General features: G+C 68.3%; 51 protein-coding genes (1 of these 51 cut by a window edge). 30 read left to right on the top strand and 21 right to left on the bottom strand.

Annotated features, from left to right (window positions below):
* Positions 1–243 carry the 3' end of a hypothetical protein gene (locus ASF94_RS04370; RefSeq protein ID WP_369818631.1) on the top strand. It extends 657 nt beyond the left edge of the window, so only the last 243 of its 900 coding nucleotides appear in the window; the start codon falls outside the window, past its left edge; the stop codon is at positions 241–243.
* A 50-nt stretch (positions 244–293) separates the two neighbouring features.
* Here the strand turns inward: ASF94_RS04370 and ASF94_RS04365 are convergent, their stop codons facing one another.
* Entirely contained in the window at positions 294–848 is a 555-nt protein-coding gene (locus tag ASF94_RS04365) for an adenine phosphoribosyltransferase (protein WP_056662141.1), read from the bottom strand.
* A 203-nt stretch (positions 849–1,051) separates the two neighbouring features.
* Between ASF94_RS04365 and ASF94_RS21865 the strand changes: the two genes are divergently transcribed.
* Positions 1,052–4,177 carry an EAL domain-containing protein gene (locus ASF94_RS21865; RefSeq protein WP_056662138.1) on the top strand — a complete coding sequence of 1,042 codons (3,126 nt, stop codon included), beginning with the start codon at positions 1,052–1,054 and terminating at the stop codon, positions 4,175–4,177.
* Positions 4,178–4,188: 11 nt separating this feature from the next.
* Here ASF94_RS21865 and ASF94_RS04355 read toward each other — a convergent pair whose 3' ends face one another.
* Positions 4,189–6,174, bottom strand: a complete 1,986-nt coding sequence (locus tag ASF94_RS04355) for a monovalent cation:proton antiporter family protein (protein WP_056662135.1) — start codon at positions 6,172–6,174, stop codon at positions 4,189–4,191.
* A 58-nt stretch (positions 6,175–6,232) separates the two neighbouring features.
* Between ASF94_RS04355 and ASF94_RS04350 the strand changes: the two genes are divergently transcribed.
* The 4 genes from ASF94_RS04350 to ASF94_RS04335 all read left to right on the top strand — a co-directional run bounded on the left by ASF94_RS04350 (position 6,233) and on the right by ASF94_RS04335 (position 9,332).
* Positions 6,233–7,234, top strand: coding sequence for an SIS domain-containing protein (locus tag ASF94_RS04350; protein ID WP_056662132.1), 1,002 nt, complete (start codon positions 6,233–6,235; stop codon positions 7,232–7,234).
* Complete coding sequence (locus ASF94_RS04345) at positions 7,234–7,821, top strand: HAD family hydrolase (RefSeq protein ID WP_056662129.1); 588 nt, start codon at positions 7,234–7,236, stop codon at positions 7,819–7,821. The genes ASF94_RS04350 and ASF94_RS04345 overlap by 1 nt, the downstream gene beginning before the upstream one ends.
* Positions 7,818–8,453 carry an LPS export ABC transporter periplasmic protein LptC gene (gene lptC, locus ASF94_RS04340; protein ID WP_056662126.1) on the top strand — a complete coding sequence of 212 codons (636 nt, stop codon included), beginning with the start codon at positions 7,818–7,820 and terminating at the stop codon, positions 8,451–8,453. The genes ASF94_RS04345 and lptC overlap by 4 nt, the downstream gene beginning before the upstream one ends.
* A gap of 78 nt (positions 8,454–8,531) precedes the next feature.
* Positions 8,532–9,332 carry an SDR family oxidoreductase gene (locus ASF94_RS04335; protein ID WP_056662124.1) on the top strand — a complete coding sequence of 267 codons (801 nt, stop codon included), beginning with the start codon at positions 8,532–8,534 and terminating at the stop codon, positions 9,330–9,332.
* A 146-nt stretch (positions 9,333–9,478) separates the two neighbouring features.
* Here ASF94_RS04335 and ASF94_RS04330 read toward each other — a convergent pair whose 3' ends face one another.
* From ASF94_RS04330 to ASF94_RS04265, 14 genes are all read right to left on the bottom strand, one after another.
* Positions 9,479–10,195 carry an RNA polymerase sigma factor FliA gene (locus tag ASF94_RS04330; RefSeq protein ID WP_056662121.1) on the bottom strand — a complete coding sequence of 239 codons (717 nt, stop codon included), beginning with the start codon at positions 10,193–10,195 and terminating at the stop codon, positions 9,479–9,481.
* Positions 10,196–10,200: 5 nt separating this feature from the next.
* On the bottom strand, positions 10,201–11,010 hold the full coding sequence (locus tag ASF94_RS04325) for a hypothetical protein (protein WP_056662118.1): 810 nt from the start codon (positions 11,008–11,010) through the stop codon (positions 10,201–10,203).
* On the bottom strand, positions 11,000–12,592 hold the full coding sequence (gene flhF / locus ASF94_RS04320) for a flagellar biosynthesis protein FlhF (RefSeq protein ID WP_056662115.1): 1,593 nt from the start codon (positions 12,590–12,592) through the stop codon (positions 11,000–11,002). Before flhF ends, ASF94_RS04325 begins: the two co-directional genes overlap by 11 nt.
* A complete protein-coding gene (gene flhA, locus ASF94_RS04315; RefSeq protein WP_056662113.1) occupies positions 12,589–14,661 on the bottom strand; it encodes a flagellar biosynthesis protein FlhA in 2,073 nt (690 codons plus the stop codon). The genes flhF and flhA overlap by 4 nt, the downstream gene beginning before the upstream one ends.
* Complete coding sequence (locus ASF94_RS04310; protein ID WP_056662111.1) at positions 14,658–15,818, bottom strand: flagellar biosynthesis protein FlhB; 1,161 nt, start codon at positions 15,816–15,818, stop codon at positions 14,658–14,660. The genes flhA and ASF94_RS04310 overlap by 4 nt, the downstream gene beginning before the upstream one ends.
* Positions 15,819–16,205: 387 nt before the next feature.
* Complete coding sequence (locus ASF94_RS04305; protein ID WP_056662108.1) at positions 16,206–16,838, bottom strand: protein phosphatase CheZ; 633 nt, start codon at positions 16,836–16,838, stop codon at positions 16,206–16,208.
* Between the two features lie 3 nt (positions 16,839–16,841).
* On the bottom strand, positions 16,842–17,228 hold the full coding sequence (cheY, locus tag ASF94_RS04300; RefSeq protein ID WP_056662105.1) for a chemotaxis response regulator CheY: 387 nt from the start codon (positions 17,226–17,228) through the stop codon (positions 16,842–16,844).
* Between the two features lie 66 nt (positions 17,229–17,294).
* Positions 17,295–18,269, bottom strand: coding sequence for a flagellar motor protein MotB (gene motB, locus ASF94_RS04295; protein WP_056662102.1), 975 nt, complete (start codon positions 18,267–18,269; stop codon positions 17,295–17,297).
* 69 nt (positions 18,270–18,338) lie between these two features.
* Complete coding sequence (gene motA / locus ASF94_RS04290) at positions 18,339–19,199, bottom strand: flagellar motor stator protein MotA (RefSeq protein WP_056662099.1); 861 nt, start codon at positions 19,197–19,199, stop codon at positions 18,339–18,341.
* Between the two features lie 126 nt (positions 19,200–19,325).
* Positions 19,326–23,675 carry a glycosyltransferase gene (locus tag ASF94_RS04285; RefSeq protein ID WP_235505261.1) on the bottom strand — a complete coding sequence of 1,450 codons (4,350 nt, stop codon included), beginning with the start codon at positions 23,673–23,675 and terminating at the stop codon, positions 19,326–19,328.
* 75 nt (positions 23,676–23,750) lie between these two features.
* Positions 23,751–24,485: a bifunctional 2-polyprenyl-6-hydroxyphenol methylase/3-demethylubiquinol 3-O-methyltransferase UbiG gene (locus ASF94_RS04280; RefSeq protein WP_056662208.1), complete on the bottom strand. Its 735-nt coding sequence runs from the start codon at positions 24,483–24,485 to the stop codon at positions 23,751–23,753.
* On the bottom strand, positions 24,478–25,824 hold the full coding sequence (locus ASF94_RS04275) for an ATP-grasp domain-containing protein (protein ID WP_082492978.1): 1,347 nt from the start codon (positions 25,822–25,824) through the stop codon (positions 24,478–24,480). Before ASF94_RS04275 ends, ASF94_RS04280 begins: the two co-directional genes overlap by 8 nt.
* Positions 25,825–25,881: 57 nt before the next feature.
* A complete protein-coding gene (locus ASF94_RS04270; protein WP_056662093.1) occupies positions 25,882–27,021 on the bottom strand; it encodes a DegT/DnrJ/EryC1/StrS aminotransferase family protein in 1,140 nt (379 codons plus the stop codon).
* A 245-nt stretch (positions 27,022–27,266) separates the two neighbouring features.
* A complete protein-coding gene (locus tag ASF94_RS04265; protein ID WP_056662091.1) occupies positions 27,267–28,751 on the bottom strand; it encodes a flagellin in 1,485 nt (494 codons plus the stop codon).
* A gap of 340 nt (positions 28,752–29,091) precedes the next feature.
* On the opposite strand from ASF94_RS04265, the gene ASF94_RS04260 reads away from it, so the two are divergent.
* The 4 genes from ASF94_RS04260 to ASF94_RS04245 all read left to right on the top strand — a co-directional run bounded on the left by ASF94_RS04260 (position 29,092) and on the right by ASF94_RS04245 (position 33,040).
* Positions 29,092–30,570 carry a flagellin gene (locus tag ASF94_RS04260; protein ID WP_056662088.1) on the top strand — a complete coding sequence of 493 codons (1,479 nt, stop codon included), beginning with the start codon at positions 29,092–29,094 and terminating at the stop codon, positions 30,568–30,570.
* A gap of 213 nt (positions 30,571–30,783) precedes the next feature.
* Positions 30,784–32,223, top strand: a complete 1,440-nt coding sequence (fliD, locus tag ASF94_RS04255) for a flagellar filament capping protein FliD (RefSeq protein WP_056662084.1) — start codon at positions 30,784–30,786, stop codon at positions 32,221–32,223.
* Positions 32,224–32,287: 64 nt separating this feature from the next.
* Positions 32,288–32,737, top strand: coding sequence for a flagellar export chaperone FliS (gene fliS, locus ASF94_RS04250; protein ID WP_056662080.1), 450 nt, complete (start codon positions 32,288–32,290; stop codon positions 32,735–32,737).
* A 3-nt stretch (positions 32,738–32,740) separates the two neighbouring features.
* Positions 32,741–33,040, top strand: coding sequence for a flagellar protein FliT (locus ASF94_RS04245; RefSeq protein ID WP_056662076.1), 300 nt, complete (start codon positions 32,741–32,743; stop codon positions 33,038–33,040).
* A 341-nt stretch (positions 33,041–33,381) separates the two neighbouring features.
* On the opposite strand, the gene fliE is transcribed toward ASF94_RS04245, so the two are convergent.
* A complete protein-coding gene (gene fliE / locus ASF94_RS04240; RefSeq protein WP_056662205.1) occupies positions 33,382–33,696 on the bottom strand; it encodes a flagellar hook-basal body complex protein FliE in 315 nt (104 codons plus the stop codon).
* A gap of 207 nt (positions 33,697–33,903) precedes the next feature.
* On the opposite strand from fliE, the gene fliF reads away from it, so the two are divergent.
* The 13 genes from fliF (at position 33,904) to fliR (ending at position 45,437) form a co-directional block, all read left to right on the top strand.
* Entirely contained in the window at positions 33,904–35,625 is a 1,722-nt protein-coding gene (gene fliF / locus ASF94_RS04235; RefSeq protein WP_056662073.1) for a flagellar basal-body MS-ring/collar protein FliF, read from the top strand.
* 27 nt (positions 35,626–35,652) lie between these two features.
* On the top strand, positions 35,653–36,648 hold the full coding sequence (gene fliG, locus ASF94_RS04230) for a flagellar motor switch protein FliG (RefSeq protein ID WP_056662070.1): 996 nt from the start codon (positions 35,653–35,655) through the stop codon (positions 36,646–36,648).
* Complete coding sequence (locus tag ASF94_RS04225; protein ID WP_082492977.1) at positions 36,632–37,447, top strand: flagellar assembly protein FliH; 816 nt, start codon at positions 36,632–36,634, stop codon at positions 37,445–37,447. The genes fliG and ASF94_RS04225 overlap by 17 nt, the downstream gene beginning before the upstream one ends.
* Complete coding sequence (fliI, locus tag ASF94_RS04220; protein ID WP_056662068.1) at positions 37,437–38,849, top strand: flagellar protein export ATPase FliI; 1,413 nt, start codon at positions 37,437–37,439, stop codon at positions 38,847–38,849. Before ASF94_RS04225 ends, fliI begins: the two co-directional genes overlap by 11 nt.
* Positions 38,850–38,883: 34 nt before the next feature.
* Positions 38,884–39,348: a flagellar export protein FliJ gene (locus tag ASF94_RS04215; RefSeq protein ID WP_056662064.1), complete on the top strand. Its 465-nt coding sequence runs from the start codon at positions 38,884–38,886 to the stop codon at positions 39,346–39,348.
* A 2-nt stretch (positions 39,349–39,350) separates the two neighbouring features.
* Complete coding sequence (locus ASF94_RS20650; RefSeq protein ID WP_082492976.1) at positions 39,351–40,805, top strand: flagellar hook-length control protein FliK; 1,455 nt, start codon at positions 39,351–39,353, stop codon at positions 40,803–40,805.
* 317 nt (positions 40,806–41,122) lie between these two features.
* On the top strand, positions 41,123–41,707 hold the full coding sequence (gene fliL, locus ASF94_RS04205) for a flagellar basal body-associated protein FliL (protein WP_235505260.1): 585 nt from the start codon (positions 41,123–41,125) through the stop codon (positions 41,705–41,707).
* 21 nt (positions 41,708–41,728) lie between these two features.
* Positions 41,729–42,733 (top strand): flagellar motor switch protein FliM, encoded by a 1,005-nt coding sequence (fliM, locus tag ASF94_RS04200; RefSeq protein WP_056662058.1) that lies wholly within the window; start codon positions 41,729–41,731, stop codon positions 42,731–42,733.
* Positions 42,723–43,157, top strand: coding sequence for a flagellar motor switch protein FliN (gene fliN / locus ASF94_RS04195; protein ID WP_056662055.1), 435 nt, complete (start codon positions 42,723–42,725; stop codon positions 43,155–43,157). Before fliM ends, fliN begins: the two co-directional genes overlap by 11 nt.
* A 7-nt stretch (positions 43,158–43,164) precedes the next feature.
* On the top strand, positions 43,165–43,545 hold the full coding sequence (locus tag ASF94_RS04190) for a flagellar biosynthetic protein FliO (RefSeq protein WP_056662052.1): 381 nt from the start codon (positions 43,165–43,167) through the stop codon (positions 43,543–43,545).
* On the top strand, positions 43,538–44,302 hold the full coding sequence (gene fliP / locus ASF94_RS04185) for a flagellar type III secretion system pore protein FliP (RefSeq protein WP_056662050.1): 765 nt from the start codon (positions 43,538–43,540) through the stop codon (positions 44,300–44,302). The genes ASF94_RS04190 and fliP overlap by 8 nt, the downstream gene beginning before the upstream one ends.
* A gap of 42 nt (positions 44,303–44,344) precedes the next feature.
* Positions 44,345–44,614: a flagellar biosynthesis protein FliQ gene (gene fliQ, locus ASF94_RS04180; RefSeq protein WP_056662045.1), complete on the top strand. Its 270-nt coding sequence runs from the start codon at positions 44,345–44,347 to the stop codon at positions 44,612–44,614.
* Between the two features lie 52 nt (positions 44,615–44,666).
* Positions 44,667–45,437, top strand: coding sequence for a flagellar biosynthetic protein FliR (fliR, locus tag ASF94_RS04175; RefSeq protein ID WP_056662042.1), 771 nt, complete (start codon positions 44,667–44,669; stop codon positions 45,435–45,437).
* 153 nt (positions 45,438–45,590) lie between these two features.
* Here fliR and ASF94_RS04170 read toward each other — a convergent pair whose 3' ends face one another.
* On the bottom strand, positions 45,591–46,220 hold the full coding sequence (locus ASF94_RS04170; RefSeq protein ID WP_056662039.1) for a response regulator transcription factor: 630 nt from the start codon (positions 46,218–46,220) through the stop codon (positions 45,591–45,593).
* Positions 46,217–47,365, bottom strand: a complete 1,149-nt coding sequence (locus ASF94_RS04165) for an ATP-binding protein (protein WP_056662036.1) — start codon at positions 47,363–47,365, stop codon at positions 46,217–46,219. The genes ASF94_RS04170 and ASF94_RS04165 overlap by 4 nt, the downstream gene beginning before the upstream one ends.
* Positions 47,366–47,529: 164 nt before the next feature.
* Between ASF94_RS04165 and ASF94_RS04160 the strand changes: the two genes are divergently transcribed.
* From ASF94_RS04160 to ASF94_RS04130, 7 genes are all read left to right on the top strand, one after another.
* Positions 47,530–47,976: a hypothetical protein gene (locus ASF94_RS04160; RefSeq protein WP_056662032.1), complete on the top strand. Its 447-nt coding sequence runs from the start codon at positions 47,530–47,532 to the stop codon at positions 47,974–47,976.
* 50 nt (positions 47,977–48,026) lie between these two features.
* On the top strand, positions 48,027–48,389 hold the full coding sequence (locus ASF94_RS04155; RefSeq protein WP_056662028.1) for a response regulator: 363 nt from the start codon (positions 48,027–48,029) through the stop codon (positions 48,387–48,389).
* A 64-nt stretch (positions 48,390–48,453) separates the two neighbouring features.
* On the top strand, positions 48,454–50,598 hold the full coding sequence (locus ASF94_RS04150) for a chemotaxis protein CheA (RefSeq protein WP_056662025.1): 2,145 nt from the start codon (positions 48,454–48,456) through the stop codon (positions 50,596–50,598).
* Between the two features lie 41 nt (positions 50,599–50,639).
* Complete coding sequence (locus tag ASF94_RS04145) at positions 50,640–51,128, top strand: chemotaxis protein CheW (RefSeq protein WP_056662022.1); 489 nt, start codon at positions 50,640–50,642, stop codon at positions 51,126–51,128.
* A 104-nt stretch (positions 51,129–51,232) separates the two neighbouring features.
* Positions 51,233–52,108 (top strand): CheR family methyltransferase, encoded by an 876-nt coding sequence (locus tag ASF94_RS04140; RefSeq protein WP_056662019.1) that lies wholly within the window; start codon positions 51,233–51,235, stop codon positions 52,106–52,108.
* A 34-nt stretch (positions 52,109–52,142) separates the two neighbouring features.
* The gene (gene cheD, locus ASF94_RS04135) at positions 52,143–52,898 is read left to right on the top strand and encodes a chemoreceptor glutamine deamidase CheD (RefSeq protein WP_056662016.1); all 756 of its coding nucleotides are present in this window, start codon (positions 52,143–52,145) and stop codon (positions 52,896–52,898) included.
* A 25-nt stretch (positions 52,899–52,923) separates the two neighbouring features.
* A complete protein-coding gene (locus ASF94_RS04130; protein WP_056662014.1) occupies positions 52,924–54,045 on the top strand; it encodes a chemotaxis response regulator protein-glutamate methylesterase in 1,122 nt (373 codons plus the stop codon).
* A 93-nt stretch (positions 54,046–54,138) separates the two neighbouring features.
* On the opposite strand, the gene ASF94_RS04125 is transcribed toward ASF94_RS04130, so the two are convergent.
* Positions 54,139–56,037: an ATP-binding cassette domain-containing protein gene (locus tag ASF94_RS04125; protein ID WP_056662011.1), complete on the bottom strand. Its 1,899-nt coding sequence runs from the start codon at positions 56,035–56,037 to the stop codon at positions 54,139–54,141.
* Positions 56,038–56,106: 69 nt separating this feature from the next.
* A partial coding sequence (locus tag ASF94_RS21685) for a hypothetical protein (RefSeq protein ID WP_235505259.1) occupies positions 56,107–56,311 on the bottom strand: 205 nt, incomplete at its 5' end.

Raw genomic sequence — 56,311 nt, 5'->3', positions numbered from 1 at the left:
TTCAAGCGCGCCCTGCTGGACGCCGCCGCCAGCCGCCAGGGTGCGCTGGTCGCATCGGCACCGGTTCCGGCATCGGCAGCGGCGGGCATGTCGCCCGCGCCGGCCATGCTGCCGGGCGAATCGGTGCGCACCGGCCCGGTGGGGCCGGCCCTGTCGGGCCGCACGGGTTTCGAAGACACCGAGCTGCCCGCGCCGGACACCCGTCCGCACGAACTCAGCAACACCCAATTCGGCCAGCTGTAGCGGGGGCAGGGCGGGCCAGCCCGCCCGCCGCCCGGCGCGCGGCCAGGGGTTCAGTGGCCGCTGAAATCCACCAGCGTGAACAGCGACAGCCCGGCCTGCGTCAGGCGGCGTGAACCGCCCAGCTCCGGCAGGTCGACGATGGCAGCGCCCTCGGTCACGGTGGCGCCGAGCTTTTCCAGCAGGTTCTTGCCGGCCATCATGGTGCCGCCGGTGGCGATCAGGTCGTCGATCAGCAGCACGCGGTCGCCCGGCTTCACGGCGTCGGCATGCAGCTCGACGGTGGCGCTGCCGTATTCGAGTTCGTAGGTTTCCTCGACCGTCGTGAAAGGCAGCTTGCCCTTCTTGCGGATCGGCACGAACCCCACGTTCAGTTCGTAGGCCACCACGGCGCCCAGGATGAAGCCGCGCGCGTCCAGGCCGGCCACCACGTCGGGGCGCAGCGCCCGGTCCATGTAGCGGTGCACGAAGGCATCGATCATCACGCGGAACACCTTCGGGTCCTGCAGCAGCGGCGTGATGTCGCGGAACTGCACGCCCGGCGCCGGCCAGTCGGGCACGGTGCGGATGTGCTGGCGCAGGTAGTCGTTGACGCTGAAATGCTGCATGGGGCGGACTGTCGGGGTTGGGGTGGGGAAAGCGGCCGGGAGGCCCGCTGCGGGTGCCGGCGCGGCAGGCCGGCGCCGGGGGCGCCAGCGGCCGGTGCGCCAGTGTAAACAGCGTCCGGGCGCCGTCGCATAATGGCCGCGTCGGCTCCGACACGCCCCGCCTCCGCGGCCTGCCAGGCCTTTCTCGATGAAGCCCGACGTCCATGTCTCTTTCCATACTGCTCGTCGACGGTGATGCGGCCCATGCGCAGGCCCTGGTGCGCGCGCTGGCCGACGCCTGGCTGGGCTGGCGGGTCGATGTGGCGCCCACGGTGGCCGATGCCTGGGGCTATCTCGCTGCCGTGCGCTGCGACGTGATCGTGGCGGCCGAACACCTGCCCGACGGCGGCGCCTACGACGTGCTGGAAATGGCCCGCGGCGTGCCCGTGGTGATCGCGCTGCCCGAAGACGGCGTGGGCCGGGCCGGGCCCGCCCTGCGGCACGGTTTCAGCGACTTCGTCGTGCGCGACGCCGCGCACGCCTACCTGCTCACGGTGCCGGCGCAGATCGAATCGGTGCACGAGCAGTGCAGCGCAGCCCGCGTGCGAGAGGCGGCGCAGACCCTGCAGGCGCGCCAGCACCGGCTGCTCAATGCCATTTCCCGGGCGCAGTCCTTCTTCATCGGCGGCGATGCCACGGCCGCCTTCACCTTGCTGCTGCAGGAGCTGCTGGTGCACACCCAGAGCACCTGCGGCTTCCTCGCGCATGTCGAGCCGGCCGCAACGGCGCACGAGGCCGCCGTCGCGGACGGCGCAGCCGACGCGGCCCGCACGCCTGCGGCCGCACGAACGATGCGGCTGGTCTGCGTGACCGGGCCCTGGCCAGCGGGCCAGACCGCTCCCGCCGAAGGCAGCGCCTGGCCGGTGCCGGACACCGCCGGACCCGGGCCGGGGCTGCTGGCCCGGGCGCTGGCGGGCACGGCGATGGCCGCTGCCCACGCCCCCGTCGCGGGCCTCGCCGGCCAGGGGCTGGAGGCCGCCTTGCCGGCCCAGCCGTGCGCAGCGCAGGCCCTCTCCGCATCGGGCGAGCCGGTCCTGCTGCTGCTGCTGTCGGGCCGCCCCGGCGGCTATTCGCAGGACGCGCTCCGCGGCCTGCAGCCGCTCTTGGGCACGCTGGTGCAGATGGAAATACCGCTGCGCGCGGAAGCCGCCCGCCGTGCCGTGGAAGCGCAGCTGGCGCGCGCCACCGAGCAGCTGCGCGAGCAGACCCAGGCGCTGGAAGGCACGCTGGCGGCGGTGGCGCAGGGCATCACCAACGTCGATGGACAAGGCCGCATCCGGGTGCACAACCAGCGCTACCTCGAGTTGCTGGATCTGCCCGAATCGCTGCTGCAGGGCGCCCCCCGGGTGGAAGACGTGGTGCGCTTCCAGGCCGAGCGCGGGGACTTCGGCGATGCCTTCCGCTACATCGAGCCCGGCGCGCGCAGCTACGTGCGCGATGAGTACGCAGCGCATGGCGGCCGCCTGCAGATGCCGGAGGTCTACCTGCGCAAGACGCGCGCGGGCCGCCACCTGGAGATCCGCACCCGGCCCCTGCCCGGCGGCGGCCGGGTGCGCACGTTCACCGACGTGACCGACTACGTGGCCACGCAGGAAGCGCTGCGGGTCAGCGAGTCGCGCTGGCGCAGCCTCACGCAGCTGTCGTCCGACTGGTACTGGGAGCAGAACGCCGAATTCCGCTTCACCCGCGTGGAGGGCGCGCACCGGCTTGACATCGCGACCCGGCCCGAGGAGCTGCTGGGCAAGACCCGCTGGGAGCTGCCCAGCCAAGGGCTGACGCCTTCGCAGTGGCAGGACCACCAGGCCAGGCTGCAGGCGCGCGAGGTGTTCCTCGACCTGCAGCTGCAGTACGGCAGCATCGATGGCGGCTTCGCCTGGGTGTCGATCAGCGGCGAGCCGTTCTATGACGCCGAGGGGGAGTTCCTGGGCTATCGCGGCGTGGGCCGGGACATCACCGAGCGCAAGCAGGCCGAAGCCGAGATCCACCGGCTGGCGTTCTTCGACGAACTCACGGGCCTGCCCAACCGCCGCATGCTGCTGGACCGGCTGGAGCAGGCCTGCGCCCTCGGCGAGGCGTCGGGCCGCTTCGGCGCGCTGCTGTTCCTCGACCTGGACAACTTCAAGCACGTCAACGACACGCTCGGCCATGAGTGGGGCGATGCGTTGCTGGTGCAGGTGGCGCAGCGGCTGTCCGCCGGCCTGCGCGCCAGCGACACGGTGGCGCGGCTGGGTGGCGACGAATTCCTGGTCGTGCTGCCCAAGCTGCACGCGCAGGAGGCGAGCGCCGCCCGCGAAGCCCGCAAGGTCGGGCAGTTCCTGCTCACCCTGCTGAACCAGCCCTACCGGCTGGGCAGCCGGGAAGTGCACAACAGCCCGAGCATCGGCGCGGCCCTGTTCCTCGGGCGCGGACAGAACCTGAACGAGTTGCTGCAGCGGGCCGATCTGGCCATGTACCAGGCCAAGGCACAGGGGCGCAACATGCTGTGCTTCTTCGATCCGGCCATGCAGGCGGCGGCCACCGCCCGCTCGGTGCTGGAAGCCGACTTGCGCGTGGGCCTGCAGCGGGCCGAATTCTTCCCGCACTACCAGCCGGTGGTCGATGCCGACGGCCGCGTGCTGGGCGCCGAGGCGCTGGTGCGCTGGCGGCATCCGCAGCGCGGCATGGTGCCGCCGGGCGAATTTATCGCCGTGGCGGAGGACACCGGGCTCATCATGCCCCTGGGCCGGCTGATGCTGCGCGCCGCCTGCGACCAGCTGGCGCAGTGGGCCGGGCAGCCCGTCACGGCCCAGTGGACGGTGTCGGTCAACGTCAGCGCGCATGAATTCCGCCATGTCGACTTCGTGCAGCAGGTGGTGGCGGCGCTGCAGGCCAGCGGTGCCAGCCCGCGCCGCCTGAAGATCGAGCTGACCGAAAGCCTGTTGCTGCACGACGTGGAGGACACCATCGCCAAGATGCAGGTGCTGCGCCGGCAGGGCGTGGGCTTTTCGCTGGACGACTTCGGCACCGGGTATTCGTCGCTGGGTTATCTCAAGCGCCTGCCGCTCGACCAGCTGAAGATCGACCAGAGCTTCGTGCGCGACGTGCTCACCGACCCGAACGACGCGGCCATTGCCTGCACCATCGTCGCCCTGGCGCAGAGCCTGGGGCTGGACGTGGTGGCCGAGGGCGTGGAAACCGAGGGCCAGCGCAAATTCCTGCTGCGCAACGGCTGCAGCCGGTTCCAGGGCTACCTGTTCGGCCGGCCCGCGCCCGCCGAGCAGCTGGTGGCCGCGCTCGCGCCGGGCGGCTGAAGGGCGCGGCGTCAGCCGCGCAGCAGGCGGTCTTCGGCCAGCGCCAGGGCCGTCGGGTGGCCGGACACCACCAGCGTGTCGCCCTCGGCCAGCGGCGTGCCCGGGTCGGCGGCCGACATGCGGCCGCTGCCGCGGCGCAGGCTGACCACCTGGGCGCCCACCTCCTGCAAGGCCAGCTGGCCCAGCGGGCGTCCCAGCGCCGCGCTGCCGGGCGGCAGGGTGATGGAGGCGAGCCGCGCCTGGTCGCGTTCCGAGCCGGTGTCGTCGTCGGCGCCGTGGAAGTAGCCGCGCAGCAGGTTGTAGCGGGCGTCGCGCTGCTCCTGCACCCGCCGCAGCACGCGCCGCATCGGCACGCCCACCAGCGCCATGGCGTGGCTGGCCAGCATCAGCGAGCCCTCGATGGCCTCGGGCACCACTTCGGTCGCGCCGGCGGCCTGCAGCCGGTCCAGGTACTGGTCGTCCTGCGTGCGCACCACCACCGGCACGTGGGCGGCGTGGCTGCTGGTGTGCGCCAGCACCTTGAGCGTGGCGGGAATGTCCAGGTAGGTCACGGCCACGGCGCTGGCCCGCGCCAGGCCCGCCGCCACCAGGGCCTGCAGCCGGGTGGCGTCGCCATACACCACCGAGTCGCCCGCGGCGGCGGCCTGGCGCACGCGGTCCGGGTCCAGGTCCAGCGCCAGGTAGGGAATGTTCTCGCGCTCGAGCATGCGGGCCAGGTTCTGGCCGCAGCGGCCGTAGCCGCAGATCAGCACGTGGCGGTCGGTGTTGATGGACGTGCGGGCGATGGTGGTCATCTGCAGCGACTGCTGCAGCCAGTCGCTGGCCACCAGCTTCATCACGATGCGGTTGCTGTGCAGGATGAGGAAGGGCGTGGCCAGCATCGACAGCACCATCGCCGCGAGGATGGGGTTCATCAGCGCGGCCGGCACCAGGCCGTGTTCCTGCGTCAGCGACAGCAGCACGAAGCCGAACTCGCCCGCCTGGGCGAGATAGAGCCCGGTGCGCAGCGACACGCCCGTGGTCGCGCCCATGCCGCGCGCCAGCACCAGGATCACGCCCATCTTCAGCAGCAGCGGCACCGCCAGCAGCGCCAGCACCAGGGCCCAGCGCTCCAGCAGGATGTGCCAGTCCAGCATCATCCCCACGGTCACGAAGAAAAGGCCCAGCAGCACGTCGTGGAACGGGCGGATGTCGGTGCCCACCTGGTGGCGGTATTCTGTCTCGGACACCAGCACCCCGGCGATGAACGCGCCCAGCGCCAGGGACAGCCCGGCCAGCTCGGTCAGCCAGGCCAGGCCCAGCGTGATGAGCAGCAGGTTGAGCATGAACAGCTCTTCGCTCTTGCGCCGGGCCACCAGGGTCAGCCACCAGCGCATCACATGCTGGCCGCCGGCCAGCAGCACGCCCACCAGCACCGTGGCCTTGAGCAGCGCCAGGCCCATCTCCACCATCAGCCGCTCGGGCGACGAGCCCAGCGCCGGAATCAGCACCAGCAGCGGCACCACCGCCAGGTCCTGGAACAGCAGGATGCCCAGCACCCGGCGCCCGTGCTCGCTCTCCAGCTCGGCGCGCTCGGCCATCAGCTTGACCACGATGGCCGTGCTGCTCATCACCAGCGTGCCGCCCAGCGCCAGCGCGGTCTGCCAGCCGATGTTCCACACGCCGCCCACCCAGCGGGCCAAAAGCAGCATGCCGGCCATGCCCAGCGCCATGGTGAGGGCCACCTGCATCAGCCCCAGGCCGAACACGTAGCGCCGCATGGCGCGCAGCTTGGAGAGGCTGAATTCCAGCCCGATGGCGAACATCAGGAACACCACGCCGAATTCGCCCAGGTGCCGCACTCCCTCCGAATCCTGCGCCAGGGCCAGCGCATGCGGCCCGATCAGGATGCCCGCCGCCAAGTAGCCCAGCATGGGCGGCAGCTTCAGGCTGCGGCACACCACCACCCCCAGCACGGCAGCCAGAAGGTAGAGCAGGGTGAGCGCGAGCGAGGACATGCCCGATGCTAGCCCAGCGCCAGCGCCGGTCGGGGGCCGGTCGATAGAATCGGCCACCATGTCATCCGCCCCCGCCGCCGTGCCGCCGTTCGACCCCGCCGAGACCCTCCGCCTGGCCCGTGAAACCTTCGCCATCGAAGCCGCCGCGCTGGGCAGCATGGCCGCCCGCCTGGGCGAGCCCTTCGTCGACGCGGTGCGCCGCATCCTGGGCACGCCGGGCCGCGTGGTCGTGATGGGCATGGGCAAGAGCGGCCACGTGGGCCGCAAGATCGCCGCCACGCTGGCCTCCACCGGCACGCCCGCCTTCTTCGTGCACCCGGCCGAGGCCAGCCACGGCGACCTGGGCATGGTCACGCAGGGCGACCTGGTGCTGGCCATCTCCAACAGCGGCGAAAGCAACGAACTCACCGTGCTGCTGCCGGTGCTCAGGCGCCTGGGCGCCGCGCTGATCGCCATGACCGGCGGCCTGCAGTCGACCCTGGCGCGCCATGCCGATACGGTGCTGGACTGCAGCGTGGAGCGCGAGGCCTGCCCGCTCAACCTGGCGCCCACCACCAGCACCACGGCCCAGCTGGCCATGGGCGACGCGCTGGCCGTCGCGCTGCTGGACGCCCGGGGCTTCCGGCCCGAGGACTTCGCCCGGTCGCACCCCGGCGGCGCCCTGGGCCGCAAGCTGCTCACGCATGTGGCCGACGTCATGCGCGCGGGCGACGAGGTGCCGCGCGTGGGGCCGCAGGCCTCGTTCAGCGAACTCATGCGCGAGATGAGCGCCAAGCGGCTGGGCACGTCCGCCGTGGTCAGCCCCGAAGGCCGGCTGCTGGGCGTGTTCACCGATGGCGACTTGCGCCGCCGCATCGAGGCCGGCGCCGACCTGCGCGGCGCGACCGCCGGCGAGGTCATGCATGCCGGCCCGCGCACCATCGCGGCCGACGCCCTGGCGGTGGACGCCGCTGCCGCCATGGAGCGCCACGGCATCACCAGCGTGCTGGTGACCGACACCGCCGGCCTGCTGGTGGGCGTGGTCCACATCGGCGACCTGATGCGCGCGAAGGTGATCTGATGGCCGCTGCCGCACCCGCGCTCCCCACCCCCGATCTGCCCCCGCTGCGCCCGGCCCTGCAGCACGACCCCGAGCTGCTGCTGAAGGCGCAGGGCGTGCGCGTGGCGTTCTTCGACGTCGACGGCGTGCTGACCGATGGCAGCCTCTACTTCTCGGAAGCAGGCGAGACGCTCAAGCGCTTTCACACGCTGGACGGCCACGGCATCAAGCTGCTGCAGCGCGCCGGCATCGTGCCGGCCGTGATCACCGGGCGCGACGCCCCCGCGCTGCGCCTGCGCCTGCAGGCGCTGGGCGTGGTGCATGCCCGCTTCGGCACCGAAGACAAGCGCCCCGCGGCCGAGGCCATCCTGGGCGAGCTGGGGCTGGACTGGAGCCAGGCCGCCGCCATGGGCGACGACTGGCCCGACCTGCCGGTCATGCGCCGCTCCGCCATCGCCTGCGCCCCGGCGCACGGCCACATCGAAGCCCGCGCCGTGGCCCACTACGTCACCGAAGCGCCGGGCGGCGCCGGTGCGGCGCGCGAATTCTGCGACCTGCTGCTGGTGGCCAGCGGCCGCTATGCCGCGCTGCTGGCGGACTACGCATGACCGTCGCACGCCGCATGCGCCTGAGCTGGGACCGGGTGTCCCTTTACCTGCCCGCGCTGCTGATGGGGCTGCTGGCGCTGGGCACCTGGTGGCTGGTGCGCAACGCCCCCAAGCCGCCGCAGACCCAGCAGGTCCGCGTGCCCACGCACGAACCCGACTATTTCATGCGCGGCTTCTCGGTCAAGACCTTCGACGCCACCGGCCGGCTGGAGAGCGACATGCGCGGCGACGTGGCGCGCCACTACGAAGACACCGACACGCTGGAGGTGGACAAGGTGCACATGCGCTCGGTCACGCCGGAAGGCCGCGTCACCGTGGCCACCGCCAACCGGGCCCTGTCCAACGCCGACGGCTCGGAGGTGCAGCTCTTCGGCAATGCCATCGTCACGCGCGAGTCGCTGCCCCGCAAGGGCGTGGCGCCGCAGCCGAAACTGGAGTTCCGGGGCGAATTCCTGCACATCTGGGTCAATTCCGAGAAGGTGCAGTCGGACCAGCCGGTCACCCTCACGCGCGGCAGCGACCAGTTCACCGCCGACCGGATGGACTACGACAACCTCGACCAGATCGTCCAGCTGCAGGGCCGCGTGCGCGGCACCCTGCAGCCGGCGCCGGGCGCGGCCAACCGGCGCTGATGCGCCCACCCAGGGTCCCGCCCCGCCGCCGCCATCGCCATCGCCATCGCCGCCTTTGTCCTGCCTGGAGCGCACCGCATGAACCCGTCGTCCCCGCTGGTCTTCATCACCGGTGCTTCCAGCGGCATCGGCCAGGCGCTGGCCTGGCGCTTCCACCAGGCCGGCTGGCGCCTGGCGCTGGTGGCACGGCGTACGGATGAAGTCAGATCATGGGCGGGCGCCCGTGGAATCAAAGCGGGTAGCTATCAAATCTATAGCGCAGACGTGTCGCTGCCCGACAGCATCGTCGCCGCCGGCCAGGCCTGCCTGCAGGCCCAGGGCCTGCCGGACGTGGTCATCGCCAATGCCGGCATCAGCGTGGGCATGGACACGGCCGTGCGCGAGGACCTGGAGGTCATGGCGCGCACCTTCGCCACCAACAACCTCGGCATGGCCGCCACCTTCCAGCCCTTCGTGGCGGGCATGGTGCAGCGCGGCAGCGGGGCGCTGGTCGGCATCGGCAGCGTGGCCGGCATCCGCGGTCTGCCGGGCCACGGGGCGTATTGCTCCAGCAAGGCGGCGGTGATCAGCTACTGCGAGAGCCTGCGGGGCGAGCTGCGCCCGGCCGGCGTGCGGGTGGTGACGCTCTGCCCCGGCTACATCGACACGCCCCTCACGCGGCAGAACCGCTACGGCATGCCGTTCCTCATGCAGCCGGAGGACTTCGCCGACCGCGCCTACCGCGCCATCCGTGCCGGGGCGAGCTACCGCGTCATCCCCTGGCAGATGGGCGTGGTCGCCAAGTTGCTGCGCCTGCTGCCCAATGGCTGGTTCGACCGGCTGCTGGCCGGCCGGCCGCGCAAGCACCGGCAGGGCGGGGGCGCCGGTTCGGCGAGCTGAGCGGCCCGGCTGGGGATCTCCCGCCCCTGCGGAACCTCTCGGTAGTCCGACCGGGGCTACCAAAGCAAAAGGCCGACAAACGTCGGCCTTTTGCTTTCATCTGCGTCGATCGCAGCTCCGTGCCGGCCGGTGGCCGCCTGGCTTCTTCAGTGCGACCGCATCTTGGCGCGCAACCGCGCGATGGACTGGCTGTGCAGTTGGCACACCCGCGATTCGGTCACGCCCAGCACGGCGGCGATCTCCTTGAGGTTCATGTCGTGCTCGTAGTACATGCCCATGATGTACTGCTCACGCTCCGGCAGTGTCTTGATGGCGGCGACCAGGGACGCCTTGAGCCGCTGGTCGCGCAGCACGGCCATCGGGTCGGCCTCGCTGTCGGCCACATGGCGGTCCAGGAAGCTGTCGTCGTCGTCATCGCCCCGGCTCATGTCCTCCAGGTAGACCAGCTGCGTGCCGCGCACCTTGCCCAGCAGCGACTGGTAGTCGTCCAGCGACATGCCCAGCTCCTGGGCGATTTCCGATTCGAGCGGGCTGCGGCCCAGCTTCTGCTCGATGCGCTGCACGGCATGCTCGATGTCCTTCTGGCTCTTGCGCGAGCTGCGCGACATCCAGTCGCCCTCGCGCAGCTCGTCCAGCATCGCGCCGCGGATGCGCTGGCTGGCGAAGGTCTCGAACTGCACGCCCTGGGCGGCTTCGTAGCGCGTGAGGGCCTCGGACAGGCCCATCATGCCGACCTGGATCAGGTCGTCCAGCTCCACGTTGGGCGGGAGCTTGGCGATCATGTGGTGCGCGATCCGCCGCACCAGGGGCACGTGCTGGCGGATCTGGGCATCGCGATCAAGCTGGCCTTTGGCGGTGTACATGGGAATCAATGGCTCCGAACGAAGTGCGCAGGGGGCTCGGCGGTCAGTCGGTTCGTGGGCAGGCCGGGCATGCCGTTGTCCATGGTGCACGCGTTTTCGAGCAGCTGCAAGGCCAGGCGCTGCACATCCTGCGGGCTGCCGGCGCGCACGACGGTGGTGCTCGGCGTGTGGCCCAGGTGTTCGGCGGCGCAGCGTTGCAGCGTTTCCAGCGCGCCGCGGGCCGCCTGGGTGCGCCGGGGCTCTGCCGGGCCGGGGGCCACGACCGACGCCACGGTGCACTGCACGCCGGCATGCACGGCCATGTGCTTGAGCTGGCGGTAGCTCTGCTCCACCCCGGGGGCGTCCGGCGAGGTCATCACCAGCGGCAGGGCCGGGGTGCCGCGCAGCAGCGGTGCCATCAACGGGTGCTGGGCATAGACCACCACCAGCGAATAGGCGCGGAAGATCGGATGCAGGCGCTGCATCACGGCCGCCTCACCGCGGCTGGCGCGCTCGGCCAGGCACAGCAGGCCATAGGCCGCGGGCACCACCGCCAGCGAGGTGGAAGTGGACGCGCCGCGCGAGAGGCTGCCGCCCTGCCAGTCGGGCGAGGCCAGCAGCTGCTCCAGCCCGGGGGCGTCGCCGGTTTCCCGCGCGGTGCCGTCCAGCACCACCACCGGGTAGCCCAGCCGCTGCAGGCTGGAGCAGACCTGCCAGAGCGTCTCCAGGCCCATGGTGGCGTCGGGCTGGCTCAGCACGGCCAGCCAGCGCAGTTCGGCCTGCGGCGTGACGCTCGACAGGCTGAAACCCTGATGCAGTCCGGTATCAAGCAACATCGGCCAGCCCCCGTTCGGCGGACATGTCCGGCGACTGCGAGAAGAAGAAATTCAAATCGGACGCCTTCGGATCGAAAGCCGACTTGACCGGCGAACGCATGGAGGCGCTCACCAGCTTGTGCGCGTCGGCCGCTTCCCAGTCCTCGGGCACCCGCTGGCCGTTGGTCACGCCGCGCAGCACCATCTGGTGGCGGATCAGCGCATCGATGGAAGGGCCGAGCTTCACGGCCTCGTCCACCTTGGAGAGGATGGCCTGCTGCGAGCCTGCCGTCTTGAACGCGCCCAGCACGTCGTCGAGCGTGTCGCCGTGGCAGCCGGCGTTCAGCACCAGCAGGCGGTTCACGTGGGGCAGGTCCAGCACGTCCAGCATGTCGCGCTTGCGCGGATCGCGCGGCGCCACGCCGGTGGTGTCGATCAGCACCATCTTCTTGCCGCTCAGCAGGCCCAGCAGGTCCTGCAGGGCGGCGCGGTCGTGCGCCAGGTGGGCGACGATGCCGAGCATGCGGCCATAGGTGCGCAGCTGTTCGTGGGCGCCCACGCGGTAGGTGTCGAGCGTGATCAGGCCTACGCTGCCGGGGCCGTGGATGCGTGCGCAGAGCGCGGCCAGCTTGGCGGTGGTGGTGGTCTTGCCGACGCCGGTGGAGCCCACCATGGCGAAGATGCCGCCTTCTTCATACAGCGGGCGGGCATGCGAATCGGTGCGCAGGTTGCGCTCCAGCACTTCCATCAGCCAGCGCACGGCATTGCCGGCCGACAGGTCTTCGGGCATGCGTTCGAGAATGCCGCGTGCCAGGGCCGGCGAATAGCCTGCGCGGATCAGCTTGAGCATCAGGTTGGACTGGATCGGGTCCTGCTTGGCCTGGCCCAGCCAGGCGAGCGTGTTGAAACGGTCCTCGATCAGCTCGCGCATCGACTGCAGCTCGTTCATCAGGCCCTGAGGCGCCGCGGCCTGGGCCAGCGAAGGCGCGGCGGCCACGCTGCGGCGGGCAGGCGGCGGCTCGGGCAGATCCATCGGGATGGCGCGCACCGGGTTGTGGCGCGCCACCGGCACGGGCTGGGCGGCGGGCATGCGGTGCTCACGGGGCGCGGTGAGTTCGGCCGCGTGCAATGCATGGGCCGAGTGGGCGGGTGCGCGTTCCGGCAGGGCGGGCGCGCCGCCGTCGTTCAGCGCCTCGTGGCGGCGGCGCAGCATGCGCTCGCGCACATAGTCCTGGAACGACAGCGTGCTCATCGCCAGCTGTTCGGTGTCCTGCTCGACCACTTCGCGGCCGCTGCCCTGCTGGGGGCGGGACGGCATGCGGGCACGGGTTTCGGCGGCCATGTCCGATGCCCGGTCCTGCAGCCGGCCGCCAGGCGCGGCGGCCGGGGCACGGGACGCGGGCTGGGCGGGCGCCAGCGGCGCGGGCATCGAGGCGGGGGCCGCGTCCAGGCTGCTGGAGAGCGTGTCTTCCGCCGTCGCCACCACTTCCACGCCGTTGGCCGTGGGGCGGTTCGACAGGATGAGCGTGCCTTCACCAAAAGCCATGCGCGCCTTGGCCAGGGCCTCCCGCGAGGTGGGAGCGTTGAAGCGTTTGATGTTCATGCGGATGCACCTCTGAGGATCGGGCCGATGCGGATGGTGTGGGTTTCAGGGATCTCGCTGTGGGCGAGCACCTGCAGGCGGGGGGCCACGCGGCGCACCAGGCGGGCGATGGCGTTGCGGATCGGGTCGGGCACCAGCAGGCAGGCCGGCAGGCCCATCTCTTCCTGCTTCATGGCCACTTCCGCCGCCTTCTGCGTCAGGATGTCGGCCACGCCCGGGTCCAGCGACGGGCCGCCGGCGTTGCCCAGGGCCTGCACCAGCAGGCGTTCCAGGCCGGGTTCGATGGCGATGACGTTGAGTTCGCGCGTCGGGCCGTAGATCTGCTGCACGATGGCCGGCGAGAGGGCGATGCGCACGCGGCGCGCCAGTTCCACCGGGTCGCTGATGCTGCCGGCGTGCTCGGCCAGCGTTTCGACGATGGTGCGGATATCGCGGATGTGCACAGACTCCTCCAGCAGCAGCTGGAGAACTTTCTGGAACGTGGCGATGGAAACCATTTTCGGAACGACTTCTTCGATGAGCTTGGGGGCCAGGCGGGTGACGTGTTCCACCAGTTGCTGCGTCTCAGTACGGCTGAGCAGCTTGGCGGCTTGCACTTGCATCAAGTGTGACAAATGGGTCGCCATCACGGTTTCCGAATCAACGACCGTAAAACCGGCCATTTGTGCCGCTTCCTTCTGGTGTTCGTCGATCCAGTGCGCCGGCAGGCCGAAGGCCGGGTCGGTGGTGGCCGTTCCGATCAGCGGCGTGGTGATGCCGCCGGGGTTGATCGCCAGGAACATGCCGGGGAAGGCCTCGCCGTCGCCCACCATCACGCCGCGCAGGGTGATGCGGTAGGCGCTGGGCTTGAGTTCCAGGTTGTCGCGCACGTGCACGGCGGGCGGCAAAAAGCCCACCTCCTGGGCGAACTTGCGGCGCACGCCCTTGATGCGGGTCAGCAGGTCGCCTTGCCGGGTCTTGTCCACCAGCGCGATCAGGCGGTAGCCCAGCTCCAGGCCCAGCAGGTCCACGGGCTGCAGGTCGTCCCACGAGGCCTCGCCGTCGCTCACCGGCGCAGGGGCTTCCTCGACGGGGGCGGGGCGCTTGGCGCGCTGCATCAGCACCCAGGCGCCGTAGCCGAAGCCCGCGCCCATGATGAGGAAGACGGCATGCGGCATGCCGGGAATGACGCCCAGCAGGATCAGGATGCCGGCGGTGATGCCCAGCACGCGCGGCGACATGAAGAGCTGCTGCACGATCTGGCGGCCCATGTCCTCTTCCTTGCCCACGCGCGAGATCACCATGGCGGCGGCCACGGAAATCAGCAGCCCGGGGATCTGCGCCACCAGCGCATCGCCCACCGCCAGCAGGATGTAGCTGTTGGCGGCCTGGCCGGCCGACAGGTCGTGCTGCAGCATGCCGATGGCGAAGCCGCCGACGATGTTGATCACCAGGATCAGGATGCCGGCGACCGCGTCGCCGCGCACGAACTTCGAGGCGCCGTCCATCGAGCCGAAGAAGTTGGCCTCTTCCGCCACTTCCGCGCGGCGGCGGCGGGCTTCCTTCTCGTCGATCAGGCCGGCGTTCAGGTCGGCGTCCACCGCCATCTGCTTGCCGGGCATGGCGTCCAGCGTGAAGCGGGCCGAGACTTCGGCGATCCGCTCGGCGCCCTTGGTCACCACCACGAAGTTGATGACCACCAGGATGGCGAACACGATCAGGCCGACGGCGAAATTGCCGCCGATCAGGAAGTGGCCGAAGGCCTCGATCACCGCGCCGGCCGCGCCCGGGCCGGTGTGGCCTTCCAGCAGCACCACGCGGGTGGAGGCCACGTTCAGCGACAGGCGCATCAGGGTGGTGAGCAGCAGCACCGTGGGGAAGGCGGCGAAGTCCAGCGGGCGGATCATGTACGCCGCCACCATCATCACCATTAGCGCGACGGCGATGTTCAGCGTGAAGAAGGTGTCCAGCAGCCAGGCCGGAATGGGCAGCACCATCAGCCCGAGGATGGCCACCACCAGCAGCGGGGCGGCCATGCCCTGCAGGGCGGAGCCCCACTGGCGAACCGAGTTCATCGAAGGCGTTTTCATGGCGCGTTACCTGCCGGGGCGGTGCCCCGCGTGTGGTGCGGATCGAGTTCGGGCGGAACGAAGGGGTCGGGCTGCTGGTCGGGCATGCGGCCTTCGCCGCGCAGCGCCGCCTTCAGGCGGTACACATAGGCCAGCACCTGCGCCACGGCGGAAAAGAGCTGTGCCGGAATGGGCTGCTCCAGCTCGGCGTTGGCATAGAGCGCGCGGGCCAGCATGGGCGACTGCAGCACCGGCACCGCATGCTGGTTGGCCAGCTCGCGGATGCGGAAGGCCAGCAGGTCGGTGCCCTTGGAGATGACCTGGGGCGCGCTCATCGTCGCCTCGTCGTACTTCAGGGCCACGGCATAGTGGGTCGGGTTCATCACCACGAAGTCGGCCTTGGGCACGTTCGCCAGGCTGGCGCCGTTGGCGATCTCGCGCGCCTTCTGCCGCATGCGGCCCTTCACTTCGGGGCTGCCCTCGGACTGCTTGTGTTCCTGCTTCACTTCCTCGTGGGACATCTTCTGCTTGGACTTGAAGAAGAAGGCCTGCAGCGGCACGTCGATCACGGCGGCGATGAACACCACCAGCAGCAGCAGCACCATGCCGGAGGTCACCCAGTCGGCGGCCTGGCGGATGGCGACGGGCGAGGGCTGCAGCACCAGCATCGCGACCTTCTCGATGCTGGAGCTGAGGAAATTCCAGGCCACCACGGCCAGGATGCCCGTCATCAGCACCATCTTGGAGACGGTGACCAGCTGCTGCTTGGAAAACAGATTCGTGAAGCCCGAGATCGGGTTCAACCGGCTGAACTGCGGGGTGATGGGCTTGAACGAGAAGATCCAGCCGCCCGAGCCGATGGCGCTGCCCACGGCGGCGAGGATGGTCAGCGCGGCGAAGGCGCCGCTCGCCACCAGGCCGATGCCGGCCATCTCCGAGAGCCGCTGGACCATCGTACCCGAGGCATGCACCGTGGCCGCGTTGAAGGTGAGCTGCCGCGCGAGGGCGTGCTGCAGGTGCTCGACCAGCGACGGCATCAGCATCAGCACCGCCGCCGCGCCCATGCCCAGGATCGCCAGGTGCGACAGGTCGCGCGAGCGCGACACCTGGCCGTCCTTGCGGGCCTGGCGCAGCTTCTGCTCGGTAGCGGGTAGGGATTTGTCTTGGCTGGAACTCATGACGGCATGACGGCTTCGGTCATGCGATTGTCGTGAGCGGCCCCGGAAACTAAAGGCCGAATAGCGGGAGCGAAGCGCCGCTATTCGGGCGCGCAACGCCGTGCCGGCGCGCTGCCGGCCCGGTCGGCGCAGGCCTCAGCCCCGGGGCTGCGCCCGATGCCAGCCGTCACCCCGCCCGCCCTGGTCGTGTCGAAGGGCGTGCCAATCCCGTACTGGCCGGCATGCACGGCTGGGACGCCTTTTACTGCATTTTGCTATTGTTTCAATAGCTGCCTGCGCTGGTGCCATCAGCGTTCCAGGCATGAAACCCCCTGAAATGCGCCAAACGCCAGCGCAGGCCGCTCCTGTTTTGGGAGCAGGGCAGCCGCAGCGGGGCTGCCCGAGCCGTCAGAAGCCCAGGCTGGCCAGCAGATCGTCCACTTCGGACTGGTTGGACACCACGTTGGCGGTGTTTTCCGGATCGACCACCGGTCCCTGCAGCGGCTCGCGCACGGGCTCGACGGCGGCCACGGCGGCCTGCATCTCGGGCGGCGCGGTCTGGATCAGCAGCTGCACCAGCTGCTGCTCGATGGTGCTGGCCAGGTTCACCACCCGCGCGATCACCTGGCCGGTCAGGTCGTGGAAGTCCTGCGCCATCATGATCTCGGTGAGATGCACGTCCGCTTCCTTGGTGACGCGCTCGACGTCGGTCAGGAAGTTGAAGATCTCGCCCTTGGCGACCGCCGCCACCGGGTCGGCGACCAGCGAATTCACCACGCGGCGCGTCTCGGCGGCGATGAAGTCGTGCTGCGCCTTGGCCTGCTCGACGCGGCTCAGCACCTTCTCGGCGGCCTCGCCCGTCAGCCGGGCGATGTACGACAGGCGGCTCTGCGCGTCGGGCAGCTCGCCCATGGAGCCGCGCAATTTGTCGGCGTAGCCCAGTTCATTGAGCGAATCGTGCAGCTGCCGCGTGAGCAGGCCGATCTTCTGATGGACGTCGTCGCCTCCCGCGTCCGCCGCGGCATTGCCCGGTGTTTCCATGGTTCAAAGCCCCATTTTCTTGAGGATCAAAGTCACCTTCTCTTCGAGCGTGGCTTTGGTGAACGGCTTGACGATGTAGCCGGCGGCACCGCCCTGGGCGGCAGCGACGATGTCTTCCTTGCGCGCTTCGGCGGTCACCATCAGCACGGGCAGGTGCTTGAGCTTGTCGTCCTTCTTGATCTCGCCCAGCAACTGGAAGCCGTTCATGTTCGGCATGTTGATGTCGGTCACGACGAAGTCGAACTTGCTGTTGCGCAGCTTGTTGAGCGCCACGACGCCGTCTTCCGCCTCGTCGGCATCGGTGAAGCCGCTCTCCTTGAGGAGGTTGCGGACGATGCGGCGCATGGTGGAAAAGTCGTCAACGATCAAAAAACGAAGGGCAGTGGTCACGGGGACCCTTTCGGTCGGAAATTACTGTATGGGATTGTCGTGGGCCGGCGCGTCTGTGACAAGCTGTTACTGCTGCTCGGCGGGTGGGGGATTTTCCTGCTTTTCGGCAGGCACCGTCCTGGCAGCGGCTGCGGGCGCCGATGTGCCCCCCTTGCCCAGCAGCCGTTCTTCGGCTTCGCGCGTCAAAACCGTGATGGTAATGCGCCGGTTGATGGGCGCTCGGGGGCTGGCGGGCTCCAGCAGGTCGCTGGCCGCCAGGCCAACCACCCGGCCGAGCTTGGAATCGGGCATGCCGGCCGCCACCAGTTCGCGCCGCGAGGCATTGGCCCGGTCTGCGGAAAGTTCCCAGTTGCTGTAGCCCCGGTCGCCATTGCCGTACGGCGCGGCGTCGGTGTGGCCGGCCAGGCTGATGCGGTTTTCGACCCCGCCGAGGGCGGTGCCGATTTCGCGAAGGATGTCGCGCATGTAAGGTTTCACCAACGCGCTGCCGCTGTCGAACATCGGGCGGTTCTGGTCGTCCACGATCTGGATCTGCAGCCCATCGGGCGTCAGGTCGATGCGGATCTGCGAGCGGAATTCCTTCAAACGGGCGTTCTCGGTGATCACCGCATCGATCTTGGCCTGCAGCGCCTTGATGCGCATCTGGTCCTGGCGCGCCTGCTCGGCCTTGGCCTGCCGAGCCTGCTCGGCCTTGCCGCTCTCCACCGTCATGCGCCGGCTCGACGTCGTGGAATCGGAATCCGCCCGCTTGACCTGGCCGTGCACCTTCGCCAGGTCGCTGCCGCCGCCCGGCAGGATGCTGGAGCTGTTGCCCGAGCCGTCGCCGCCCTGCATGGCGACCTTCATCGGCGAAGAGAAATAGGCGGCAATGCCCTGCAGCTCGCCCTTGGCGGTAGAGCCCAGCAGCCACATCAGCAGAAAGAACGCCATCATGGCCGTCACGAAGTCGGCGTACGCGATCTTCCAGGCGCCGCCGTGCACGGCGTGGCCACCCTTCTTCACGCGCTTGATGATGATCGGTTGGAGCTTCTTTTCCGCCATGGTGTCGATTGCAAGGTCGCAGCAGCAGCAACTGCTGCTGCCGCCGGGAGCGCTTGCTTACTTATTCGCCTACTTCTTGCCCTTCAGGTGCGCTTCCAGCTCGCTGAAGCTGGGCCGGTCGCCCGAGAACAGCACCTTGCGGCCGAATTCCACCGCCGTGGACGGGTTGTAGCCCTGCATGCTGGCCAGCAGGGTGGACTTGATGCACTGCAGCTCCTTGGCCGCGTCCTCGGTCTTCTGCTCGACCAGGCCGCCCAAGGGCTCGACCACCCCGTAGGCCAGCAAGATGCCCAGGAACGTGCCCACCAGGGCCGAGCCGATCATGCCGCCGAGCACCGACGGCGGCTGGCCCACCGAGCCCATGGTGTTCACCACGCCCAGCACGGCCGCCACGATCCCGAAGGCCGGCAGCGCGCCCGCCAGCCGCGCCAGCGCCGCCACGGGGGCGTGCGCCTCCTGGTGGTGGGTGTCGATCTCGCTGTCCATGAGGGATTCGATCTCGTGCGCGTTGAGGTTGCCGGACACCATCATCCGCAGGTAGTCGGTGGTGAATTCGATGACATGGTGATCGCTGCCCACCGTGGGGTATTTCTTGAAGATCTCGGACTCGTGGGGCGACTCCACGTCCTTTTCGATCGCCATCAGCCCTTCCTTTCGGGCTTTTTGCAGGATGTCGAACAGCATCGCCATCAGTTCCATGTACCGCGCCTTGGTGTACTTGGAGCCCTTCATCGCCATCGGCAGCGCCTTCAGCGTGGCCTTCATCACCTTGGGCTGGTTGTTGACCACGAACGCACCCAGCGCCCCGCCCAGGATGGTGATGATCTCGAACGGCAGCGCGTGCAGGATCACGGAGATGTTCCCGCCGTGGGCGATGTACACACCGAAGATGCAGCCGAGGCAGACGAGGTAACCGAGGATGACGAACATGGAGGGGTCTTGAGGGGCTCAGGCAGGCGAAAGGGGACGGGCGCCGATGACAGACGCCCGCGCCTGGATACCGATGCTAACAAGGGTATCGGTATGTAGTCTGCGCACTTGAGCGGCGAATGGCCCTTAATTCGCGGCTTGTCCGTTGCCGGGCAGCCAGGCGCGCAGCCACGACTGGAGGTGATCGCCCTCCAGCATCCAGTCGGCCTCGACGGCCGCCTTCAGCCGATCGCCCGCCGCAGCGGCCGCATCCAGGTCGTGCACATGCGCTCGGATGGCGTCCACCCAGTCCTTGAACCGGTTCTTGACGCGCGTGACCGGCAGCGCGCCCTGGTAGGGCCTCACGTCGCTGCACACCACCGGGTAGCCGCAGGCGCCGTACTCCAGCAGCCGCAGGTTGCTCTTGCACTCGTTGAAGAGGTTCTGCTCCAGGGGTGCCAGCGCCAGGTCGAGGTTCAGGTTGGCCAGGGCGCGTGGATAGCGTTCAATGGAAACCGGCCCATGGAATTCGCGCAGATAAGGCCGGATCGCCTCTGGCGCCATGCCGAAGAAAACCCAGTCCACTTCCTGGTGGAGCGCCTTCACCACATCGACGATCAATTCCAGATCGCCCTGGTGGCTGATGCCCCCGGCCCAGCCCACGCGCGGGCGGGCGCCAGCGCGCCGGGTGCTCTGCAGGCCGCGCCACCAGCGCGGGGGCAGGCGGTTCTGCACCACGCGCAGATCGCCGTGCATGCCGGCGAAGGCCTCGGCCAGCGCGGGCGTGGAAACCACGAAGCGGTCCATCAGTCCCACGGAGCGCCGCAGCAGTCGCAGCACGTCCTTGGGCATTTCGCTGCGGTGCGTGTTCTTGATCGGCAGGTTCGGCAGGTAGTCGTCCAGCTCGGCCACCATGAAGGTCGGCCGCAGCCGCTGGATGCGCTGGATCAGCCCGATCTGCAGCTCGGTCACCTGGCGCTGCAGCACCAGCGTGTCGGGCTGCAGCCGCTCCAGTTCTTCCAGGGTGAAATAGCGACCGCTGAAGCGGGCGTCGGCGATGCCGCTTTCATGCATGGCGCGTACCGGCTCCATCACCCGGTAGTGCCCGCAGCCGGAACTGTCGGCCGCAAGGGCCAGCACCACGGGCTGGGGACGCCAGGGCAGGGGCCGGCGGTTCACGGTGGCGTCGGTTTCGACGTCGAAACCGGTGCCGAACAGCGACAGGTTGGGGTTGTAGGCGCCATCGCGGGCGATGACCGGCAGCCATTTCCGGTACATCGCATCCTGCTCTGCGATGAAGCGCTCCCGCTTGGCCTCCTGCTTGGCGGGATCGACCGCGTTCTGGCTCACGCTGCCTTCATGCAGCATCACGGCGTGTGGCGTCCAGACGATGAGGTAGCCGGCCTGGCGCACCTTGAGGCACAGGTCCACGTCGTTGTAGGACACCTTGAACGCCTCTTCGTCCAGCCCCCCCACCCCCTCGAAGACCGAACGCCGCACCATCATGCAGGCCGCTGTCACGGCGCTGTAGTTTTGGTCTACCTCCAGGCGGTGCATGTAGCCGGGCGCATCCGCCGGCAGGCCGATGAACGGGTGCTCCGCCGGACCGCGCAACCCGAGCACCACCCCCGCGTGCTGGATGGTGCCGTCCGCATGCAGCAGCTTGGCGCCGACGATGCCTACTTCGGGTCGCTGCGCATGGTTGAGCAGGGCGTCCAGCCAGTCGCCGCGCAGCGTGGCGGTATCGTTGTTCAGCAGAACGAGGTATTCCCCCCGGGCCGTCCGCGCGGCCGCGTTGTTGATGGCGGAATAGTTGAACGGATGCGGGTAGCGCAGAACCCGGATACGCGGGTCGTCCATGGCCTCCAGCCCGTCCAGCCAGGCACAGGCCGCGGGCTCCGTGCTCTGGTTGTCCACGAGGATGATCTCGTAGTTCTGATAGGTGGTCTTCTCCAGCAGGGAGCTGACGCAGCGCTCCACCATGGCGAACTGGTCCTTGGTGGGGATGATGATGGAGACGGAGGGCGATGCCTCGTGGCCGTAATGGATGCGGTAGCGGCCGGGGAGGCTGGAGTCCACGCTGGCTTGAACGTAGCCACGGTGATGCAGGTGCTTGGCTATCGCGTTCACTTCGGCGGGACGGCTGGTCAGATGCGGCAGGGAGGAGACGAGCAGCGGCTCGCTCACGTGGCCGAGGCCGCCGATGCCGTCGGCGGCGATCCAACGCAGCAACAGATCCAGCTCCGCAGCGTCGGCGGCATCGAGGTCGAATCCGCCGGTCTGCAGAACAGCGTCACGTCGGAACATCCAGTGCCGGGCCATAGCCTGTGGGCACGACAGCAGCATGTCGAGATTGAAGTCAGGGCGAAACAGGGTGCCCCAGCCGCCGTTACCCGTGTCCACCCACTCGTCCGCGTAGACCGCGCGGCATTCGACCACATCTCCAGCCTCCAGCAGCAGAGTCCAAAGGCCGTGGGCGGTGAACGTTTCTCCCGCGTCCAGGAGCAGCAGCCAATCGAAGGATTCGGCCGCGACCTGCCGGTTGACCACTGTCGGCCAGTGTGCCTGCGCGGGCATCGGGACATGCTCGACGCCATCCTCTGCGAGCCCTGGAGCGGGTGTGAGCACCACGGTCTGCAACGACAGCCCTGGCGTCTGCAACGCCTTCAGGCTGGCCAGCGTGGCCGCTACCTGGGCGCTGTCGCCCTGTGCATCGCGCACGAAGACGCGCACGGACAGCGGTGCGGCCGCCGCCTGCAGCTTGTGCCTCATCTGTGCCACCTGCACGGCGTTGGGTTGCCGTGCGGCGAGCCACGGCCCCAGCGTGTCCAGCAGGGGCGGTTCGCCGCGGGACATGCGCTCCAGGCGTGCGCCCAGATCGACCGTATCGAACGCCCCAGGGGCGTTCAGCGGGGTCACGCGGGCGAACTGGTTGTTGTGGGGTCTGACCCAACCGCGCTGCCTCAGCGTGCGCTGAAAGAAGGCATAGCGTTCCCGCCCTATCTGAGCGTGAAGCCGGCCGAGATGGCTGGTCTGCTCCTGGGAAATCCGCAGACAGGACAGCGGAGCGTGCAGTAGCGCGAGGTGCCCCTGCCGCAGCAGCTGGACGTGCATGGTCAAGTCACCCAGCCAGTAGACGGGTTCGTTGTCGAGGGAAAACTGCCGGCCCGCAAGGGGCAGCACATCGGCACGGCGGACCATGACGGTGCTGGGCTCGCCGATGAAATTCAGGGTCCACTCCGCCATGACTGAAACCACATCGGTTCCTTCGATCAGTACGTCCTGCGTGAAGGGGGGCTGCGTCGCAGCGATGTCGGTCTGTCGATGGCCATGCTCGTCTATCACCGTCCGGCGCGTCGAGACGAGCGAAACGTCAGGGTGGCTGTCCAGCACGTCTGCGAGCGCTTGCAGGCAACCCGGCAGCAGCGTGTCGTCGTCGTAGAGGAACTTGATGTAACTTCCGCGGGCCAGCTGGATGCATCGACCGACATTGCCTTCCTCACCCAGCGGGTTGTGATTGCGGAAGTAGCGCACGGCGACCGGCGATGGCCGCAGCGCGAGGCCACCGTCCAGGTACCGGGCCACCACGCTTTCCACGGCGTCGCTGGAACTGTCATCGCAAATCACGACCTCGAACGAGTCGAACTCCTGCGTGAGTGCGCTGCACAGCGCCGCGTCGAGGTAATTCGCCTTGTAGGCGGGGATGGCCACCGTGACATGCACGGGTGCCCCGTCCGACGGCTCGTGGGCAAGCGGGGGCGATTGCGGCACCAGCCAGCTGGGACGGCTGCCACCGGCCTCGACCGGCTTGCGCCCGACGTGCAGAACCGAGCCGGCGCTGATTCCGTGCTCGGTCAGTGCGGCGGCGCCAAACTCCGCCAGGCCCAGCGTTTCCATCGCGAATCCGGCCTGCTGCAGGCGCTGGACAAAATCGGCTTTCGCATAAAGGCGGATATGGTCGTCCTGCCCGAACCGGCGCCAACGTTCTTCAACGCGGGCTTCCTCCGGGTCCTCATCGGTCGCCGTGGCCGTGGTCAACAGCGGTACCATCAGAATCGCACAGCCGCCGGGGGCGAGAACCCGGTGCAGTTCCCGCATCGCCGCCCGATCGTCCCCCACGTGTTCCAGCACGTGTGAGCAGATGATGAGATCGAACGAGCCGTCTGCGTATGCCTGCATGTCTGTGATGTCCACCCGGTCGTCGGCCAGGGGTGAATACAGGTCTGCAGAGCGGTAGTTGCGCCCGCCCAGCCCGCGCAGCATGGCTGAGAGTGCCGGCGCTGGCGCGATGTCCAGGATTCGCAGTGGCGGCAAGCTGGGACGCAGCAAGTGGCGTCGGATGAAGTAGGCATACAGGCGGTCGCGGTCCGATGCCATGCATGCCGGGCAGCTGTAGTGCTCGGTGTTCAGCGTCTCGAAGTCCTCGAGCGAGAATGCCGCCCGGTGCTTCTTCAGGGATGAAGCGTAATGCTCTGGTACGGGGAGGAAGTGCTCCACGCCGCTTCCGCAGACCGGGCAGGTAAAAGGAATGAGTGGGACTGGGGCCATGGTGGATGGTTCGGATGTTCGCCGTCAGGCCGCGGCGCGGCACACGGAAAAGAGGGAGCCAGCAAGGTCGGGGTATTCGAGTCCCAGCTGGTAGAGGCCTTCCACTTGGGCGGCGCCCAGAATGGCATGCGTGTGCATGGCATTCATTTGGAAGTCGGCGAATGGTTTGAGCATCAAGCCTCCCGAATGCATGCTGACGAGTCCGGCGGCCGCGATGTCCCTGTCGAGCTTGACACGGTCGTAAGTCCGCCGGTGCCCGTGCCGCCGGTCGTTGTCGGTCATCGCATCCAGCGTGTCGATCAGCCCCATGTGCCGGGCCATCTGCCGGGAGAGCGCGCGTTCGTTGGGCACGACGATATACACCTTCCCCCGCGGGGCGAGCAGCTCGCGCACTTTGTTCAGCAGCGCCCGGGGATCCAGAACATGTTCCAGCACATAGCTCAGAAAGATATGGTCATAGGTCTGCGCTGACTGGAATTCCTCGAAGAGCGACTGAACGAAGGTGGCATTGGGAATGCCGTGTGACCGCGCCTTGTCGAGGAAGATGGAGGAGCCGTCCACCACGGTGAGGCTCCGGAACTGCGGGGCGAGCAAGCGGGTCATGTAGCCAGAATCGCAGCCCATCTCCAGGGCATGGCTGTCCGGCTCGAAATACGGCATGAAGGTGCGCAGCGCCATGGACCGGATCGCCGCGTCCTGGGGGCTGTCGGCCGTGGTGTAGGTTGCGGCCAGGCTCTCCAGGAAGGTCTGTTCATCCATGCCGCGGCTCCTGTTCGGGGGCGTCTGTTCCGCGCGATGCGACACTCTGCTCGGTCAGGATTTCGATCATGCTCAGGTCAAAGGTGGGGATGCCCAGGACTCGCTGCACGTCCTGACGCTCCGAAAAGCTGTCGTCAACGAAGATCGGCCGACCTTCGGGGCGAATGTGCTCCGACTTCCTGCTGCCGTCGGTGATGTGCACGACGGCATCGAAGAGGCCATGCAGCCGATGCTGCTTCAAGGTTTGCACCAGACTCGAGGCGTGGCGGGTGAGCAGGATGACCTGCTTGCGTGCGTTGATGCACTGGAAGATCAGCTTCAAGGCATCCAGCTGTACTTCGCCGTTGAAAATCAGTGTGTCGTCCAGGTCGATGTAGAGCCGGTCGAATCGAATATCGTGTCGATACCGGTTGCGCAGGCTGCGGTCCAGCTCCACAACCCCTGGATTCCACTGGATCCGAAGCTCAAGTCCTTCTTGCTCCATCAAACTGAGCAGGGGAAAGTTGATGCCCTGCACGCGGTGGGCGGCCATGGCACCCGCGATGCGCGGTGCTACCTCCAGCAAGGCCAGGTCCCCCGTCGATGAGCGCTTCACCTGAAAGAACCAGGCCCCCCGCATGTCCAGACTTGTTGAGATGGCGGATGCCATGGCGTCGATGCCGGGCAGATCGACGGTGACGGTGCAGTTGGATATTCCGCTGCGCACGCGGTCCCGGCGACGGGCGTGGCAAAAGAGCAGTCCCTGCTGGGGCGAGGAAAAGCAGTCCACGGTGTACTCCTCGCCAGGAAGGTATTCGCAGACCAGCGGATCCTGAGCCGTTTGCACGGCGTGTGCCAGCTGCCGCGCATCATCCGCGCGCATGGCATTCAGCGAACCCTGGCCCCGGTCGGGCTTGACGAAAACGGGGAAGTGGTCGATGGCATCCAGATCGCCGAAAACCCGTGGCGTGCGGACGGCGCCTGCGAGCTTGAGGTACGTAGCGCGTTTGGATCGCGTCGTGGCGCAGGTTTCGGCAGACGGCGCCACGACCATGGCGGGCAGCCGTTCGCGCAGTGTGGTCAGCGCCGTCAGTGCGTCATCGTGCGCCGGGAGAATATGGCTGATGCCCAGCCGTCGGCAGAGATCGGCCATTGCTGGTGCGAACGTCGGGTGACTCACGTGCGGCAGCACGTGATATTCCGGGTAGAGGTGCCGGGCGTGGTTGGAAATGTCTTCGCCTGCGGCAAAAAGTCGCATGTTGCGGCAGCCCTTGAGCGCCGCGAACATCTCAAGGCCGATTTCCGTGCCGGCAGGAAAGATGAGAACCTTCCGTTCGTGCATTCCGCTGTGGCTTGCCATGGTGCGCTGATGTGGGGGGGGCGCTGACGGGTGCAGGCTGCGCAAGCGGCGGCCGGTCTAGGCCACTGCCGCGCCGGCCCGCACGTCCCTGATCAGCTTGGCCACCCGCTCTACCGTGGTGTCTTCAAGCGCCGGGTAGATGGGCAGACAGAGGATGGAGGCCGAAGCGCGGTGCGCGTTCGGCAGGTTTTGCGCCTGAGCGGACGGCAGCGCCTTGTACATGGGAAAACTGCTGATGGGCGGATGGAAGTACCGCCGGCCGTGAATGCCATGCAGCTTCAGGTGGTCGTACAACTCATCCCGCGAAATGGGATAGGCGTCGTCCACCAGGACGGGAAAATAGGCATGGTTGTGCCGGGCAGCGAGGCTCTGGACGAGCGAAATACCCGGGATTCCGGAAAGCAGCTGCGTGTAGAGCCCGTGAATTTCCGCCCTGCGGGCGATCACCTTGTCGATGTGCTGCAACTGCAGCAGCCCGAAGGCCGCGTTGATCTCGCTCATCTTTCCGTTGATGCCTGGTGCCACCACCGTCACTTCATCGACGAAGCCGAAATTCTTCAGGTGGTCGATGCGCCGCTTGGTGCGCGCGTCGGGGCTGACAATGGCGCCCCCCTCAAAGGTGTTGAAGACCTTGGTGGCATGGAAGCTCAGCACGGACAGGTCGCCATGCCGCAACAGGCTGCCACCTTCGTCACGCACGCCGAAGGCATGGGCTGCGTCATAGATCACCCGCAGGCCATAGTTGTCGGCGATGTTCTGGATGGCGGCCACATCACAGGGGTGGCCGTAGCAGTGCACCGGCAGGATCGCCGTGGTCTGGGGCGTGATGGCCGCCTCCACCTTCGCCGGGTCCAGGTTCAGTGTGACCGGGTCGATGTCCACGAAAACGGGCTTGATGCCGTTCCAGAGCAGAGAGTGGGCAGTGGCCACGAAGCTGTACGGCGTGGTGATGACCTCCCCCGTGATGCGCAGCGCCTGCAGCGCCGTCACCAGCGCGATCGTCCCGTTGGCGAACAGCGAGACGTGTTGCAAGCCCAGGTAGTCCTGGAGCCGGGATTCGAGTTCCTGATGGCAGGGGCCGTTGTTGGTCAGGATCTTGCGGTCCCAGATGTCCTTCAGATAGGGAAGAAATTCCTCCAGCGGCGGAAGATACGGCTGCGTGACGAACACCGGGCTTTCTGGCTGCCGTTCCGACATCTGGGATTCCCTTTTTCTCTACAGAAGCCGCAACATGAGGCCCAATGCGCAGGTGCATCCCGCTGCCGTTGCGTGCGCGGCAGGCTGCCGTGAGCCTGTGGGCATGCTGGCGAGCAGGGGTGGTCTGCATCGCCGAGTATGGCGCGCCCGCAGCGCCTGCCGGACGGCCTGTCCGCGCCTGCGCTGCTCAGGACGTCCACCGGCCGATGCGAAGGCTCTGTCAGGCTGGCGATGCCCCGGCCTGATTACTTCAACAGCGACAGCACGCCCTGCGGAATCTGGTTGGCCTGGGCCACCATGGCGGTGCCTGCCTGCTGCAGGATCTGCGCACGCGACAGGTTGGCGGTTTCCGCCGCGAAGTCTGCGTCCTGGATGCGGCCGCGCGAGGCGGACATGTTCTCGGACGAGGTGTTCAGGTTGGCGATGGTGGTCTCGAACCGGGACTGCAAGGCACCGAAACTGGCCCGCTGGCCGTTCACTGCCGCCAGGGCCGAATCGATCACCTTGAGCGCGCGCGTCGCGCCTTCAGCCGTCGACACGTCGATGGAGTTCACGGCTTTCTGCGTGGAGGCGGTGGCCGTCGCAGAGGTCATCGTGTCGCCGGTGCCCCCCACCGTGTAACCCTTGTCGGAGCTGTATTCCACCGTGCCCCGCGAAGCCACCGTCACACCCGTGGCGGCGGTGGTCGCCGTCGTGAAGGTCAGGGTATTGGTGCTCGACGACAGTGTGGCCGAGGCATCCTGCGAGGCCAGGCTGATGCTGCCGGCGCTGCCCGAGCCGTTGGCGATGTTGATGTCCTTGCCGCTTTCGTTGGTCAGCACCAGGCCGTCGTTGTTGCTGTTGAGCTTGGCGGTGATGCCGGTCTGCGAGGCGGAATCGTTGATCGCCTTCATGGCGTCGGCCAGCCCGGCCGGGGTGTTGGCCGCCGGCACGTTGAAGGTCACGTTGGTGGCTGTGGAGTTGTCACCCTTGATCGCCAGGCTGAAGGAGCCGGAAGTGCCGAACTTCAGTTCCGACACGTTGCGGGCCACGGCGGTCACGCCCGTGGCATCGGCGGCGGCATTCACAGCCGAGGCGATGTCGGCCGCGGTGCCTGATGCGGCCACGTTGATCGTCTTGGTCTGCAGGCCGGCGATGGTGACGGTGCCCGCAGCGGCGCCTGCGGATCCGGCGGTGGCGCCCGTGGTGGCAGCGCCACTGGCCGACGACGTCAGGTTCACGCCGTAGTTGGAGGTGCGGAAGTTACCCGTGGTGGCCGTGATCGTCTGGTTGGCGTTGGCGCCCACCTGGAAGGTGGCCGAGCCGAACGAGCCGTCCAGCAGCTTCTGGCCGTTGAATTCGGTCGTGAGCGAAATGCGGTCGAGTTCCGACAGCAGCTGGCCGACTTCGGCCTGGATGGCCTTGCGGTCGCTGGCGCTGTTGGTGGCGTTGGCCGACTGCACGGACAGCTCGCGCACCCGCTGCAGGATGTTGCCGGAACCCGCCAGGGCGCCTTCGGCCACCTGGGAGAGGGAAATCCCGTCGTTCGCATTGCGAACGGCCTGGTTCAGGCCGCGGATCTGGGAGGTGAAGCGCTCCGAAATGGCCAGGCCGGCGGCGTCGTCCTTGGCGCTGTTGATGCGCAGACCCGACGACAGGCGCTGGATGGAGGTGTTCAGGGATGCCTGGCTGGTGCCCAGATTGCGCTGGGCGGTCAGGGAGCTGATGTTGGTGTTGATGGTCGAGGCCATGGTGGAACTCCTGGATGGCGGGAAACAGTGAAGATTTCTGCCGGTTCAAGCATCACCCCCTCCGGCGTCTTTATGGGAACGATGGAAGGATTCTGGCCAGCGGGCGCCGGAGCGTTGATCCGATAAGACGCAGAAAAACCGCTCAATCCGTGCGTTTGTTCCTAAAGTTTTCCAAGGACTGCCCGAAAACCATTCCAACGGGACGTGCGAACACGAAGCAACAGTTGGCAAGCCCGCCGTTCAACAGAGGCCCCTGGCGCTGTGAACCCTGCGGCCAGAAGGTTCTGGGCCCAGTTGGCGGTAACGCCAGATCAGTCAGTTCTTTTCAGGAGATTTGCAAATGGCATCCACCATCAACACCAACCTCGCTTCGATGACGGCCCAGCGCAACCTGGGCATGAGCCAGGCGTCGCTCAACACCTCGATCCAGCGCCTGTCGTCGGGCCTGCGCATCAACAGCGCCAAGGACGACGCCGCCGGCCTGGCCATTTCGGAGCGCTTCACCTCCCAGATCCGCGGCCTGAACCAGGCTGTGCGCAATGCCAACGACGGCATCTCGCTGGCGCAGACGGCCGAAGGCGCTCTGAAGAGCTCCGGCGACATCCTGCAACGGGTGCGCGAACTGGCCGTGCAGTCGGCCAACGCCACCAACAGCGCCGGTGACCGCAAGGCCATCCAGGCCGAAGTCGGCCAGTTGCTGTCGGAAATGGACCGTATCGCCGGTACCACGGAATTCAACGGCCAGAAGCTGCTCGACGGTTCGTTCGGCTCGGCCACTTTCCAGGTGGGCGCCAACGCCAACCAGACCATTACCGCCACCACGGGCAATTTCCGTACCGGCAACTACGGTGCGCAGCTGACGGCGTCCGCTACGGGAGCGGCCACCACCGGCGCCTCGGCGGGCTCGGCAGGCGCCGCCGCCGGCACGGTGGTGATCGCCGGCCTGCAGACCAAGACGGTCAACGTCGCCGCTTCCGGCACGGCGGCCGATATCGCTGCGGCCGTCAATGCTGCTGCCGACTCCACCGGCGTGTCGGCTTCGGCCCGCAACGTTTCGGAGCTCAAGTTCGCTGGCACCGGCTCCTTCACCCTGGCTGTCAAGGGCGACAACACCACCGCAGCCAACGTGACGTTCAACGTCTCGGCCACCAGCACGGCTGCAGGCCTCGCCGAAGCCGTGAAGGCCGTGAACGACGTGTCTTCGCAGACTGGCATCACCGCCAAGCTCAACAGCGACTCCTCGGGCCTGATCCTGACCAACGAGTCGGGCAAGGACATCAACATCGCCAACGGCGGCAGCAGCGCCGCAGGTATCACCCTGGCTTCGCAGGACGCCGTCACGACGCAATCGTCCGGCACGATGTCCTTCACCAGCGCCACTGCGGCGGGCACGGGTGTGACCGTCGCCTCGCGCGGCACGGTGGAATACAACTCCGACAAGGGCTACACCGTGAGCGGCACGGGCGGCACCATGACGAGCACCGCTGCCACCAGCTCTACGCTGACCAAGGTGAGCGATATCGACGTGTCCACGGTGGACGGTTCGACCAAGGCTTTGAAGATCATCGACGCAGCGCTCTCGGCAGTGAACGGCCAGCGCGCCAGCTTCGGTGCCCTGCAGTCCCGCTTCGAAACCACGGTGAACAACCTGCAGAGCACGGCCGAGAACATGTCCGCTTCGCGTGGCCGTATTCAAGACGCCGACTTCGCCTCGGAAACCGCCAACCTGTCGCGCTCGCAGATCCTGCAGCAGGCCGGTACCGCCATGGTCGCCCAGGCCAACCAGCTGCCCCAGGGCGTGCTGTCCCTGCTGCGTTAATCGAAGCAGCGTTCTCAGGCGTGGCGGGCCCTGGCGGCCTGCCCGGCTGTCCCAGGCGGTGGCGATGCGTTCGCCACCGCTTTGTCGCTGGGGCCGATGCGCGGTAGCCGCCGGATTGGGTGGATTCTTCCGGTCTTATCGGCCCGATGCGGCGGTGGGCGTGCTTCCATAATCTGCGTTGATGCAATTTGATGCGCTGAGAGGAAACGGACCATGGCTAGCTTTTCATCCCTGGGAATCGGTCTCGGTGGCAACGTCGATGTCAATGGCCTGATCAAGGCGTCTGTCGATGCGGTCAAGCTGCCCATCACCAAAACGGGCGGCCTCGCGCAGCAGGCGGCCCTCACCAAGGCCAAGGTGTCGGCCTTCGGGCAGTTCAAATCCATGGTGTCCACCCTGTCGGATTCCCTGGGCAAGCTGACCAGCGTCACGGGGTGGAACGGCGTGAGCGCCACGTCTTCCAAGAGCGACCTGGTCACGGTCAGCGCCGTCGGCGGCGCATCGGCCACTTCTTTCTCGGTGCAGGTGCAGAACCTGGCCAAGGCGCAATCTTCCACCTCGGCCTCGCTGCAGCCCGCCAAGGACCCGGTGGGTGCCGGCACGATCAAGCTCGAGGTCGGCACCTGGGCCGGCACGCCCAAGACCTTCACGGCCGGCAAGGCCGATGCGATCAACATCGCAGTCTCGGCCACCGACACCCTGGCGGACATCGCCGGCAAGATCAACGGCTCGGGCGCCAACGTCACGGCGACCATCCTCAACGACGCGAGCGGCGAGCGCCTGATGCTGCGCAGCAAGAGCACCGGCGAAGCGGCCGGCTACCAGCTGTCGGTGACGGACGCCGACGGCACGCAGGGCGACAACACCGGCCTGTCCCGCCTGGTCACGGGTTCCACCACCGAATTCGCGCAGAACGCGAACGCCACGGTGAACGGCATTGCAGTCACTTCGCCGACCGACGCCTTCGCCGATACGGTGGCAGGCGTGACCTTCACCGCCAAGGCGACGACCACCGACCCGGTCACCATCACGGTCGCCAAGGACACCTCGGCGGTGAAAGCCAACGTGCAGGCGTTCATCACTGCGTACAACGCCCTCAACAGTGCGCTGAACGAAGCCACGGCCTACGACCAGTCCAGCAAGAGCGGGGCGCTGCTGCAGGGCGACTCTTCCGCCATCACGCTGCAGAACACGCTGCGCATGGCGCTGCAGAGCGTGACGGGCAACGGCGCACTGCGCACGCTGTCGGACGTCGGCGTGGTGATCGATGGCGGCTCCGGCAACGTCACGCCCAACGGCAACCTGCGCCTGGACACGACCAAGTTCGACAAGGCCATGGCCGACCCGGATGCCGTCAAGGCGTTCTTCCGTGGCCCCGACGACGGGACGGCGACCGATGGCTTCGCCGAGAAGTTCAAGGGCGTGACCTCCAAGCTGCTGGACAGCGACGGCTTCTTCGCCACCAAGACCAAGACCTATGACGCTGCGATCAAGCGCAACGAGAAGGACACCGAGACCATCACCGACCGTGCCGACCGCATGCAGAAGAACCTGACCGACCGCTACACCGCGCTGGACACCAAGATGGCCGGGCTGAACGCGCTCAACAGCTACATCAGCCAGCAGGTCACGACCTGGAATAAGTCGCGCTGAAAGGCTTCAGTTTTCCGGCCGAGCGCCGATAAATTGAATAACCAGTCCAGGAAAGTAGCCCGCCATGTTCAGCGCCTCCCCCCGTGCCGCCTCCGCCTACCAGCGCATCAACGTCGAGACCAGCATGCACACCATCGACCAGCACCAGCTGGTCAGCCTGCTGTACGCGGGGGTGCTCAATTCCATCGCCACCGCCCGCGGCGCGATGGCCCGGGGCGACGTGGCCGGCAAGTGCAACGGCATCAGCCGCGCGGTGCGCATCCTGGAAGAGGGCCTGCGCACCGCGCTCGACCGGGAAGCCGGCGGCACGCTGGCCAGCAACCTGGACGCTCTCTACGACTACGCCCTGCGCCGGCTCATCCTGGCCAATGCGCGCAACGACGACGCCCTCTTGGCCGAGGTGGCCCAGCTGATCGAGCCACTGGCACAGGGCTGGAACGAAATGAAGAAAGCCGGCACGGCGAACGCCAAGGCCGCGAATGACCCCGCACAGACCGTGATGGCGGAGGCTTGAGAAATGCCTGAAATGTTGATCGACTACTACAAAGCCATCGAAGACAGCAGCGCCAAGATGCTGGAAGCCGCCAAGTTGAAGGACTGGGACGGCGTCGTACGCTACGAAGGCACCTGCGCCGTGCTGATCGAGCGCCTGCGCTACGAGGCCCAGGCCCAGGAGCTGCTGCCCGAGCACCGCCGCGAGAAGACGCGCATCATGCAGCGCATCCTGCGCAACGATGCGGAGATCCGCTGCCTGGCGGAACCCTGGCTGTCGCAGTTCGAACACCTGTTCGAACGCCAGCCGGTGGTGATGCACTGACATTGCGCGTGCCCCGGCGCCTAGACCCACCCCTGCCAGGCAGTGGTCGGTGCGCCGGACTCCCGCCCGCCGCCCCGGGCCGTCTCTGCCTGCGGACGGTGGTCCATGAAAAACGCCTCGCTCCTTGAACAGGAGCGAGGCGTTTTGACTGGGGGAACGGCGTGCCGGCGCGGCTTGACGCGATCGCACCGCCGGACGAGGCGGAGGGCGTCAGCGGGTCATGGACGAGAGTCTGCGGTCACATGTTTGCGGTCAAATCAGCTTCCAGCGCTGATGGATAAAGCACATTGTGCTATTAATTTAATGGCATTCGCGTCGGTCTGCGGCGGCGGGTGTCTCGCTCACACCTGCATGTTCATGATGTCGCTGTAGGCCTGCACCATGCGGTTGCGCACGTGCAGCGTGGCCTGGAAGCCGACCTGGGCCTTCTGCATGGACACCATGGTCTCTTCGATGCTCACGTTCGGGTTCTCGAACTGCACTTCGCGCTGCAGATCGCTCGAACGGTTCTGCGCGGCGCTTACCGACTGCAGGGCGCCCTTGAGCGCGCTGGAGAAGCCGACGTCCTGGGCCGCGCCGTCCTGAGGGGCCGTGGCGCGGCGAGCCAGGCCGGTGCCTGACAGCGGGGCGGTGCCGGGAGAGATGCGAAGGTCCATGGCGGTGTGCTCGGAGGGTGGGCGGCAGGTGCGGATCGCCATGCGGTCCGCGGGAAGAATGGGGTGATCGTAGGCGGGCGGCGCCCGGCCATCGTGTGGAAATGATGGTCAAAGGCGCGCTTTATCCAGCGAACGTCGGACAGGGGGGTGCCGAATAATCGCCACACCGCCAGAGCCCCGCCCTGGACTGACATACTGGAAAGCACGATGTCCGCAGTCGCCGAACTCCCCCAACTCCCATCCGCCGGCACCCCGTCGTGGATGCAGCGCCTGGCCGCACTCGACCGGTCGGCCCGCCTGCGCCTGGGGCTGGGACTGGTGTTGCTGGTGGGCGGCGTGCTGGCTGCGGTGGTGTTCAGCCGCCAGCCCGACTACCGGGTGCTGTTCTCCAACCTGAGCGACAAGGACGGCGGCGCCATCGTGGCGCAGCTGTCCACCATGAACGTGCCCTACAAGTACGCCGAGGGCGGCGGCGCCATCATGATTCCGGCCGAGCGCGTGCACGACGTGCGCCTGCGCCTGGCCACGCAGGGCCTGCCCAAGGGTTCGGTCACCGGCTTCGAGCTGATGGAAACCAGCCGCTTCGGCGTCACGCAGTTCCAGGAACGGCTGAACTTCCAGCGCGGCCTGGAAGGCGAGCTGACGCGCTCGATCCAGGCGCTGTCGTCCATCCAGAGCGCCCGCGTGCACCTGGCGCTGCCCAACCAGAACGGCTTCTTCCGCGAACAGCAGAAGCCTTCCGCCTCGGTGCTGGTGAGCCTCTACCCCGGCCGCTTCCTGGACCGCACCCAGCTCGCCGGCATCGTGCACCTGGTGTCCTCCAGCGTGCCCGAGATGGCGCCCAGCGCCGTCAGCGTGCTGGACGACAGCGGCAAGCTGCTGTCGCAGTCGCCCGATTCGGCCGCCGGTGCCGCCGTGGACGGCCAGCAGCTGAGCTACGTGCAGCAGATCGAACAGCAGTACACCCGCCGCATCCTGGACATCCTCGAGCCGGTGGTGGGCAAGAACAACGTGAAGGCGCAGGTCACGGCCGACGTGGACTTCAGCCAGACCGAATCCACCTCCGAGCAGCACCGCCCCAACCAGACGCCCGACAGCAGCGCCGTGCGCAGCCAGCAGGTGGTGGAAAGCTCCGGCCAGGGCGGCGGCTCGCAGCTGCCCACCGGCGTGCCGGGCGCGGTGACCAACCAGCCGCCCCAGGGCACGACGGCGCCCGTCAACGGTGCCAACCCGGCGCCGGTCGCCGCAGGCCAGCAGAACGGCCAGCCGGCGCAGACCAAGCGCGAGTCGGTCACCAACTATGAAGTCGACAAGACCACCCGCGTCACGCGCGGCGGCAGTGGCGCCATCAAGCGGGTCAGCGCAGCCGTGGTGGTCAACTACCAGCCGGCCGCGGAAGGCGACAGCAAGTCCGCCCCGGGCGGCAAGGCCCTGACCCCGCAGCAGCTGGAACAGATGACCGCCCTGGTGCGCGAGACCATCGGCTTCAACAAGGAACGGGGCGACTCGGTCAACCTGATGAACACGCCCTTCCTGGTCGATGCCACGACCGCGGTGGATCTCCCGCTCTGGAAGCAGCCGGAAATGATCGAGCTGGCCCGCAGCCTGGGCTGGCCGGTGGGCATGTCGCTGTTCGCCGCGCTCATCCTGCTGGGCCTGGTGCGCCCGGCCATCAAGGGGCTGAACGCGCCCAAGTCGGCGCCTGCTCTGGCCGCCAACGCCGGGCCAGGCATTCAGCTGGACGCGCTCGAGTCGGAAGCTCTGGAGCGCCCGGCGCTGCCGGCCCCCACGCCCGTGCCGACGCCCATGCGGGTGGAGAATATGCCGGCCACGCCAGAGCAACTGCGCCTGGACGAGGCCCGCACGCTGGCCAAGGAAAACCCGGTCGCCGTGGCCAACATCATCAAAACCTGGGTCAACGGCGAATGACGCGCCGCCACCCCGAGCGAGCCCCCCATGGATGAGCAAGGACTGAACGACGCCGCGATCATGCTGATGTCGCTGGGCGAGGAGGAGGCGGCGGAGGTATTCAAGCACCTCTCGCCCAAGGAAGTGCAGAAACTGGGCGAAACCATCGCCCGCATGAAGTCGGTGTCGCGCGAGAAGGTCGACTCGGTCATCAACCGGTTCTCCAACGACGCAGCGGCGCAGAGCCTGCTGGTGTCGGACACCAGCAACTACGTGCGCTCGGTGCTCAAGCGCGCGCTGGGAGACGACAAGGCCGCGCTGCTGATCGACCGCATCCTGCAGGGCGGCGACGTGTCGGGCATCGAAAGCCTGAAGTGGATGGACCCGCTCTCGGTGGCCGAGCTGCTGCGCAACGAGCACCCGCAGATCGTTGCCGCCATCCTGGTGCACCTGGACCCGGACCAGTCCTCCGCCATCCTGATGCAGCTGAGCGACCGCCAGCGCGGCGAGGTGCTGCTGCGCATCGCCACGCTCGAAGGCATCCAGCCGACCGCCCTGAAGGACCTGAACGAAGTGCTGTTCAAGGTGCTGGCCGGCGGCGACAAGATCCGCAAGAGCTCGCTGGGCGGCGTGAAGTCGGCCGCCGAGATCATCAACCTGCTGGGCTCCGGCATGGACGCGACGGTGCTCGAATCCATCCGCGGCTACGACGCCGACCTGGCGCAAAAGATCATGGACAAGATGTTCGTGTTCGACGACGTCATGAAACTCGACGACCGCGCCATCCAGACCGTGCTGCGCGAAGTGGCGTCCGAAACCCTGGTGGTGGCGCTGAAGGGCGCGCAGCCCGAGCTGCGCGAGAAGTTCCTGTCGAACATGTCCTCCCGCGCTGCCGATTCGATGCGCGAAGACCTGGAATCGCGCGGCCCCATGCGGCTGTCGGAAGTCGAGGCGCAGCAGAAGGAAATCCTGAAGACGGTGCGGCGCCTGTCCGACGAAGGCCAGATCGTGATCGGCGGCGGTGGCGATGACGCACTCATATAACCGGCATTACTCGCGGTTCATCCCGAGCGAGGAGGTCGCGGGCGCCACCCCCTGGCAGTTCGGCGCCGTGAACGCCGCCGGGCTGATTCCGCCACCAGCCCCGGTGGACCCGGCCCAGGCCGACGCACCGCCGCCGCCGGTGGTCATCGACGAATCGGAACACCTGGCCCTGCTGGAGCAGGCCTGCGCCCAGGCCCATGCCCAGGGCGTGGAACAGGGCCGTGCCGAGGCCGCGCTGGAGTGGCAACAGCGCATGGACGACTACGTCGCCGGCCAGGGCCGCGACGCCGCCGAGCGCCTGGGCCAGCTGGCCGGCGCGGTCGATGCCGGCCTCGACGGCCTGCAGCAGGGCATGGCCCAGGAGCTGCTGGCGCTGGCCTGCGACCTGGCCCGCCAGGTGGTGCGCCGCGAACTGTCCATCGACCGCGAGGCCGTGCTGCCCGTGGTGCGCGAGGCGCTGGCCCTGCTGGTGGGCGAAGGCCGCCCGGCCACGGTGCGCATGAACCCGCAGGACTGGACGCTGCTGGAACGCCCGCTGCGCGAGGAATTCGCGGGCGCCAAGGTGCACTGGGTGGCCGACGCGAACGTGCTGCCGGGCGACTGCCTGGTGGAATCGGCCGGCACCGTGGTCGATGGCTCGCTGGACAAGCGCTGGCAGCGGGCGGTCGCGTCGCTGGGCCTGGCCTCGGCCTGGCAGGGCCCGGCCACCGCAGCCGAACCGGGCCTGGAGTCCGCCGCCACCCCGGCGGCAGCCGAATCCGGCGACACCGCCCCACCTGGAGCGCGCGATGCCGCATGACTCCGCCGCCTGGACCCGCTTCATGGCCGACGCCCGCGCCCGCGTGGCCGCGCCCGCCCCGCTGGAGAGCCGGGGCACCCTGACCCGGCTGACCGGGCTGGTGCTGGAGGCCGCCGGCATCCGCGTGCCCGTGGGTTCGCAGTGCCTAGTGCAGATGCCGGCCCACACCCCCGTGCTGGCCGAGGTGGTGGGGTTTTCCGCCGACAAGGCGTTTCTCATGCCGGCAGGCGACATCCACGGCCTGTCGAGCGGCGCCAGCGTGACGCCCGCCGCGCCCTTCGTGCCGGCGCCGCGCCTGGGCGCGCCGGAAGGCGAGGGCCCCGGCGCCGCGACGCCCGCCAGCGGCGTCGGCATGCTGCGGCTGCCCATGGGCGACGGCCTGCTGGGCCGGGTGATCGATTCGCAGGGCATCCCGCTGGACCATGCCGGCCCGCTCACGTCGGTCACGTCCGAACCCATGGACCGCCGGCCCATCAACGCGATGGACCGCGACCCGGTGCGCGAAACGTTGGACACCGGCGTGCGCGCCATCAACACCCTGCTGACGGTGGGGCGCGGCCAGCGGCTGGGCCTCTTCGCCGGCTCCGGCGTCGGCAAGAGCGTGCTGCTGGGCATGATGGCCCGCTACACCCAGGCCGACGTGATCGTCGTGGGCCTGATCGGCGAGCGGGGCCGCGAGGTCAAGGAATTCGTCGAAGACATCCTGGGCGCGGGCGACCGCAGCCGCGCCGTGGTGGTGGCGGCGCCCGCCGACGCGCCGCCCCTGTTGCGCATGCAGGGCGCCTCGTATGCCACGGCCATTGCCGAGCACTTCCGCGACAAGGGCCAGCACGTGCTGCTGCTGATGGATTCGCTCACCCGCTACGCCATGGCCCAGCGCGAGATCGCCCTCGCCATCGGCGAGCCGCCGGCCACCAAGGGCTATCCGCCCAGCTGCTTCGCCAAGCTGCCGGCGCTGGTCGAGCGCAGCGGCAACGGCCTGCACGGCGTGGGCTCCATCACCGCGTTCTATACCGTGCTGTCCGAGGGCGACGACCAGCAGGACCCGATCGCCGACTCGGCCCGCGCCATTTTGGACGGCCACTTCGTGCTGTCGCGCGCGCTGGCCGAAACCGGCCACTTCCCGGCAATCGACATCGAGCAGTCGGCCTCGCGGGTGATGCACAACGTGGTTTCGCGCGAGCACTTCGAGATGGCGCGCCGCTTTCGCGCCGTGTATTCGCGCTACCAGAAGAGCCGCGACCTGATCCAGGTGGGGGCCTACATGAGCGGCTCCGACCCGCAGCTCGACGAAGCCATCCGCCTGCAGCCGGCCATGGCCGACTTCCTGCAGCAGGACATGTTCGAGGCCGCATCGCTGGACCAGAGCCTGACGGCCATGGCCGGCGTGCTGGGCCAGTGAGCACGCCGCCGCCGCCACCCTCCGCGCCATCGCCATGTCGTCCCTCAAAGCCTTCCAGATCGCCGTCGAGATGGCCGAGCGCCAGCGCGACGCCGCCCGCCAGGCGGTGCAGGACGTGGAACGCGCCCGCCACGCGGCCCAGCAGCAGCTCGACCAGCTGGAAGGGTATGCCGCAGAAACCCAGGGCCGCTGGGGTGTGAGCGCGGACGCCACCATCAAGCCGGAAGTGATGTACCACCACTACCAGTTCATGGACCGCCTGTCGCACGCCATCGGCATGCAGGGCGGCGTGATCGACGGCCACGCCGGCCGGGCCCAGGCCGCCGCCCAGGCGCTGCTGCAGGCCGAACTCCGGCTGGCGAGCCTGCGCAAGGTGCTGGAAAAGCGCCAGCGCGACATCGCGCTGCTGCAGACGCGGCGCGAGCAGAAGGAAACCGACGAGCGGGCTGCGATCCAGTCCGCCCGCGCCGAAAGAAGCCCCTCGGGGCAGGAGTCTTGACGATGGAAGCCACCCGCAGCAGCAGCAACAGCCCCTCCGCCCACACCAGCGCGGCCCAGCGCCCCAAGGCGCAAGAGGCCCAGGGCACCCGCGCCCCCGGCAAGATGGCCGAGGCCGGCGCCGGGCAGGCGCCGCAGGACGGCTTCTCGCTGCTGCTGGCGGCGCTGGGCGAGGGGGCCACTGCCGGCCTGGGCGCGAGCGAGGAGGGCGTGGACGCGCTGGTGGGGGACGCGCAGGACGGCGACCCGGCTGCCGCGCTGTCGGCGCTCGGGGCCCTGGGGTTCGATCCCTCCCTTTTGCCATCCGCCCAGGCTGCCGCCGCACTGTCGGCCGCGGCCGGTGCTGCCGGTGCGGCGGGCCTGGCCGACCCCCGGCAGGGCGCCTCCTTCTCCTCCGGCTCGCTCGCAGAGGGCCGTTTCGGCTTCGCGGCCGTGGGCGGATCGGACGGGCTCTGGTCGAGGGGTGCGGGCAAGGCCGGCGTGGACAGCCTGGTAGGCCAGACCGCCCTGCTGGACGGGGCCACCGAAGCGGCTGCCCTCAACGGCGTGCCGGGTGCGGGCGCGGGCGTTTCGGCCCCGATGCGCGGCATGGGCGGGCGTTTCCAGGCCGCATGGGCCGCGGCGGGCTTGGGGGCGGGGGGCGCGGAGGCAGCCGTCGCCCCGGCCGGCGCCGCTGCGTTGCGCGCCGGGGCTGCGGATTCGGCCCGGGCCGGCGCGCCGGACTCCACCGCGGCGCTGGCTGCCGCCGCCAGCACGGTCCCGCTGGCAGGCGCTGCGGAGCACCGGGATTCCGCCCTCCTGGCGGGTGGCGCTGGCGCGCACCGCGCTGCGGGTGACACGCTGGCGGGCCTGCCGGCCGCGCTGTTCACGGCGCAGCCCGAGACTGCCGGCGACGGCCGTTCGCCGTCCGGTCGGGGCGCAGACGGTTTCACGAGCACCGCCGCCGGGGCAGCCGGCGCGGCGCTGGGCGAGGCCACCCGCGAGCTGGCCGGCGCCGACGCGTTCGCGGCCGAGCTGTCGGGCGCGTCGGCCGATGCGGCCCAGCGCGCGGCGGAAGACGCCCTGGCCGAGCAGGTCGCCTACTGGGTGCACCAGAACACGCAGAACGCCGAAATGACGCTGGACCGCGACGGCCAGCCGGTGCAGGTCACCGTGTCGCTCTCCGGCAGCGAAGCGCACATCGCCTTCCGCAGCGACCAGGCCGGCACACGCGACCTGCTGGACGGCAGCGTGGCCCAGCTGCGCGAGCTGCTGCAGGCCGAGGGGCTGCAGCTGACGGGGGTGACGGTGGGCACGTCCGGTGAGTCGGGCGCACGGGACGGGGGCGGCTCGGGCGCGGGCGGCGACCGCCAGCGCCAGGGCGCACGCCAGGCCCTGGTGCAGGCCAGCGCGCCGGCAGGCGCCGCCGGGCGGTCCCGCCAGGGCGGCGGCGAGCGGGCGGTGGACATCTTCGTCTGAACCCTGCGGTTCCCCGCCGCGCACGCGCTGCCGCGCCACCGGCCCGGGCCGAGGGCCCGCCGGGCCGGTGGCGCCCGGCGCGGGGTCGGCGGGGCCATGGGGTACGAAAGGCGGGGGTGCCGATCGGCCTGCCAGGTGCGCAACGGCCCCGAACCCGGCTGGGGAGCGGGGCGAAAGCGCTGTTTTTGGGCTTTTATTCTGGCTATCATGGATCGCGCCCCTGCCCAATAATGGGCTCTGCCGCAGCCTGTGCGCCCTTCGCCCGGGTGCCACTGCCACCCCGCTGATCCGCATCCGTTGCGCGAAGGAACCCCAACGTGTCCGCCTCCCCCGCCGCTCCCGCTGCTCCTGCCAAGAGCAAGAAGATGGTCATCATCCTTGCCGTCGTCGTGCTGCTGGTCGCGGTGGGCGGCGCCGCGGCGTGGTTCATGCTCTCCAAGCGCCATGCCGCCACCGACGAGGAAGGCGGCGAAGCGCACGCCGAACAAAGCCAGGCGGCATCGCCCAAGACGCCCCCCACTTTCCTGCCCATGGACAACATGGTCGTCAATCTGGCCGACCCGGGCGGCGACCGTTTCGCGCAGATCGGCATCACGCTGGAGCTGGCCGACGCGAAGACCGAGGCGTCGATCAAGCAGTACCTGCCCAGCATCCGCAGCGCCATCCTGCTGCTGGTGTCGCAGCGCACCTCCGAAGAGCTGCTGTCGCGCGATGGCAAGGAAAAGCTGGCGGTGGACGTGCGGCGCGAAGTGTCCAAGCCGCTGGGCTTCACCGTGCCCAAGCCGCGCAAGGCGCCTGCGGCCCGCGATGCCGAGGACGGCGACGATGAACCGCCACCACGCCCGCGCCCCGACAACAACCCGGTGCGGGCGGTGCTCTTTTCCAGTTTCATCATCCAGTGAGCCGGGCGGGAGACGCAAGCCATGAGTGATTCATTTCTGTCGCAGGAAGAGGTCGATGCCCTTCTGGAAGGCGTCACCGGCGAGAGCCAGAAGACCGCCCAGGAAGAGGTCGATGCGGGCGCCGTCCGCAACTACGACATCTCCAGCCAGGAGCGCATCGTCCGTGGCCGCATGCCGACGATGGAAATCGTCAACGAGCGGTTCGCGCGCAACTTCCGCATCGGCCTGTTCAACTTCATTCGCCGCAGCCCCGAGATCTCGGTGGGCACGGTGTCCGTGCAGCGCTACAGCGCCTTCCTGCGCGAACTGGCGGTGCCCACCAACTTCAACATCGTCGCCATCCGGCCCTTGCGCGGCAGCGGCCTGATCGTGTGCGAGCCCTCGCTGGTGTTTGGCATCATCGACACGCTCTACGGCGGCGTCGGCAAGTTCCAGACGCGGATCGAGGGGCGGGATTTCTCCCCCACCGAGCAGCGCGTGATCAACCGCCTGGTGGACGTGATCTGCGCCGAGTACAAGAAGGCCTGGCACGGCATCTACCCGCTGGAGCTGGAATACCAGCGCTCGGAAATGCAGCCCCAGTTCGCCAACATCGCCACCCCCAGCGAGATCGTGGTGTCCACCGCGTTCCAGCTGGAGATCGGCGATCTGTCGGGCGCCATCCACATCTGCATGCCCTATGCCACGCTGGAGCCGATCCGCGACGTGCTGTATTCCTCCACGCAGGGCGACTCCATCGAGGTGGACCGCCGCTGGGTGCGGGTGCTGACGCGCGAGATCCAGGCGGCCGAGGTGACGCTGGTGGCCGAGCTGGCCCGCGCCGACGCGACGGTCGAGCAGCTGCTGGCCATGAAGCCGGGCGATTTCATCGAGCTGGACCGCGAACCCCGCATCCGCGCCTCCATCGGCGGCGTGCCGATTTTTGAATGCCAGTACGGAACGCACAACGCCAAGTACGCGATCCGCATTGAAGAATGTCTGCGCAGCTCCGACGCGAGCTGGCTGGGAGAAAAAGATGTCCTCTGAAGACAACAAGGAAAGCGGCGACGACCCGTTCGCGGGCTGGGCCGAGGCGCTCGAAGAGCAGAAGACGGCGGACGGCGGCGCGGGCGACGCCGAGCAGGGCGGCCCGCTGGCGGGCGAGCCGGTGCGGCCGTTCTCCGCGTCCGGCAATGACTCGCCGGTCAACGACATCAACATGGTGCTGGACATCCCCGTCCAGCTGTCGGTCGAGCTGGGCCGCACCAAGGTGCCGATCAAGTACATCCTGCAGCTGGCCCAGGGCTCGGTGGTCGAGCTGGATGCGCTGGCCGGTGAGCCGATGGACGTGCTGGTCAACGGCTACCTCATCGCCCAGGGCGAGGTGGTGGTGGTGAACGACAAGTTCGGTATCCGCCTGACCGACGTGGTCACCCCGTCGGAGCGCCTGCGCCGTGTCAGCCGGGGATAGCGGCAGCATGACCCAGACGCTGCTGGTGGTGGTGCTGTTCGTCGCCGCCGTGGCCACGCTGCCGTGGCTGGTGCGGCGGCTGCAGCAGCACAACGCCGCCCGGGTGTCCGGCGCGGCCGGCGTGGCGGCGTCGCGGGTGCTCTCGGCCGTGGCCGTGGGCCCGCAGCAGCGGGTGGTGACCGTGGAGGTCGGGCCGGACCACCAGCGCACGGTGCTGGTGCTGGGCGTCACGGCCCAGCAGATCAACTGCCTGCACGTGCTGCCGGCGCCTTCCGCCGTGGGCGGCGCTTCGTACCCCGCCGCGGCGCCCGCAGCGGCGGAGCCCGGCTTTGCCGGCGCGATGGCGGCCGCCTCCGCGCGGCAGGAAGCGGGCGCGGCCCATGGCTGAGGCGCCTCGCTGGCAGCGCGCCCTGGGCTGGGCCACGCTGGGCGCCGGCCTGGTCGCGGCGCCGGCGGCCTTCGCGCAGAACGCCGGCACGCTGCCGGTGCTGATCGGCTCGGGGTCGGGCAACAACAGCTATTCGGTGCCGATCCAGACGCTGCTGTTCTTCACGGCGCTGTCGTTCCTGCCGGCGGTGCTGCTGATGATGACGGGCTTCACCCGCATCGTCATCGTGCTGTCGCTGCTGCGGCAGGCGCTAGGCACGCAGTCTGCGCCGCCCAACCAGGTGATCGTCGGGCTGTCGCTCTTTCTCACCTTCTTCGTCATGGGGCCGACCTTCGACCGCGTGTACCAGGAAGCTTACGTGCCCTACACGACGAACGCCATCACCTTCGAGCAGGCGCTGGAGCGCGGCGAGGCGCCGATGCGCGCCTTCATGCTCAAGCAGACGCGGCAGTCCGACTTCGCGCTGTTCTCGCGCCTGGCCAAGCTGCCGGCCGACACCACCGCGGAAACCGCCCCGCTGCGGGTGCTGGTGCCGGCCTTCGTCACCAGCGAGCTGAAGTCGGCCTTCCAGATCGGCTTCATGATCTTCATCCCGTTCCTGGTGATCGACATGGTGGTGTCGTCCATCCTGATGTCGCTGGGCATGATGATGCTTTCGCCGGTGCTGGTCGCGCTGCCGTTCAAGCTGATGCTGTTCGTGCTGGCGGACGGCTGGAACCTGCTGATCGGCTCGCTCGCCGCGAGCTTCGCCACCTGAGCTTTCTTACCCTTCCCTGTCTTTTCGTGGAGCGCCGCCGCCATGACCCCCCAATTCGCCCTCACCATCGGCCGCGAGGCGCTCACCCTGCTGCTGATGATCTCGATGCCGCTGCTGGGCGTGGTGATGGCGGTGGGGCTGCTGGTCAGCGTCTTCCAGGCCGTCACCCAGATCAACGAGGCAACGCTCGCCTTCGTGCCCAAGCTGATCGCCGCCGTGGTGGTGTTCGCCATCGCCGGGCCGTGGATGGTCTCCACGCTGGTGGACTACCTGCGGCGCACCATCGAATCCATCCCCTCGGTGGTGGGCTGAGCCGCCCGCCGGCTCACCTGCCGCTCCCTTCGCCGCTCACCGGGCCGCGCGCGTGATCACGTTCACCGAGGCGCAGATCATGGCGTGGCTCACGCCGGTGCTGTGGCCGTTCCTGCGGGTGCTGGCCATGTTCGCCGTGGCGCCGGTGTTCTCCATGCGTGCCATCCCCATGCGCGCCAAGATCGGGCTGGCTTTCCTGGTGGCGCTGTCCGCGCAGGGCGTGCTGCCCGAGGCGCCGGTGATCGACCTCAACGGCCGCGCCGCCCTGGGCGCCGTGGCGCAGCAGGTGGTGGTGGGGCTGGCGATCGGCTTCGCCGTGCGGCTGGTGTTCGCCACGGTGGAGCTGGCCGGCGAGGTGATCGGCCTGCAGATGGGGCTGAACTTCGCGTCGTTCTTCGACCCCACCTCCAACGGCCAGATCAGCGCCGTGGCGCGCTTCTTCGGCCACATGGCGACGCTGCTCTTCATCGTCATCAACGGCCACCTGCTGCTGCTGATGGCGGTGGTGAAGAGCTTCGAGCGGTTTCCGGCGGACGGCAGCTTCATGCAGGCGCTGGGCCAGATGAAGGTCTACGAGCTGGGCGCATCGCTCTTCGCCAGCGCGCTCTGGATCGCGCTGCCCATGGTGGCCCTGCTGATGTTCGTGAACCTGGCGCTGGGCATCATCTCCCGCGTGGCGCCGCAGATGAACATCTACGCGGTGGGCTTTCCCGTCACGCTGACCGTGGGCATGCTCGGCATCGCGGCCACGCTGCCCATGCTGGAGCAGCCGGTGATGGCGCTGATGCAGCAGTCGATCGACCTGTTCGCCACGCAGCGCTGAGTCCGTCCCGCAGGGTGTTTTGCTACCATTTGAATAGCGCAGTGCGCCCGTCGGAAGGGGTGTTGAACGTCCTGGGGCATGCAACCGCTGATGCGGCCAGCGCAAGCAGCTATGAAAACAAGAGCGTAGCGCCTGTGGAGCCTCAGCGGTGCCCTACACCAGCTGGTTGCGGATGGCATACACCGTCAACTCGGCGTTGTTGGTGAGCTTGAGCTTCTCCAGCACCCGGGCGCGGTAGACGCTGACTGTCTTGGGGCTGAGCATCAGCTCCTCGGCGATGTCCGAGAGCCGCCGGCCGGAAGCGATCTTGACCAGCGTCTGCAGCTCGCGCTCCGACAGCGCCTCATGCGGCATCTCGGCGCTCGGCTGGGCCAGGCTGTCGGCCAGCATCTGCGCCACCTCCGCCGTCAGGTACTTGCGGCCCTGCACCACGGTGCGCACCGCGGCGATCAGCTCGACCGGGTCGCCCGCCTTGTTGGCGTAGCCCTGCGCGCCAGCCCGCAGGCAGCGCAGCGCGTACTGGTCTTCCGGGTACATCGAGACGATCAGCACCTTCAGCGCCGCATGCGTTTCCTTCACGCTGGCCAGCACTTCCAGTCCGCTGCGGCCCGGCAGGTTCAGGTCGAGCAGCAGCACGTCGCAGGGCGCGCTGCGCAGCACGTCGCGCAGTTCCGCGTAGCTGCCGGCCTCGCCCGTCACGCGGATGTCGGGAGCCTCCGTCAGCGTGTCGCGGATGCCCCGCCGCAGCACCGCGTGATCGTCACAAAGCACCACATGAATCACTGCGCGTCTCCTTCTTCCGGGTCCGCCGGTCCGCCCGATGGTAGCGGCTGCGCCAGTGGAACCGACAGGATGATGGACGTGCCGCGCCCGGGCTGGCTGCTCACGTCCAGCCAGCCGCCCACGGTGCGCGCGCGCTCCTGCAGCCCGCGCAGCCCGAACGACTTCGGCTTGGCGCGGCTCGCGGCCAGGTCCATGCCGCGGCCGTTGTCGGTCACTTCCAGCGTCAGCACGCCTTCGGTGTCGCCCAGGTCGATGCGCACCTGCGAGGCCTCGGCGTACTTCGACACATTGGTCAGCGCCTCCTGCGCGGTGCGGTAGGCCACCAGCTCGACGGCGGCGGGCACCTCGGCCGTCGCCGGTGCGGCGGCCACCCGGGTCGGCACGCCGGTGCGCCGCTCGAAGCTCTCGGCCAGCCACTGCACGGCCGCCACCAAGCCCTGGTCGAGGATGGGCGGCCGCAGATTCATCATGATGCGCTGGCTGGCGTCGATGGCGTGCTGCAGCATGTCCACCGCCGCGCCCGTGTGCTCGCGCATGGCGTCCGACTCGGTGTGCCGGCCGATCCACGCCAGGTCGAACTTCACCGCCGTCAGGGCGCCGCCGATGTCGTCGTGGATCTCGCGGGCGATGGCGGCGCGTTCCTGCTCGATCGAGGTCTGCAGGTGCTCGGTGAGCGCGGCCAGACGGCGCTCGGAATCGGCAAGCTCGGCCGCGGCCTGCTCGCGGGCGCGGCGGGCCTCGGCCACCTCGATGGCCCGGGCGATCACGTGCGGCAGCCGGGCCATGTCGTCCTTGAGCAGGTAGTCGGCGATGCCCAGGCGGATCGCGTCCACCGCCGCCGCCTCGCCGATGGCGCCCGACAGCAGCACGAAGGGCGGCTGCCCGGCGCCGCGCTGACCGACGACGCGCCAGGCATCGAGGGCAGTGAAGCCGGGCAGGCGGTAGTCGGCCAGGATGAGGTCGAAGGGTTCGCTGTCGAGCCAGCGGACCAGAGTTTCCAGAGAATCCGCGTGGCGGATCACACACAGCACCCCGGCGCGCCGCAGGGTGTGGCAGGCCAGCTCATGATCGACGTCAGAATCTTCGAGATGAAGGATCCGCAAGGGCTTATTCGGTGCACCAGAATCCATGGGAGTCGGTATCATAGGATACATATTGGAACAAATAAGGCCGAGCGCTCCTGGTAACGGTCTTCAGGAGCGGTGGCGAAATGCCGAACTAGGATCTGGACGGTTGGAGTCTCCCGCCGCCGGTTTGCCCGATGGGCCCCATTGCGTGCCTTGCAGCCGCCTGCAGCGACGGAGAAACAGTGCAATCTACGCTAACACCGCCTGACGAGCCAGGCGTACAGGTCCCCGTGATGGTGGCCGCCGAGCTGCAGGATTCGCTGCTGGTGGTGATGCACGACCTGCACCGCCTCGAAGGATTGCTGAGCCATGCCACCGACAATCTGCTGGAACGGTTCGGCGAGGCCAATCATGCGCTCACCGACGAGGTGGTGGGCGATTCCGCCCAGCTCGCGGCGTTGCGCACCGCGCTGCGCAGTGCCGTGACCGAGCTGCAGTTCCAGGACATGGCTTCCCAGCTGATCTGGCACACCACCAAGGTGCTGCAGGGCTGCGCGTTCCGCCTGGCGTCTGCAGCGATGGGCGAGGAAGACGGCGAAGAGGCGGCGCCCTTCGCCGAGATGGCGCCCGACCGCCCCAATCCGGTGACCCAGAGCGAGATGGATGCCGGCTCGATCGACCTTTTCTGAGGGCTGAGCAGCCCCGGTCCACCCCCTTTTCAAGTTTGTTGGAGCCCTACATGCAATCGATTCTTGCCGTTGATGACTCTCCGTCCATGCGGAAAATGGTGGCCTTCACCCTGACGGGCGCCGGCTACCACGTGGTGGAGGCGGTGGACGGCCAGGACGCTCTGGAAAAGGCGGAGACCCACGACATCCATCTGGTGCTGGCCGACCAGAACATGCCGCGCCTGGACGGCATTGGCCTCACGCGCCGGCTGCGCGAGCTGCCCCGTTTCAAGACGGTGCCCATCCTCATCCTCACCACCGAGTCCAGCGACCAGATGAAGCAGGCCGGCCGCAGCGCCGGAGCGACCGGCTGGCTGGTCAAGCCCTTCGATCCCAACCGCCTCATCGAGGTGATCCAGAAAGTGATCCGCTGAGCGGACACGGCGTGCCCTTGCGCAGCCTTCTCACGACGATTCCCGCACACAGGAGCCACCCATAATGGCGGACAGCTACCAAGAAGGCGCCGGCGCCGACTTCGACCTCAGTCAGTTCTATCAGATCTTCTTCGAGGAAGCCGGCGAGAACCTGGACCAGATGGAGCAGATGCTGCTCGACCTGGACCTGACCAACGCCAACGACGAAGAGCTGAACGGCATCTTCCGCTGCGCCCACTCCATCAAGGGCGGCTCGGCGACCTTCGGCTTTTCCGACGTGGCCGAGCTGACGCACCAGATGGAGTCGCTGCTCGACCGCCTGCGCCGCCACGAACTGCAGCCGATCCCGCAGATGGTGGACGTGCTGCTGGAGTCGGCCGACGCCTCGCGCAGCCTGCTGGCGCGCCACCAGGCGGGCGGCCAGGGCGAAGCCGTGTCGACGACCGAGCTGGTGCGCCGCATCAGCGAACTGGCCTCCGGCGCCGTGCCCGCCGCGCCGGCTCCTGCGCCCAAGCCGGCCCCGGCTCCCGTGCCCGCTCCGGCGCCGGTCGCGGCACCCGCCCCGGCACCGTCGCCAGCGCCCGCTGCTGCTGCTGCTTCGGGTGGCACGCGCTCGCTGCGCATCGACATCGGCCCGCTGGAGCGTGCCGCCCAGGCCGACGCGATCAAGGAACTGTTCCGCGACATCCCTGGCCTGGGCACGATCAGCGACCTGGAGGCATCCGCCGAGGGCATGCGTTCCTTCGCGGTCGAAACCACGTCCACCGACGACGATCTGCTGGACCTGTTCGCCTTCCACGTGTCGAAGGAGCAGGTTCGCATCCGCGCGGCCGGCGCGCCCGAGCCCGAGGCCGAACCCGCCGAGCCGACCGAGGCGCCAGCGGGCGACCACGGCGAGGCCGCCTATGGCTTCTTCACCGATTCGCCCGGCCTGCCCGCCGAGGGCGCCCAGGCCGCAGCGGCCGCGCCAGCGGCACAACCGGCCGTGGTGGCCACGCGCGTGGCCGCCTCGGCCGAGCCCAAGGCCGTGACCCAGGCGCAGATGGAGTCCACCACCATCCGCGTGGCGGTCAACAAGGTCGATCAGCTCATCAACCTGGTGGGCGAGCTGGTCATCACCCAGGCCATGCTGGCGCAGAACAGCCGCGGCCTGGACGGCGGCGTCTACCAGCAGCTGCTGGCGGGCCTGGCGGATCTGGACCGCAACACGCGCGACCTGCAGGAATCGGTCATGTCGATCCGGATGATTCCGATGTCGATCGTGTTCAACCGCTTCCCCCGCATGCTGCGCGACCTGGCCAACAAGCTGGGCAAGAAGGTGGACTTCGTCACGATGGGCGAGGCCACCGAACTGGACAAGAGCCTGGTCGAGAAGATCACCGACCCGCTGACCCACCTGGTGCGCAACAGCTGCGACCACGGTATCGAGATGCCGGCCGAGCGGCTGGCCGCGGGCAAGCCCGAGCACGGCACCATCACGCTGTCGGCGTCGCACCAGGGCGGCTCCATCGTCATCGAGGTGCGCGACGACGGCAAGGGCCTGTCGCGCGAGAAGATCTTGCGCAAGGCCAAGGAGCGCGGGCTCGACGTCTCCGACCAGATGACCGACCAGGACGTGTGGGGGCTGATCTTCGCGCCCGGCTTCTCCACGGCCGACGTGGTGACCGACGTGTCCGGCCGCGGCGTGGGCATGGACGTGGTCAAGAAGAACATCGCCGCCCTGAACGGCTCGGTGGAGATCGATTCCGCCGAAGGCTACGGCATGCGCGTGTCGGTGCGGCTGCCGCTCACGCTGGCCATCATGGACGGCATGTCGGTGGGCGTGGGCGAAGAGGTCTACATCCTGCCGCTGTCGTCGGTGGTGGAGTCGTTCCAGGTGAACCCGGACGACGTGAACACCGTGGCGCAGGGCTCGCAGCTGGTGAAGGTGCGCGACGAATACATGCCGGTGATCTCGCTGGAGCGCGCTTTCCAGGTGCCGCGCGGCGACAGCGGCAAGTCGAGCAATATCATGGTCGTGGTGGAAGCCGACGGGAACCGCGTGGCGCTGCTGGTGGACGAGCTGCTGGGCCAGCACCAGGTGGTGGTCAAGAACCTCGAGACCAACTACCGCAAGGTGCCCAACGTGTCGGGCGCCACCATCCTGGGCGACGGCACCGTGGCGCTCATCCTGGACACGGGCGCGCTGGTGCGCCGTGCCCGCCACTGAGAGATCGAGGAACGCAGCGTGGAGCAACAAGGAGTGTCGGCATGAATGTGATGGAAAAGACAGCTGAGAGCGCGGTCGCCGGCGCGCGGGAATACCTGACCTTCCGGCTCGACCAGGAAGAGTACGGGATCGACATCCTGAAGGTGCAGGAGATCCGCGGCTACGAGCCGCCGACCCGCATCGCCAACGCGCCCGAGTTCATCAAGGGCGTGACCAACCTGCGCGGCACCATCGTTCCCATCGTGGACATGCGGCTGAAGTTCAATTGCTCGCGGGCCGACTACAACAGCTTCACGGTGGTCATCATCCTGAACCTGCGCAACCGGGTCGTGGGCATCGTGGTCGATTCGGTGAGCGACGTGATGGAGCTGGCTGCGGAGAACATCCGCTCGGCGCCGGACATCGACAGCGCCATCGACAACAGCTGCATCCTGGGGCTGGGCTCGGTCAACGAGCGCATGCTGATCCTGCTGGACATCGAAAAGCTGATGTCGAACGTGGACATGGGCCTCATGTCCGACAACGACTGACGTGGCCGGCGCGGCGTGGGCATGCCGCCCGTGCCGCGCTGACCCGCACCCCGCGTCGGTGCCGCCATCCGCCGCACCCATCCTTTTCTGCGGAGTCGCCTCGAATGCACCCCCCCCACAGTCCGACCCGGAGTGCAGATCCGGCGGCCGCGGCATCGACCGGCCCGCTGGCGCAGGGCCGTGAATTCGTCTGGACCAACGCCGATTTCTCGCGCGTACAGGCGCTGATCTACCAGCGTGCCGGCATCAGCCTGCACGACGGCAAGCACGCCATGGTGTACAGCCGCCTGTCGCGCCGGCTGCGCGAGACCGGCCACACGAGCTTCCACGACTACCTGGGCTGGCTGGAAACGCACGACGGCCCCGAGTGGCAGGAGTTCATCAACGCCCTGACCACCAACCTCACGGCGTTCTTCCGCGAACAGCACCACTTCGAGATTTTTTCCGCACACCTGCGCACGCGTCCCTCGGGCCCGTGGCATGTGTGGTGCAACGCGGCCTCCACGGGCGAGGAGCCTTACTCCATCGTCATGACCGCGCACGAGTCGCTGGGCGCCAGCGCGTCCTTCAAGCTCACCGCCAGCGACATCGATTCGCGCGTGCTGGCCACGGCGGCCGAGGGCATCTACCGGCTCGACAGCGTCAAGGGCCTCAGCCAGGAACGGATGCAGCGGTTCTTCCTGCGCGGCAAGGCGTCGAACGCCGGGCTGGCGCGGGTCAAGCCGGAGCTGCGCCGTGCCATCGACTTCCTGAGCGTCAACCTCATCCGTGACGACTGGCCGTTCCGCGAGCCGTTCGACGTGGTGTTCTGCCGCAACGTGATGATCTATTTCGACGGGCCGACGCAGCGGCGCGTGCTGGAGCGCATCCACCGCGTGCTGAAGCCGGGCGGCATGCTGTTCGTGGGGCATGCAGAGAATTTCAGCGAGTCGCGCGACCTCTTCACGCTGCGCGGCAAGACCGTTTACGAGCGCCGATGAATCCCACCCAGTCCCGTAGCCAGAAGACGTTCGAATGACCACCAACCGCCCAGGCTTTTCTTCCGCGCCGGCTGCGCAGCCCTTTGCCGCCGTGGAGCGGCGCCGTGCCCCGCGCATCGCGCCGCTCAGCGCCGACATCCATGTGCCCGGCGCGGGGGCGTCCACGGCCAAGGAGTCGTCGCTGCAGGAACTGAAGGCCGCCCCGCGCAAGCCGGGCGAGGCTTCGTTCTTCTTCCTGGACCATCACTTCCAGCACAACGCGGTCAAGGTGCTGCCCGGCGAATACTTCGTCGCCGACGAGAGCATGGTCATCATGACGGTGCTGGGCTCGTGCATCGCGGCCTGCCTCTGGGACAGCCGGGCACGCATCGGCGGCATGAACCACTTCATGCTGCCCGACGGCGACTCCAATGACGTGTCCGGGCGCTACGGCTCCTACGCCATGGAACTGCTGATCAACGAAATGCTCAAGCGCGGCGCGCGCCGCGAGACCATGCAGGCCAAGATCTTCGGCGGCGCCCAGGTCATGCACAACTTCACCACCATGAACGTGGGCGAGCGCAATACCCAGTTCGTGCTCAGCTATCTGCAGACCGAGCGCATTCCGGTCGTGTCGGAAGACGTGCTCGACATCTATCCGCGCAAGGTCGTCTTCTTCCCGGTGACGGGCAAGGCCATGGTCAAGCGGCTGGCCCACGCGCACCCGGATGCGTCCGTCGAGCAGGAAGTGCGGGGCAATGTGGTGACGGTGGCCAAGGCCACGGCGGGCGGATCGGTAGACTTGTTTTGAGCATGCAGAACGAAGGTTGGACGCAATGAGCAAGAAGATCCGGGTCGTCGTGGTGGACGACTCCGCGCTGGTGCGCAGCCTGTTGGCCGAGATCATCAACCGCCAGGCCGACATGGAGTGCATCGGCACGGCCAACGACCCCCTCATCGCACGGGAACTGATCCGCGAGACGAATCCCGACGTCATCACCCTCGACGTCGAGATGCCGCGCATGGACGGCATCGACTTTCTCGGCCGGCTGATGCGCCTGCGCCCCATGCCGGTGGTGATGATCTCCACGCTGACCGAGCGCGGTGCCGAGGTCACCATGCGCGCACTGGAGCTGGGGGCGGTCGATTTCGTGGCGAAGCCGCGCATCGGCCTGGCCAACGGACTCAACGAGCTGGCCGCGCAGATCGTCGAGAAGATCCGCGTGGCAGCGGTGGCGCACGTCCGGCGCGCGCCCACGGCCGAGTCGGCCCGGCCGACGCATGCCGGTGCGCCCGCCCCTGGTGCGGCGAGCAGCGCCCCCCCGCCGGTGTCGTCCGCGACGCTGCTGGGCCGGCTGTCGACCGAGAAGCTGATCTGCATCGGCGCGTCCACCGGCGGCACCGAAGCCATCCGCGAAGTGCTGATGCAGATGCCGGCGGATTCCCCCGCCATCGTCATCACCCAGCACATGCCGGCCGGCTTCACCACCAGTTTCGCGGCCCGGCTGAACGGCCTTTGCCGCATCACCGTGAAGGAAGCGGTGCATGGCGAACGCATTCTTCCGGGCCATGCCTATATCGCCCCGGGCGGCACCCAGTTCCATGTGGCCCGCAGCGGGGCGAACTACCTGGCCGTGGTGGACGACGGCCCGCCGGTGAACCGGCACAAGCCGTCCGTGGAAGTGCTCTTCAAGTCCGCCGCCGCCGTGGTGGGCCGCAACGCCTACGGCATCATGCTGACGGGCATGGGCAACGACGGCGCCGTGGCCATGCGCGAGATGAAGAACGCCGGCAGCTACAACTATGTGCAGGACGAGGCCAGCTGCATCGTCTTCGGCATGCCCCGCGAAGCCATCGCGCACGGTGCGGCAGACGAGGTGCTGCCGCTCACCCAGATCGCACCGGCCCTGATTGCCCGGCTGCGGGGCACGACCGACCGGCTGCATCACCGGATCTGAGACGGGCAGCGCCCTCCGCGCCAGCCTGCCCCGGCCGACGTGCGCCGGCGGGGAGATCGGGGAGATGGGGCGGATCGGGCAAGAGCCAGTGGATCAGGCGGAGAGGATCTCCCAACGCTCCAGGCTGCTCATCAGCTCCGCCTCGATGGCGGCTTCGCGTGCGTGCAGCTGCGCCGCGCGGGCGGCGTCCTGGGTGTAGAGGCTGCCGTCCGCTAGCGCTTCCTGCACCTGCTTTTGTTCGGCCTCCAGCCGGGCGATCAGGTCCGGGAGCTGGTCGAGTTCGCGCTGTTCCTTGTAGCTCAGTTTCTTTTTCGACGGCGACTCGCGGCTGGGTTCGTTGGCCGGGGCGGCTGTTGCCTTGGCGGCCGTCGGCGCGGCGGCCGGGGCGGGCGCTTGCGCTGCCGCGATCGAGCGCGCTCGGCGGGACTGGGTCAGCCAGTCCTGCACGCTGCCTTCGTACTCGCGCCAGTGGCCGGCGCCCTCGTAGGCCAGCGTGCTGGTCACGACGTTGTCCAGGAAGGTGCGGTCATGGCTCACCAGGAACACGGTGCCGTCGTATCCCTGAAGCAGCTCTTCCAGCAGATCCAGCGTGTCGATGTCCAGGTCGTTGGTGGGCTCGTCCAGCACCAAAACGTTCGCCGGGCGGGCGAAGAGCCGGGCCAGCAGCAGCCGGTTGCGCTCGCCGCCCGAGAGGGAGCGGACGGGAGAGCGCGCGCGAGCGGGAGAGAAGAGGAAGTCGCTCAGGTAGCTCTTGACGTGCTTGCGTTGATTGCCGATCTCGATCCACTCGCTGCCCGGGCTGATGAAGTCCTCCAGCGTGGCGTCGAGATCGACCGCATGCCGCATCTGGTCGAAGTACGCCACCTGCAGATTGGCACCACGGCGAATGGTGCCGGCGTCCGGCGCCAATTCTCCAAGGATCATCTTCAGCAGCGTGGTCTTGCCCGCGCCGTTCGGGCCGATCAGGCCGACCTTGTCACCGCGCAGGATGGTGCCGGTGAAGCCGGTGACGATGGTCTTGTCGCCGAAAGCCTTGCTCACATCGGTCAGCTCGGCCACGATCTTGCCCTGGTAGCCGCTCTGGCTGCCGGACGCCACATCCATCCGCACGCTGCCCAAGGCTTCGCGCCGTGCGGCCCGCTGGGTGCGCAGTTCTTCCAGTCGCCCGATACGGCTCTGGCTGCGGGTGCGGCGGGCCTCGACCCCGCGGTGTACCCAGACCTCCTCCTGTGCGAGCAGCTTGTCCGCTTTCGCGGAGATCACCGCTTCCTGCGCCAGCTGCTCTTCCTTCTGCGTGACGTACTGAGCGAAGTTGCCGGGGTAGGAGCGCAGTTGCCCCCGATCCAGCTCCACGATGCGCGTGGCAACGCGGTCCAGGAACGCACGGTCGTGGGTGATCGTGACCACGCTGCCCTTGAAGTCGATCAGCAGCTCTTCGAGCCACTCGATGGAATCGAGATCCAGGTGGTTGGTCGGCTCGTCCAGTAGCAGCACGTCGGGGCGGGCCACCAGGGCCTGTGCCAAGGCCACACGCTTCTTCGTCCCCCCGGAAAGCGACCCCACCAGCGCGTCGCCATCCAGATGCAGGCGCTGCAGGGTTTCCTCGACCCGCTGCTCCCAGTTCCAGGCGTCGTAGGCCTCGATCTGGGTCTGCAAAGCGTCGAGGTCGATGCCGTCGGCGCCGGAAAGATACTGCTCACGCAGCTCGATGACCGCGCCCAGGCCCTGGGACGCCGCAGTAAAGACAGAGGAGGCAGGATCCAGGTCCGGTTCCTGCGCTACATAGGTGATGCGGATGCCCTGCTGGGTCTGCAACGCCCCATCGTCGGGCTTGGCAATGCCGCCCAGGATCTTGAGCAGCGATGACTTGCCGGCGCCGTTGCGGCCGATCAGCCCGACCCGCTCGCCCACCTCCAGGGAGAAGCCGGCGTGATCGAGGAGGGCGACATGCCCGAACGCAAGTTGCGCGTTGATAAGAGTGATAAGAGCCATGCGCCATTATCCTTGGGGGTGTCCAGTCCCCTGCGGGTGGCCCCCCTCCCATGTGGGCCGCTCGCCCGATCAGCTGACGGACAGAAGCGCAAAAAGTTGGCGGATCTTTGGCACAGCAGCCAAAACCGTCATATACTCGTGGGCTTGGCGCTGCAGATCTTCTCCGGAAGTTCTGGGGAGTCGGGAAAAAAGATTTCGGTTTTGAGTTGCGGCAGGTTGAAAAACCGGTGTAGAATTCAAGGCTTCGCTGATGAGACGGATTGCTGGAAACGGC

The sequence above is a fragment of the Acidovorax sp. Leaf160 genome, from assembly GCF_001424265.1.
Classification (GTDB): Bacteria; Pseudomonadota; Gammaproteobacteria; order Burkholderiales; family Burkholderiaceae_C; genus Paracidovorax.
The sequence above is the reverse complement of the archived record's forward strand: the minus strand, read 5'-3'. Positions and strand labels throughout refer to the sequence as shown.

What these genes read in the sequence shown, in the direction of transcription:
- ASF94_RS04365 (WP_056662141.1), bottom strand. Translation starts at nt 848, where the DNA reads ATGCAGCATTTCAGCGTCAACGACTACCTGCGCCAGCACATCCGCACC.
- ASF94_RS21865 (WP_056662138.1), top strand. Translation starts at nt 1,052, where the DNA reads ATGTCTCTTTCCATACTGCTCGTCGACGGTGATGCGGCCCATGCGCAG.
- ASF94_RS04355 (WP_056662135.1), bottom strand. Translation starts at nt 6,174, where the DNA reads ATGTCCTCGCTCGCGCTCACCCTGCTCTACCTTCTGGCTGCCGTGCTG.
- ASF94_RS04350 (WP_056662132.1), top strand. Translation starts at nt 6,233, where the DNA reads ATGTCATCCGCCCCCGCCGCCGTGCCGCCGTTCGACCCCGCCGAGACC.
- ASF94_RS04345 (WP_056662129.1), top strand. Translation starts at nt 7,234, where the DNA reads ATGGCCGCTGCCGCACCCGCGCTCCCCACCCCCGATCTGCCCCCGCTG.
- lptC (WP_056662126.1), top strand. Translation starts at nt 7,818, where the DNA reads ATGACCGTCGCACGCCGCATGCGCCTGAGCTGGGACCGGGTGTCCCTT.
- ASF94_RS04335 (WP_056662124.1), top strand. Translation starts at nt 8,532, where the DNA reads ATGAACCCGTCGTCCCCGCTGGTCTTCATCACCGGTGCTTCCAGCGGC.
- ASF94_RS04330 (WP_056662121.1), bottom strand. Translation starts at nt 10,195, where the DNA reads ATGTACACCGCCAAAGGCCAGCTTGATCGCGATGCCCAGATCCGCCAG.
- ASF94_RS04325 (WP_056662118.1), bottom strand. Translation starts at nt 11,010, where the DNA reads ATGTTGCTTGATACCGGACTGCATCAGGGTTTCAGCCTGTCGAGCGTC.
- flhF (WP_056662115.1), bottom strand. Translation starts at nt 12,592, where the DNA reads ATGAACATCAAACGCTTCAACGCTCCCACCTCGCGGGAGGCCCTGGCC.
- flhA (WP_056662113.1), bottom strand. Translation starts at nt 14,661, where the DNA reads ATGAAAACGCCTTCGATGAACTCGGTTCGCCAGTGGGGCTCCGCCCTG.
- ASF94_RS04310 (WP_056662111.1), bottom strand. Translation starts at nt 15,818, where the DNA reads ATGAGTTCCAGCCAAGACAAATCCCTACCCGCTACCGAGCAGAAGCTG.
- ASF94_RS04305 (WP_056662108.1), bottom strand. Translation starts at nt 16,838, where the DNA reads ATGGAAACACCGGGCAATGCCGCGGCGGACGCGGGAGGCGACGACGTC.
- motB (WP_056662102.1), bottom strand. Translation starts at nt 18,269, where the DNA reads ATGGCGGAAAAGAAGCTCCAACCGATCATCATCAAGCGCGTGAAGAAG.
- motA (WP_056662099.1), bottom strand. Translation starts at nt 19,199, where the DNA reads ATGTTCGTCATCCTCGGTTACCTCGTCTGCCTCGGCTGCATCTTCGGT.
- ASF94_RS04280 (WP_056662208.1), bottom strand. Translation starts at nt 24,485, where the DNA reads ATGGATGAACAGACCTTCCTGGAGAGCCTGGCCGCAACCTACACCACG.
- ASF94_RS04275 (WP_082492978.1), bottom strand. Translation starts at nt 25,824, where the DNA reads ATGGCAAGCCACAGCGGAATGCACGAACGGAAGGTTCTCATCTTTCCT.
- ASF94_RS04270 (WP_056662093.1), bottom strand. Translation starts at nt 27,021, where the DNA reads ATGTCGGAACGGCAGCCAGAAAGCCCGGTGTTCGTCACGCAGCCGTAT.
- ASF94_RS04265 (WP_056662091.1), bottom strand. Translation starts at nt 28,751, where the DNA reads ATGGCCTCGACCATCAACACCAACATCAGCTCCCTGACCGCCCAGCGC.
- ASF94_RS04260 (WP_056662088.1), top strand. Translation starts at nt 29,092, where the DNA reads ATGGCATCCACCATCAACACCAACCTCGCTTCGATGACGGCCCAGCGC.
- fliD (WP_056662084.1), top strand. Translation starts at nt 30,784, where the DNA reads ATGGCTAGCTTTTCATCCCTGGGAATCGGTCTCGGTGGCAACGTCGAT.
- fliS (WP_056662080.1), top strand. Translation starts at nt 32,288, where the DNA reads ATGTTCAGCGCCTCCCCCCGTGCCGCCTCCGCCTACCAGCGCATCAAC.
- ASF94_RS04245 (WP_056662076.1), top strand. Translation starts at nt 32,741, where the DNA reads ATGCCTGAAATGTTGATCGACTACTACAAAGCCATCGAAGACAGCAGC.
- fliE (WP_056662205.1), bottom strand. Translation starts at nt 33,696, where the DNA reads ATGGACCTTCGCATCTCTCCCGGCACCGCCCCGCTGTCAGGCACCGGC.
- fliF (WP_056662073.1), top strand. Translation starts at nt 33,904, where the DNA reads ATGTCCGCAGTCGCCGAACTCCCCCAACTCCCATCCGCCGGCACCCCG.
- fliG (WP_056662070.1), top strand. Translation starts at nt 35,653, where the DNA reads ATGGATGAGCAAGGACTGAACGACGCCGCGATCATGCTGATGTCGCTG.
- ASF94_RS04225 (WP_082492977.1), top strand. Translation starts at nt 36,632, where the DNA reads ATGACGCACTCATATAACCGGCATTACTCGCGGTTCATCCCGAGCGAG.
- fliI (WP_056662068.1), top strand. Translation starts at nt 37,437, where the DNA reads ATGCCGCATGACTCCGCCGCCTGGACCCGCTTCATGGCCGACGCCCGC.
- ASF94_RS04215 (WP_056662064.1), top strand. Translation starts at nt 38,884, where the DNA reads ATGTCGTCCCTCAAAGCCTTCCAGATCGCCGTCGAGATGGCCGAGCGC.
- ASF94_RS20650 (WP_082492976.1), top strand. Translation starts at nt 39,351, where the DNA reads ATGGAAGCCACCCGCAGCAGCAGCAACAGCCCCTCCGCCCACACCAGC.
- fliM (WP_056662058.1), top strand. Translation starts at nt 41,729, where the DNA reads ATGAGTGATTCATTTCTGTCGCAGGAAGAGGTCGATGCCCTTCTGGAA.
- fliN (WP_056662055.1), top strand. Translation starts at nt 42,723, where the DNA reads ATGTCCTCTGAAGACAACAAGGAAAGCGGCGACGACCCGTTCGCGGGC.
- ASF94_RS04190 (WP_056662052.1), top strand. Translation starts at nt 43,165, where the DNA reads ATGACCCAGACGCTGCTGGTGGTGGTGCTGTTCGTCGCCGCCGTGGCC.
- fliP (WP_056662050.1), top strand. Translation starts at nt 43,538, where the DNA reads ATGGCTGAGGCGCCTCGCTGGCAGCGCGCCCTGGGCTGGGCCACGCTG.
- fliQ (WP_056662045.1), top strand. Translation starts at nt 44,345, where the DNA reads ATGACCCCCCAATTCGCCCTCACCATCGGCCGCGAGGCGCTCACCCTG.
- ASF94_RS04165 (WP_056662036.1), bottom strand. Translation starts at nt 47,365, where the DNA reads ATGATACCGACTCCCATGGATTCTGGTGCACCGAATAAGCCCTTGCGG.
- ASF94_RS04155 (WP_056662028.1), top strand. Translation starts at nt 48,027, where the DNA reads ATGCAATCGATTCTTGCCGTTGATGACTCTCCGTCCATGCGGAAAATG.
- ASF94_RS04150 (WP_056662025.1), top strand. Translation starts at nt 48,454, where the DNA reads ATGGCGGACAGCTACCAAGAAGGCGCCGGCGCCGACTTCGACCTCAGT.
- ASF94_RS04145 (WP_056662022.1), top strand. Translation starts at nt 50,640, where the DNA reads ATGAATGTGATGGAAAAGACAGCTGAGAGCGCGGTCGCCGGCGCGCGG.
- ASF94_RS04140 (WP_056662019.1), top strand. Translation starts at nt 51,233, where the DNA reads ATGCACCCCCCCCACAGTCCGACCCGGAGTGCAGATCCGGCGGCCGCG.
- cheD (WP_056662016.1), top strand. Translation starts at nt 52,143, where the DNA reads ATGACCACCAACCGCCCAGGCTTTTCTTCCGCGCCGGCTGCGCAGCCC.
- ASF94_RS04130 (WP_056662014.1), top strand. Translation starts at nt 52,924, where the DNA reads ATGAGCAAGAAGATCCGGGTCGTCGTGGTGGACGACTCCGCGCTGGTG.
- ASF94_RS04125 (WP_056662011.1), bottom strand. Translation starts at nt 56,037, where the DNA reads ATGGCTCTTATCACTCTTATCAACGCGCAACTTGCGTTCGGGCATGTC.